The 51,802-nt window shown below is 67.8% G+C and carries 27 protein-coding genes and 1 pseudogene; 16 read left to right on the top strand and 12 right to left on the bottom strand.

The annotated features are described in order from the left end of the window. Positions 1 to 31 precede the first annotated feature (31 nt). Positions 32 to 2,143: a YvcK family protein gene (locus GXY35_10420; protein ID NLW94990.1), complete on the bottom strand. Its 2,112-nt coding sequence runs from the start codon at positions 2,141 to 2,143 to the stop codon at positions 32 to 34. 230 nt (positions 2,144 to 2,373) lie between these two features. On the opposite strand from GXY35_10420, the gene GXY35_10415 reads away from it, so the two are divergent. Next, positions 2,374 to 3,282 (top strand): hypothetical protein, encoded by a 909-nt coding sequence (locus GXY35_10415; GenBank protein NLW94989.1) that lies wholly within the window; start codon positions 2,374 to 2,376, stop codon positions 3,280 to 3,282. A 34-nt stretch (positions 3,283 to 3,316) separates the two neighbouring features. Here GXY35_10415 and GXY35_10410 read toward each other — a convergent pair whose 3' ends face one another. Genes GXY35_10410 through GXY35_10400 form a run of 3 tightly spaced genes read right to left on the bottom strand, consistent with a single transcriptional unit; the run spans position 3,317 to position 6,885 of the window. After that, positions 3,317 to 4,270: a 6-phosphogluconolactonase gene (locus tag GXY35_10410; GenBank protein ID NLW94988.1), complete on the bottom strand. Its 954-nt coding sequence runs from the start codon at positions 4,268 to 4,270 to the stop codon at positions 3,317 to 3,319. Positions 4,271 to 4,283: 13 nt separating this feature from the next. Beyond that, entirely contained in the window at positions 4,284 to 5,636 is a 1,353-nt protein-coding gene (locus GXY35_10405) for a phosphoglucosamine mutase (protein NLW94987.1), read from the bottom strand. A gap of 13 nt (positions 5,637 to 5,649) precedes the next feature. Beyond that, entirely contained in the window at positions 5,650 to 6,885 is a 1,236-nt protein-coding gene (locus GXY35_10400) for a UDP-N-acetylglucosamine pyrophosphorylase (GenBank protein NLW94986.1), read from the bottom strand. Positions 6,886 to 6,969: 84 nt separating this feature from the next. Between GXY35_10400 and GXY35_10395 the strand changes: the two are divergent. Beyond that, positions 6,970 to 7,827 (top strand): annotated as a pseudogene (locus GXY35_10395) (alpha/beta fold hydrolase). 84 nt (positions 7,828 to 7,911) lie between these two features. Here the strand turns inward: GXY35_10395 and GXY35_10390 are convergent. Continuing rightward, positions 7,912 to 9,462, bottom strand: coding sequence for an oligosaccharide flippase family protein (locus tag GXY35_10390; protein NLW94985.1), 1,551 nt, complete (start codon positions 9,460 to 9,462; stop codon positions 7,912 to 7,914). 255 nt (positions 9,463 to 9,717) lie between these two features. On the opposite strand from GXY35_10390, the gene GXY35_10385 reads away from it, so the two are divergent. Beyond that, a complete protein-coding gene (locus GXY35_10385) occupies positions 9,718 to 10,107 on the top strand; it encodes a zinc ribbon domain-containing protein (protein ID NLW94984.1) in 390 nt (129 codons plus the stop codon). A gap of 369 nt (positions 10,108 to 10,476) precedes the next feature. Here GXY35_10385 and GXY35_10380 read toward each other — a convergent pair whose 3' ends face one another. After that, on the bottom strand, positions 10,477 to 10,794 hold the full coding sequence (locus GXY35_10380; protein NLW94983.1) for a hypothetical protein: 318 nt from the start codon (positions 10,792 to 10,794) through the stop codon (positions 10,477 to 10,479). Between the two features lie 337 nt (positions 10,795 to 11,131). On the opposite strand from GXY35_10380, the gene GXY35_10375 reads away from it, so the two are divergent. After that, positions 11,132 to 13,315, top strand: coding sequence for a DEAD/DEAH box helicase (locus tag GXY35_10375; GenBank protein ID NLW94982.1), 2,184 nt, complete (start codon positions 11,132 to 11,134; stop codon positions 13,313 to 13,315). Positions 13,316 to 13,398: 83 nt separating this feature from the next. Here the strand turns inward: GXY35_10375 and GXY35_10370 are convergent, their stop codons facing one another. The 6 genes from GXY35_10370 to uvrA form a co-directional block, all read right to left on the bottom strand. Then, positions 13,399 to 14,037, bottom strand: coding sequence for a 1-acyl-sn-glycerol-3-phosphate acyltransferase (locus GXY35_10370; GenBank protein NLW94981.1), 639 nt, complete (start codon positions 14,035 to 14,037; stop codon positions 13,399 to 13,401). A gap of 40 nt (positions 14,038 to 14,077) precedes the next feature. Further along, entirely contained in the window at positions 14,078 to 14,599 is a 522-nt protein-coding gene (locus GXY35_10365; GenBank protein NLW94980.1) for a hypothetical protein, read from the bottom strand. 96 nt (positions 14,600 to 14,695) lie between these two features. After that, positions 14,696 to 18,151, bottom strand: coding sequence for a DNA polymerase III subunit alpha (locus tag GXY35_10360; GenBank protein ID NLW94979.1), 3,456 nt, complete (start codon positions 18,149 to 18,151; stop codon positions 14,696 to 14,698). 40 nt (positions 18,152 to 18,191) lie between these two features. Further along, positions 18,192 to 19,265, bottom strand: coding sequence for a YjgP/YjgQ family permease (locus tag GXY35_10355; protein ID NLW94978.1), 1,074 nt, complete (start codon positions 19,263 to 19,265; stop codon positions 18,192 to 18,194). Positions 19,266 to 19,268: 3 nt separating this feature from the next. Continuing rightward, positions 19,269 to 20,387: a YjgP/YjgQ family permease gene (locus tag GXY35_10350; protein NLW94977.1), complete on the bottom strand. Its 1,119-nt coding sequence runs from the start codon at positions 20,385 to 20,387 to the stop codon at positions 19,269 to 19,271. 139 nt (positions 20,388 to 20,526) lie between these two features. Continuing rightward, a complete protein-coding gene (uvrA, locus tag GXY35_10345; protein NLW94976.1) occupies positions 20,527 to 23,457 on the bottom strand; it encodes an excinuclease ABC subunit UvrA in 2,931 nt (976 codons plus the stop codon). Between the two features lie 63 nt (positions 23,458 to 23,520). On the opposite strand from uvrA, the gene nadB reads away from it, so the two are divergent. The 12 genes from nadB (at position 23,521) to GXY35_10285 (ending at position 51,208) form a co-directional block, all read left to right on the top strand. Further along, positions 23,521 to 25,110 carry an L-aspartate oxidase gene (nadB, locus tag GXY35_10340; GenBank protein ID NLW94975.1) on the top strand — a complete coding sequence of 530 codons (1,590 nt, stop codon included), beginning with the start codon at positions 23,521 to 23,523 and terminating at the stop codon, positions 25,108 to 25,110. A 34-nt stretch (positions 25,111 to 25,144) separates the two neighbouring features. Further along, positions 25,145 to 25,819 (top strand): DUF3047 domain-containing protein, encoded by a 675-nt coding sequence (locus GXY35_10335; protein ID NLW94974.1) that lies wholly within the window; start codon positions 25,145 to 25,147, stop codon positions 25,817 to 25,819. A gap of 184 nt (positions 25,820 to 26,003) precedes the next feature. Further along, positions 26,004 to 26,525, top strand: coding sequence for a DUF84 family protein (locus tag GXY35_10330; protein NLW94973.1), 522 nt, complete (start codon positions 26,004 to 26,006; stop codon positions 26,523 to 26,525). Positions 26,526 to 26,798: 273 nt separating this feature from the next. Beyond that, positions 26,799 to 29,003: an MBL fold metallo-hydrolase gene (locus tag GXY35_10325; protein ID NLW94972.1), complete on the top strand. Its 2,205-nt coding sequence runs from the start codon at positions 26,799 to 26,801 to the stop codon at positions 29,001 to 29,003. A gap of 196 nt (positions 29,004 to 29,199) precedes the next feature. Continuing rightward, positions 29,200 to 32,943, top strand: coding sequence for a hypothetical protein (locus GXY35_10320; GenBank protein ID NLW94971.1), 3,744 nt, complete (start codon positions 29,200 to 29,202; stop codon positions 32,941 to 32,943). 233 nt (positions 32,944 to 33,176) lie between these two features. Next, positions 33,177 to 38,489, top strand: coding sequence for a hypothetical protein (locus tag GXY35_10315; GenBank protein ID NLW94970.1), 5,313 nt, complete (start codon positions 33,177 to 33,179; stop codon positions 38,487 to 38,489). A 255-nt stretch (positions 38,490 to 38,744) separates the two neighbouring features. Next, positions 38,745 to 41,222, top strand: coding sequence for a hypothetical protein (locus GXY35_10310; protein ID NLW94969.1), 2,478 nt, complete (start codon positions 38,745 to 38,747; stop codon positions 41,220 to 41,222). Between the two features lie 750 nt (positions 41,223 to 41,972). Beyond that, positions 41,973 to 43,259: an MBL fold metallo-hydrolase gene (locus GXY35_10305; protein ID NLW94968.1), complete on the top strand. Its 1,287-nt coding sequence runs from the start codon at positions 41,973 to 41,975 to the stop codon at positions 43,257 to 43,259. 176 nt (positions 43,260 to 43,435) lie between these two features. Further along, positions 43,436 to 44,896, top strand: a complete 1,461-nt coding sequence (locus GXY35_10300) for a hypothetical protein (protein NLW94967.1) — start codon at positions 43,436 to 43,438, stop codon at positions 44,894 to 44,896. A gap of 255 nt (positions 44,897 to 45,151) precedes the next feature. Next, the gene (locus tag GXY35_10295; protein NLW94966.1) at positions 45,152 to 46,597 is read left to right on the top strand and encodes a hypothetical protein; all 1,446 of its coding nucleotides are present in this window, start codon (positions 45,152 to 45,154) and stop codon (positions 46,595 to 46,597) included. A gap of 437 nt (positions 46,598 to 47,034) precedes the next feature. Beyond that, the gene (locus GXY35_10290; protein ID NLW94965.1) at positions 47,035 to 48,471 is read left to right on the top strand and encodes a hypothetical protein; all 1,437 of its coding nucleotides are present in this window, start codon (positions 47,035 to 47,037) and stop codon (positions 48,469 to 48,471) included. A gap of 358 nt (positions 48,472 to 48,829) precedes the next feature. Continuing rightward, positions 48,830 to 51,208 carry an MBL fold metallo-hydrolase gene (locus GXY35_10285; GenBank protein NLW94964.1) on the top strand — a complete coding sequence of 793 codons (2,379 nt, stop codon included), beginning with the start codon at positions 48,830 to 48,832 and terminating at the stop codon, positions 51,206 to 51,208. Positions 51,209 to 51,802: the final 594 nt, after the last annotated feature.

The raw sequence follows: 51,802 nt of genomic DNA, 5'->3' as shown, positions 1-51,802 counted from the left end.
GCGAGGGCCGGGGATCCCCGCCCCCCGGGCGTCAACGGGGACGGCGGAACACCACCTCGCGGAAGAAGTTCACCAGCGCCTGCCTGCGCATGCGCTCCCTGGCCTGGTGGGGCAGCAGCGAGCGCGATGACCAGCGCAGCATCGACATCTCGTACTCCATGATCCCGCCGTAGGCGTTGTTCAGGTACCACGCATACATCAGGCCGAACAGGAGGCCCGACGGCAGGAACCCCTCGTTGTCGTTCACGACCATCCGGTAGCAGCCCGCCTCGTGCGGGTCGGGGATCATCCGGGCGAGCGTGAGATAGGCGTGAAGCTGCTCCGGGGTGAGGTAGCAGTCCCGCGCAGCCGCCGGCCGCAGCCGGATCTCGTAGCAGCGCGTGCCCGGGTAGCCCCTCGTGCGGTTGTCGATCCACGCGCGGCTCTCGATGTAGCGGCCCAGGAGGGATTCCCCCAGTGCGATCAGAAGGTCCTCCCGGAGCCGGGCCGGTTTGTCGAGCAGCTGCGCGTGCAGCTTCAGCCCGTGATCCTCAGGGTCGAAGAACCCCAGCACGTTGTCCCACTCGGTGCTGCGGTGCCACGACCCGGCCGGGACGATCCGTGCGGCGCGGAAGTAGGCGAGATGTTCCGGGAGGATGTCGCGGTTGTCCCAGGCAAGGTCCAGGAGCACCTGCCGCAGCAGGGGGGGGCGGAACGTCTTGCCGCGCAGGGCCGTCTCGATCGAGGACAGGTATCCGCACAGGAGCGGGGCGGACGGCGTCTTCCCCCCGGACCGGGCAGGGCGCCGGGCGGGAACGCATTCGTGGCGCGTCTCGATCCAGCCGAGCGTTTTGTGCGCGTAGAGGATGGAGCGCAGGGCCAGGGCGAAGCGGCCGGCGTCGTGCTGGATGACGCGCGTCTGCGTGAGCTGCTCCGGAGAAAAGAGGGTGGCCTCCACCGGCTGGAAGCCCATGGCGGTCACGCGGCGCCGGTCCAAATGGATCGGGCGCTTCCCCTCCAGGGCGTAGTTGCGCACGATGTTGCCCGGCATGCGCTCCAGGTTGGCGCTCACCACGAGATCGAAGAGCCCCCGCGCGCCGCCCGCCACGTTGCGATCGTACGCGTCCACCAGCTCGGAGATGCAGAACTCCTGCCGCTGCCTCCGGCGGGATATGTCGGTCTCGCCCTCCTGGATCCAGAAGTTGGCGCCCAGGATCTTGAGCGCCTTCCGGTTGGAGCGGATCGCCTCCGCGATCGGCTCGATCTGGAGAACGGGGAGGATGCTGGTATAGACACTGCCGGGCGCCAGGATGATCATCTCCGCCTCCCGGAGCGCCTTGCGCACCCTCCCGCTCACGACCGGCGTCCCGCAAAACCCCGCTGTCAGGCGCTCCACAGGGAAGTTCCGCCGGGCGGAGGCCGACTTGCTCTGCCCGAGCACCTCGACCCCGTTGGCGTAGCGGAAGCTCAGCTGGCCCGGCGTCGCCGTGGCGGGGAAGAGGCTCCCCGGCGTCGCGCCGATGAGCCGCGAGACGGCGTCCAGCCCCCTCTGTATCTCGGGCAGACGGGGCGGCCGGTCCGCGCGGCCTTTCGCCTCCCGGAAGATCGCGGAGGTGAGCAGGAGGTTGCCCAGGCAGTGCCCCGCGGGATCGATCCGGGGGCCCTTCCCCCCGGCCGCCACGTAGGCGCCGAGCGCCCGGAGGCGTTCGGCGAGCTTCCGGGGGATCGCCGCCCGCTGCCGGACCGGCAAGACCAGCAGCGGATCGGCCAGCCGGTGCGCATCCGAGGGGCGCTCGGCGAAGCGGTGGTTGAAGATCCTCTGGATGCACTGGACCAGGCCGTACGACTCCTCCCGGCGCAGCCGGTAGGCGCGCTGCAGGTTCTCCGAGAGGATCAGCGAGAGGGCCGACTTGCGCAGGTCGCCGATGGCGATCATCGGCATCGTCTTCAGGAGGCGCCCGGTGGACCCGCCGTCATCGGTGGTGCAGACGACCACCTTCAGGCGCGGGAACTCCTCCTTCAGGCCGACGAACGGCATCCGGGCCCAGTCGGGGCGCTGGGCGTTCCCCCCCACCACCGTGGAGAGGCCCGTGCCGCCGCCCAGGATGACCACCCTGGTCCTGCGGGCGTCGAACTGCAGGACCCTGTACGCCAGCGTCCGCATCTCCGGCGAGAAGCGCAGGGCGGCCATGTCGGTGTTGATGACCGCCTCCACCAGCTCCTCGAGGCGGCTCCGCGCCCCCTGCCAGGATCCGCCCGGCCGGGGCCCGCGCGGCGCGCCCCCGCGATTCTTCTTCATATCGGTTTCCGCTTTGTGTTCCAATGTGCGTAGTGTAGCAGGAACCGCCGTCGGCGCCATAGGAACATCGACGCCGCCGAGGCACGGGTGCGTGCATGCTTCCGCGAGAGCTGTTGACGGTGCTGGAGGAAACCGGACCGCAGACCGGCTGGCGGCTCATGAAGCGCACGCGGTTGGACGCCCTGCCGCTGTGGCAGTTGGTCCGCCGGACCCCGGGCGTCCAGATCGAAACGGCGGGCACGCGGTTCCTCCGCCTGGATCGCGGGGTGGAGGGGTACGCCCGGCTCTCGCCGTCCATCCGCAGGGAGTTCTTGACCTACACCGTCCTCGGCGCGGAGGGGCGGCGGGACGCCGTCGCCGCGAGGGCGGAGCTCCTGCGCGAGGAGATCCGGGAGATCAGCCGATCCAAGTTCGATCTGGCCCGCGAAACGATGGCGACGGCGGTCCAGTCGCTTCCCCGGCCGGACGCCGTAAAGGACCGGGTCTGCTTCATCATCGCCGGCGACATCGTTTACGAGATGGCGCACGCCGTCCCCCGCCCGGAGAGGAGCACCGGCAGGATGGTCCGGGGGTCGGATCTGGACATCGTAGCCGTCGCCGACGACGCAACGCCCCCGGAGATCCTGCGCGCGCTGGACGAGGCGATCCTCGAGAGGAAGCAGTACCTGCTCTTCCACCCGCGCTACCGGGAGGAGATCGACTACGTGGTCAAGAACCTCTCCCGTGTGCAAACGCAACTGGCCTTCGACAGCTTCAGGAAGATGATCGCCGCCAAGATCCTGCACGAGGGGCGCCTGCTGTACGGGAGCGAGGAGGTCTTCGAGACCGTGAAGGGGATGGTCGCGGCGTCGGGCGTCCCCGACAGGCTGCGCCTCCTCGAGCGCCGGGCGCTCGAGCGCCGGGTTGCGGCGGAGGCCGCGCTGCTCCGCGCGGACCCGGCGCGCCGCGACGGCGAATGCTTCGACCTTTTCCACACCGCCGACGAGGGGGACGAGATCTACTGAACCGGGCGCATTCCGGTTTCCGGAAAGGGCGGGGCTACCGGCTCCTGTCCTCCAGTTCGATCCCGCGGTCCCTGAGCCGCTCCGCCTGCGCCAGCACCCCGGCGGCGGCCTGCCGGTCCAGCACGAAGATCATCCGGCCGCCCCCCCTCGCCAGGTGGTGCCCGTACGAGATCGGCACGGAGCAGTCCGGCTCCATCAAGAGCGCCTTCGCCACCGCGTCCGCCTTGCGCGCGCCGGAGGCGATCAGCAGCACGGTGCGGGCCCGGTAGATCAGCGGGGCGCTCATCGACACGGCGTACGACGGGCTCTCCTCCGCGGCGGAGAAATGGCCGTCGGTTACCGCGTACCCGATGGTGCTGCGGTCCAGCTTGACCAGCAGCATCGGGTCGATCTCGAAGGGGATGCCGACCTCGTGGAACCCGACGTGGCCGCGGCCGCCGACGCCGACGATCTGCAGGTCGATACCGCCCAGCCCGGCGATCTTGGCCGCATAGGCGTCCAGCACCTCCTCCCGGACCCAGCGCAGGTAGCCTGATTTCGCCCCCTTGTCGATCACGATCGCCTTGCCGGAGTCGGCGCCGCGCAGCGTCCAGTCGCCGGGGCTCTGCTCCATCTCGGTCTCGAGCCGGGCCCGGTCGATGAGCGCGCCCCAGGGGACATTCGTCTCCCGGAACTTCACCCGCAGGAGACCGAACAGCTCCTGGATCATGAAGTAGCTGTAGCTCTCCTTGTGGATCGCGCGCTGCTGGGCGTTCTCCCCGGGCAGTCCGACATACTCGTCGAGGTTGAAGCTGCGTATCCCGGAGGGATCGAAGAGGCCCGCGTTGGCGGCGGCGGCCAGCCGCTTGTAGACGCCGGTGGGGGAGTTCCCGGTGGCCAGGCCGAGCACGTACGGGGCCCCGGCCCGCCGGATATCGTCGAGCACGAGGCCGGCGGCCAGCTCGCTCATCCGGTCGAAATCGCCGGCCACGATCACCTGAAACGCCATGGCGCCCCCCCGCTCAGCCGATGCTTCTCGCCACCACGTCCGCCAGCGCCCGGGTCAGCCGGTCGGTCGTCTCCTGCGAGGGGCCCTCGACCATCACCCGGCACATCGCCTGCGTGCCCGAATACCGGATGAGCACGCGGCCCCTGTCCCCAAGTTCGGACTCCGCCTCCTTGATCGCCTTCCGGAGCTCGGGGATCGAATCCAGCGGCGGCTTCGTCTTGACATCCACGTTGATCATCCGCTGGGGCGAGAGGGTCATCACCCGGGCGAGCACGGAGAGCGGTTGCCGGTAATGCCGCAGGGCCGAGAGAAGCTGGAGGGCGGAGATGATCCCGTCCCCGGTCGTGTGGTGGTTCAAAAAGATCAGGTGCCCGGACGCCTCGCCGCCCAGCACGGCGCCCTTCTCCCGCATCATCTCAAGGACATACCGGTCGCCGACCTTGCTCACGCCCGGCTCGATCCCCATCTCCCGCAGGGCGACGAAGAAGCCGAAGTTGCTCATCACCGTCGCGATCACCAGGTTGTTCTCGAGCAGGCCCTGCTCCTTGTACCATTTCGCGCAGATCGCCATCATATGGTCGCCGGTGATCTCCCGCCCGGTCTCGTCCACGGCGATGAGCCGGTCGCCGTCGCCGTCGAACGCGAGGCCGATGTCGGCCTCGAGGTCGCGGACCCTGGCGCTCAGCCCCTCCGTGTACAGGGAGCCGCACCGGTCGTTGATGTTGAGCCCGTCGGGGGCGCAGTGCATGACCGTCACCTCCGCGCCCAGCTCGGAGAAGATCGTGGGGGCGGCCTTGTACGTGGCGCCGTTGGCGCAATCGAGCACGATCCGCATCCCCTCCAGCGACAGGGTCTCGGGGAAGCTGCTCTTGCAGAAGACGATGTACCGGCCCATCGCGTCGTCGATGCGGTGGGCCTTCCCGATCTCGTCGGCCGTCGGCCGGATGTTCTTGATGCGCCCGCCGGTGATCAGCTTCTCGATCTCGTCCTCCACGGCGTCCGGAAGCTTGAAGCCGTCGCGCGAGAAGAGCTTGATCCCGTTGTCCTGGTACGGGTTGTGGGAGGCCGATATCACCACACCGGCGTCCGCCCGCATCGACCGCGTGATGAAGGCGATGCCGGGCGTGCTCATCGGGCCCACCAGCAGCACGTCCACGCCCATCGAGCAGATCCCGGCCGTCAGGGCCGACTCCAGCATGTACCCGCTCAGCCGCGTGTCCTTGCCGATCACGATCGAGTGACGCCGGGTCTTGTGCCGCTTGCAGACGTACGCTGCGGCGCGGCCGATCTCCAGCGCCATCTCCGCCGTCATCGGGTGCACGTTGGCGACCCCCCGGACCCCGTCGGTGCCGAACAACCGTCCCATCGATTCCCCCTCCCTATGCGCGTCTCCAGAGCGCGGCCGCCGAATCCACGATCGCCTGCAGCCAGGCCGTACCCGACGCGCGCGCGGCCGGTGCGAGGCTTTGCACCGCCTCGACGTGCCCGGCGCCCGCGTCGACCCGTTCCCACGCCTCCAGGAAGGCGTCCCGGTCCGCCGCGCCGGCGTCCGGCGACGGACCCGCCTTCACCCCCGCCTCGATCTCCGGCCAGCGGTCGATCAGCCCCTGCTGCTGCGACCGGACCTGCGGCGGCAGCTCCTCGCCGGTCTCGGCCCGGGCGCGGCGCAGGGAGGACGGCATCGCGGCGGCCAGCTCCTTCAGGCGCTTCAAACGCTCCGAGACCGCCTCGCCGAGCCGCGCCAGCGCGCCCGCGCGGCATGCCCGGCTGAAGGCGTCCGCGGCCATCGTGCGCTCCCGGACGGTCCGGTACCATGCCTCGAGCGCCCAGAGGTTGCCGATGTAGATCAGGTTGTTCGCGACGATTCTGTCGATGCCCCGGTAGACGCCCGGCGCGAACGCGCGCGTCTCCCGCAGCAGGGGCGGCGCGACGAACAGCTTCCGCGCCTCGAGGAGGTCCCTCCGGCAGATCGTCCCGGCGGGGACGACGACGCCGTACGCGATGCGCACGGGGCCGATCAGTCCCCCCTGCCCCCCCAGGAAAATCGGCGCCTGGTTCAGCATCACCCCGCCCGGCACGTCGCCGACCAGCGAGGGGGTGGCCTTGTCCTGGTGGGGGGTGTAGTTGAAATGGACGTAGGAGGAGCCGATCTCGCTGTGGTCTTTCCGGCTGGTCCCGCCCGCCATCAGGGCGTCGCAGAAGTTGATCAGGCTGCCCGCCGTCACGTAGGAGAGGAGGATCGTCTGTTTGAAGCCGACCGCGTGCGCCCCCCCGGCCTCCTCCTCCAGCAGCGTGCCCGGGCGCACGTGCGCCGCGCCGCCCATCGAAACCCCGTCCAGGAACGTCGCCCCGGAGAAGAAGCCGCCCTTCAGCGCGACACGGCTCCCGAGCTGGCAATCCTCCAGGACGACCGGCCCCTCTTTGCCGAGCTCGGAGCCGGGGCCGACGGAGGTCGCGGACCCGGAGAGCCGGCAGCCCGCGTGGATGATCGCGCCGGGCGCAATGCGGGCGGGGTCGACCGACGGGTCCACCTCGACTGAACCGGGGCAGCGGATCACGACCCCCCGCTTCACCAGCTCCAGCACGGACGGCGACAGGCCCGGCGGTTCACTCATGGCGCACCTCCACGCGGCGCATCCCGGCGTCCCACGGCGGGCCGTTGCGGCGCCGGGGGGCGCGGTGCATATCATCATTCTTCCCTGACCGTTTTGCAAGCGCGGACTTTTGCGGGGGCAGGCGCGGAATCGCCGCGATGCTGCCTTGTCGTTGCGGCCGCCTGCGTTTGTCTCGGCGCGGCGGGGGGGACACAGCTCCCCCGCCTGCGCGCCCCCTTCGCGTTCAGGACCAGAACCGCCGTCTTCTCCGGCCCGCACCTTTGCACCCTCGTGGGGAGGATCCACTATCCGCGCAGCCTTCCGTGGACGAAACGCCACGGCATCCTGTTCGTCCACGGGACCCCGCCGGATGGGAAGGAGACCGGGATGCACGCGGCGCTGTACCGGAAGCTCATCGCGCACGGCTATCTCGTCTTCGCGATCGACCTGCGGGGATTCGGGGAGTCAGGCAAGGTGTCGAGGCGCCGGGTTCCGGAGGACCTGGATTTCGTCGCGGACGTCCGGGCGGCGCTGCGGCACATGGCGGAAAAGCTCCCTGTCGACCGGGAGAAGATCACCCTCGCCGGCCACTCGCTCGGGGGGAGCCTCTCCTTCGCGGTCGGCGCGATCGACCCGCTCGTGAAGAACATCGTGAGCATAAGCCCTGGAAACTACGAGTCGCTCGACCGGTACTCGGAACGGACCACGCTGCGCTGCGCCCGGGAACCGGGGAACGTCCTCGGCCGGCCCGTCCCCCTCCCCTGCCGGGAACGCCTCGTCAGACCGCTCGACCTGTTCCAGTACCTCCCCGTCGCGCAGCCCAAGAACGTCTACATCATACTGGCCAACGGCGACTGGCCGGAGGTGAAGGGGTATTCCGAACAGCTCTTCAACGAGCTGGACACCGAGAAGGGACTTGTCGTCATCCCCCACAGCAACCACAATTCCGGCGCCAAGTACGACGAGGGGAACGAGGTCTTCGACACCCGCCCGGTCAAGACGCTCGCCGCCGGGATCGACACCCTCCCGCGATCATGGCCGTTCGCATCAGCCGAGCAGCAGGCGCGCGCACGGCACATACCGCCCGAGCTCCTCCTTCTCCTCCCGCGTGAAGTGCCCCAGACGCCGGGCGAGGACGAGGTACGCCGCAAGGAAGAGCAGCCCCTGGAGGGAAAGGATGCCGAGGTTGGCGAGCCGCGACGGCGGGGCGGAGAGGAGCGACGGGGCGCGGTCGCAGGCGACGAGCGGGACGAGGGCGAGCGCGCTCGCGGCGCACGGCGCACGCAGCGTGCGTCTGAGCGCCGGAAGGGCCCGGACCCGGAAGAAGAACCGGTGGGCGATCCAGACGAAGAACGCGGAGGTGACGGTCATCGCGATGCAGGTGCCCAGCGGCGCGCCGATGAAGCCGATCCAGCGGATCAGGGCGACACTGAGGACGAGGTTGGCGGCGGCGGAGAGGGTCGAGGTCCACATCTGGAAATGGGGCCGCTCCATCCCCTGCAGGACGGCGTAGAGGATCAGGGGAAGGACGTCCGCCAGGTACCCGACGGAGAGGAGCCGCGTGACCCGCGCCGACAGCCCGTACCCCGGACCCACCCACGCCTCGATGAACCGCGGCGCGGCGAAGATCGTGAAGACGGTGCACGGCACCGCGGCGAAGGCGAGCACCTTCGACAGGCGCACGGCGAAGTCGTAGATCTCGGCCCGGTTCCGGCGCACCGACAGTTCCGAGAAGGCGGGAACGAGGATCGGGAAGACGAGGAGCGGGAGCTGGCGGAGGGCGAAGGAGATCTTGGCGCCGATCTCGTAGTAGGTCACCAGGCCGACGGAGAGGAAGTAGCCGATCAGCACCTTGTCGAGCTGGAAGCCGATCAGGGCCGAGAACCGGCTCATCTGGACCCTGATGCCGAAGCTGAAGAGCCTCCTGAACATCTCGGACGAGAGGAAGCGACGGGCGATGCGCAGCGACGGGAGGGCGGCGAAGGAGAGCCCGATCTCGAGGGCGGCGGTGGCGCAGAGGCAGGCGAGATCGTTCAGAAAGAGGCCGCGGAGGCCGAACCCCATCCAGAGGACGAGCACGGTCCCGGCGGCGTTGATGACGACGTAGAGCATCTGGACCTTGCGGGTGACGTCGATCCGCTGAAGGCCCCGCAGCACGGAGGTCACGCACGCCGCGGCGAGCTCGATGACGAAGATCAGCACGCCGATCCGAAGGGCGAAGAGGGCGTCGGGGTACAGGGCGGGGGGAAAGGCGAACAGGCGAAGGAAGAAGCCGCTCATCGCGCAGACGACGGTGAGAACGACGGCGCCAAAGACGACGTAGAAGGCGAGGCCGGTCGTCACCACCTGGTTGATCCGGTCCGGCTCCCGTTTGGCGTAATACTCCGCGATGTACTTCGAGAGCGGATGGGCGATCCCGAGGTCCGCCAGGCCGCAGTACTGCGTGACCACGACCACGATCACCCAGAGGCCGAACCGCTCCTTCCCGATCGTGGAGACGATGTAGGGAAGGAGGACGAAGGCGACCGCGAGCTTCAGGAAGTGGGCCAGGAAGGTGAGCACGGTGCTTCGGCCGATCTTCTCTTTGAGTTCGGTCATGGCACGGATGTCCGCGGTCACGCACGCACGGCGGCGCTACGAACACCGCCCGGATATCGACCGCCCTGGAGAGCGGCAGTATAGCATCCACGGGGGGGCGCGCGCAGGTAAATCGCACCGGGGCGTTCCCTCCCTGTCAGTCGGCGCGCACAAAGAACGCGGCCCCGTTCCCCGGCGGTTCCCGGGAAACGACGGGCGCCGCCGGGGCGCTCCGGGCGCTGGAAACGCCCGCCTCGACTATGGTAGATTACGACCATGCCGATCTACGAGTACGCCTGTTCGCGCTGCGCGAAGATCTTCAGTTTCCTCGTGCGGAACACCGCCTCGCATAAGGCGCCGAAATGTCCGAAGTGCGGCGGGGGCGGGATGCGGCGCGCCATCTCGGCCTTCCGGGTCGGCCGGAGCGAGGAGTCGCGCATGGAGAAGCTCGCCGACCCGTCCGCCCTCTCCGGCATCGACGAAAACGACCCGAAATCCATCGCCCGATGGATGCGGAAGATGGGCGGGGAGCTGGGCGAGGAGATGCCCGGGGAGATCGACGAGATGGCCGAACGCCTCGAGGCGGGGGAGGACCCGGAGGGGATCGAGGGGGACGGCGGAGCGGGTTTCAGCAGGGACGACTCCGGCACGCTCTACGATGCGTAGCCGCCCGCCCTGCCCGCCGATGCGTGACCACGCCTCCCGACTTTTCGCCCGCGCGCGCGGCGGGGTCGTTCTTCTCCGGGGCTGACATCGTGCTCGTGGAGGGTGGAAGGCGGCGGGGATCCCGAAAATCCTCGGTGCAGGCGGCGCCTCGATGGGCGCGGCGTGCCTGCGGGGCGTCTCGCCTTTCGCCTGCGGCGACATCCGCCAAATCGCGGATCCCGCCCCCGACTGCATCCGCCGGGCGAAGATGTGCGCGCCCCGGCGGCGTGTTCCGTCGCGAACCGCATTTGCCCGACAGGCATAGGACGCACGCAGAGGGCTGCGCCCCATGCCCGCCGTTTCCGCCGAATCCGCCCCGCCCGGCCCGTTTCAGTCGTCGATCTTGACCTTGTACGGCGCCCCGTACGGGTACGGCGCCGGGTTGTAGTACGTCCCCGGGCAGTACGGGGGGTAGTATGCGGGCGGGGGCGCGTGGAAGGCGGGCGGCGCATAGTACGCCGGGCCGTAGACGGGCGGGGCCCCGTAGTAGTACGGGGCCGGGTTGCGGTGGTAATACTCCTTCACCTTGACCTTCCCGTACGGGGTGTGGTACTCGCGCTTCACCTTGATTTTGTCCCCCGCCCGCGCGCCCGACGCCGTCATCGCCAGGAGCGCAAGCGCCAGTGCAACCGCTGCCGGCCTCTTCATGCCGTGTCCTCCCTTGTCTGCGAAGCGGCACCCGCCCCGCCTCGCCGTGCGTGCTCCCCCATTATACGCGCCTCTTTTCGAAATCATCCCCGCCGATATCTTTCTCGATGCCTGCACACGCGTCGGCCCCGTGCGGGGATCCCCACCGCTCCCGGGCCGAAGGCGCAAATCCGGGGCGCACAACGCGGCGGCATATGGTAGGATGGTGCATCCCATCCGGGGTCCGCGCCACCGAAGGCACCCGCATCGATATGCCGACACGCGACGTCATCCAACTGTGCGAAACATCGCCTCGTGTGCCGCGCCCCGTCGGCCTCCCGTCGGGCGGTGTCCGCCCATGAAGATTTCCGAGCTCCAGTCGAAACACGGCGTGCCGCAGCCGCTCGTGGAGAGCCTTCTCGAGGCGGGATACGCGTCCCTCTACCCGCCGCAGGCCGAGGCGGTCCGCTCCGGGATGCTGAAGGGGAAGAACCTCCTGATGGCCGTCCCAACCGCCGCGGGGAAGACGCTCGTCGCGGAGCTGTGCATGGTGAAGAGCATCCTCGATGCCGACGGGCGCTGCCTCTACGTCGTGCCCCTGCGGGCGCTCGCCACGGAAAAGTACGAGGAGTTCAAGAAGCGCTGGGCGCCGCTGGGGATCTCGGTCGGCGTGGCGACCGGCGAGTACGACTCGCCGGGCGCGCGCCTCGCGAGGCACCAGATCCTCGTCGCCACCTCGGAGAAGGTGGACTCGCTCCTGCGGATGCGCGCCCGATGGCTGGCGGAGTCGCTCACCGTCGCCGTGATGGACGAGGTCCACTACCTTCACGATCCGGGGCGCGGCCCGACGCTCGAATTCGTCATCGCCCGGCTCCGGCAGGTGAACCCGGGCCTGCAGATCCTCGCCCTGAGCGCCACCGTCCGCAACGCCCGGGAGGTCGCCGCGTGGCTGAACGCGGCGCTCGTCTCGAGCGACTGGCGGCCGGTCCCGCTCCTGGAGGGCGTCTACGAGGGGAACACGATCTACTACGCCGACCATACCACCCGCTCGCTCGTCGCGGCGAAGGCCAACCCGTCGCAATCGCTTGTCACCGAAACCGTGGACGCGGGCGGGCAGGCGCTCGTCTTCGTCAACTCGCGGCGGTCCACGCAGGCGGCGGCGCGCCACCTCGCCCCCCATCTGAAGGGGCGCCTCGCGCCGGAGGAGAAGGCGGCCCTCCGGGAGATCGCCCGTTCCGCCGGCACCGCCCTCCAGGAGCCGACGCGCCTCTGCGCCGAGCTCGCGGACGCGATCCGGTGCGGCGCCGCGTTCCACCACGCCGGCCTGCACCCGGAACAGCGCCGCCTCGTCGAGGGGGCGTTCCGCGCGGGACTCATCAAGGCCATCTGCGCAACGCCCACGCTCGCCGCCGGGGTGAACCTCCCCGCCCGGCGGGTCGTGATCAGGGACTGGGGGCGCTACGAGGCCGGGCTGGGACAGCGGCCGATCCCGGTGTTCGAGTACAAACAGTTCGCAGGAAGGGCGGGGCGCCCCGGCTACGACCGGGAGGGCGAGGCGATCCTCGTCTCGAAGAAGCGGGGCGACCGGGAGATGCTTTTCGAGCACTACATCCGCGCCGCCACCGAGCCGCTCCGGTCGCGCCTCGGGGAGGGGGGCGCGCTCCCGTCCCATATCCTCGCCTCGATCGCCTCGGGCTACGCGACCTCGATGGGGGCGATACTGGACTTCTTGTCGCTCACCTTCTTCGCGATGCAGGAGGACGTGCAGGTCCTGTCGAGGCAGACCGCGGAGATCATCGAGCAGCTGCTGGCCGAGGGCCTGCTCGCGCGCCGCGACGGCGCCGAGGCGGCGGCCCTCTCCCCCGCGGACGAGCTCCACGCCACCCCGTTCGGCGCGGTCGTCTCGCGGCTCTACCTCGACCCGCGCTCCGGCACCGTCCTCCGGCAGGGACTCCTCGCCTCCGGCGGAACCCACCGGTGCGAACCGCTCCTCCACCTCATCTGCTGCTGCCCCGACATGCCGCTCCTGGGCCTCACGAAGGCGTCGTACGCGGAGCTCGAGGAGGAGCTGTACGTCGAGGGGAGCAAGTTTCTCGTCCCCCCGCCGCGCGGCGGGGGGCTGGAGGAGCATGAGCGGTTCCTCAAGTCGATGCGCACCGCCCAGATGCTGGAGGCGTGGCTCGCCGAGGAACGCGAGGAGGAGATCTGCGAACGGTTCGGCGTCGGCCCGGGCGACGTCAGGCGGTTCGTGGAGAGCGCCGACTGGCTCGTCTACGCGGCGGAGCGGGTCGCCTCGGTGCTCTCGATCGCCGGCGTGCAGGCCCCTCTTCGCGATCTCCGGCGCCGCGTCCTCTACGGGATCAAGGAGGAGCTGCTCGAGCTCGTCAGTCTCAAGGGGATCGGCCGGGTGCGCGCGCGGAACCTGTTCGCCGCGGGATACAGGACGCTGGAGACGCTGCGAAAGGCGCCCGCGAAGAAGCTCGCCGAGGTCCCGGCCATCGGCCCACAGATCGCCGCGAGCATCCTGAAGCAGCTCCCATAGCGGGCGCGGTATGCGATTGTGGATACAGCGGCGGGACGTTTAAAGGTTTAACTTTATGCCGGGCAATTGGTTACATACAACGTCTACGATTCGAGCTGCTGTTGCAGGGCGGCGATGCGTTCCATGATGCGCGCGCTGATCATCGCGTAGCCCCTCCTGCCCTTCGGGCAGTCGTCGAACTCCTCGTACCGTATCACCGGCCCGTATGAGATCCGGATCTTCCGCGGGCGCGGCAGCACACATCCCTTCGGCATCGCCCGCCACGCCCCCGAGATGTAGCAGGGGATCACGTCCGCTCTGGCGTGCCTGACGAAGACCCCGATCCCCTCCTTCCCCGGCCCCAGGACGCCGTCGATGCTCCGCGTCCCCTCGGGGAACATCAGCACGATCTCCCCGGACCTGATGAGGGAGATGATCCGTTTCATCGCCCCGAGGTCCGCCTCCCCGCGCGTGATCGGGATCATGTGCTGGCATTTCATCAAAAACGCGACGAACCGGTTCCGGATCAGGCTCGCGCGCCCGAGGAACCAGATCCTGCGCGAGAGCCCCACGCCGCCCAGCGGCGGATCCAGGAGACTGGCATGATTGACCGCGAGGATCGCCCCGCCGGCGCGCGGCACGTGCTCGAGCCCGAACACCTGCCAGCGAAAGAAGATCTTGAAGACCCAGGCGTAGAGCGTCCAGAAGACCATGTATGCGCGGTCGTAGAATTTTTGGCTCAACGGCACGGTCCACCCCCGATCCCGCCCAGGCGCCGCCGCGTCATCGGAGCGCCTCCAGGATGTCGCCCAGCGCATCGGCGTAGCGGATATCCGTCTCGGATTCGACCTCCGGCGGCACGGCGCTCCCCAGCCCCCTCACGACGAAGACCGGGATGCGCTTGGACCATTTCGTCCATGCGATCTCGCAGATCGTCCCGCAGGAGAGCCCCAGACAGATCATCGCGTCCGCGGCGCGCACGATCCGCGAATGCTGCTCGTACCAGGTAAGGCCCCGGTCGGTCCCGTCGCAGAGGGCGCTGTTCTCCTCGACGCGGCTGATCGATCCCTGCGCCGAGTCTCCCGACCGCGGGATCAGCCCGTAGATCCTCCCCCCTCCCGCCGCGCGATAGGCGCGGGCGGCGAGAACCGGCACCCCCCGGTCGGGACAGACGACAAGCTCGTGCCCGGCCGCCGCGAGAAGGCGCCCCGCCTCCTCCGCGGCGCGCTCGATCCGCGCGGGGTCGACGCCGGAGGCGCCGGCGACGCGCGCGACGTCCGACGGGCCGATGACGGCGATTCTCACGCTGCTTCTCTCCCCTCCCCCCTCCCGATCAGGAAAGGCGCACGCCCGGCGCCCGCTCCCCCGCGCGGCGCGCGGCCCCTCCGCCGATCCGGCCTCTCACGCCGTGAGCCGGACCGTCGACTCGCCAAGGATCTCCTCGACGCTCCGCACCAGCTCCGGCGAGGGGCTGACGCGGAACTGGCGCCCGGTTTTCATCAGCACCCGCTCGCCCGTCGGCGCGGAGAAGTCGAGGAACACCGGACAGGAGCCCGGCGCCGACTCGAGCAGCCGCTTCAGTCCGTCCAGCTTCCCGTGCTCGATATCCGAGAGGTGGACCATCACGTACATCGCGGCCGCGCACCGCTCCTGCGCCTCCGCGAGCGGAATCGCCTCCTCGGCGACGATCTTCGGGTTGTCGTCCTCCATTTCGAGCTTCCCGGTGACGAGCAGCGCCGCCTCCTCCGCGACGAGGGCGGCGACCTTGGCGTAGACGCGCGGGTAGAAGAGGAGCTCGACCGTCCCCTCCAGATCCTCGAAGACCGCCACCGCCATCTTCTCGTTCTTCTTGTGCGTGAAGGCGATGCGGAGCTTCGCGATGATCCCGCCGAGTTTCACCGTCGCCCCGTTCTTCAACCCGGCGAGTTTCGCCGTGCTCGCCGTGGCGAACCTCTCGATCTCGCTCCCGTAGCGGGCAAGCGGATGCCCGCTGACGTAGAAGCCCAGCAGCGCCTTCTCCTGCGCGAGGAGCTGGTTCTCGGGCCACTCCGGCACGTCGGGCATCTCCTCGTTCTCGGCGCAGGCGCCGGGTCCGCCCGCCAGCAGATCGAAGAACGACCCCTGCCCCTGCTTCCGGTCCCGCTGGACCTCCGTGGCCCGGTCGATCGCCCGCTCGACGACGCCCATCAGCCGGGCGCGTCGGAAACCGAGGCCGTCGAAGGCGCCGCCGCAGATGAGGCTCTCGATGACCTTCTTGTTGACGAGCCGCGCGTCCACCCGGCAGACGAAGTCGTAGAGACTGGTGAACGGCCCGCCCCGCGTGCGCGCGGCGAGGATCGAATCGACGGCCCCGGCGCCGACGTTCTTCACCGCGGCGAGGCCGAAACGGATGGCGTTGCCGACCACCGTGAAGCGGGCGAAACTCTCGTTCACGTCGGGCGGGAGGATCTTGATCCCCATCCGGACGCACTCGGCGATGTACTCGGCGATCTTGTCGGTGTTGTTGAGCTCGCTCGACAGCAGCGCGGCCATATACTCGACCGGATAGTTGGCCTTGAGGTAGGCCGTCCGGTAGGCGATCAGGGCGTAGGCGGCGCTGTGCGACTTGTTGAAACCGTACTCGGCGAAGCGCGACACCATCTCGAAGATCTGCTCGGCGACCGCCTTCCTGACCCCCTTCTTCACCGCCCCGCGGACGAACGCCTCCTGCTGCTTCTCCATCTGCTCGACGATCTTCTTCCCCATGATGCGGCGGAGGTTGTCCGCCTGCGGCAGCGTGAAGCCGGCGATCTCGTGGGCGATCTGGATCACCTGCTCCTGGTAGAGCATCACCCCGTACGTGTCCTTGAGGATCGGCTCGAGCCCTGGATGGACGTAGGAGATCTTCGTCTGGCCGTGCTTGCGCCGCACATAGTCGTCGAGCATCCGCATCGGCCCCGGGCGGAAGAGGGCGAGAAGGGCGATCAGGTCCTCGAACCGGTCGAGCCCGATCTTCTTGGAGAGGTCGCGCATCCCCCCGCTCTCGAGCTGGAACACCCCCATCGTGTCGGCGCGGTTGAGGAGGTCGAAGGTGGGGCGGTCGTCGAGCGGCACCGCGTCCCATGTGAGCTTCACCCCGCGCGTCCGCTCGATGATCTTGAGGGCGTTGTGGAGGACGGTGAGCGTGCGCAGGCCGAGGAAATCCATCTTCAACAGGCCGATCTCCTCGACCGACTTCATCGCATACTGCGTGATCGGCTCGTCGTTGGTGCCGCGGCAGAGGGGGAGGTAGTCGATCAGGGGCCGGTCGGCGATCACGACGCCGGCCGCGTGCGTGGAGGCGTTCCGCGCGAGCCCCTCGATCGAGAAGGCCAGGTCCATCAGGCGCGCGACGTTGGGATCGTTCTCCTTGAGGCGCTTGAGGGCGGGCTCGGTCTCGATCGCCTCGGCGAGCGAGATCTTGGGGTCGGCGGGGACGAGCTTGGCGATCGCGTCCACCTCGCTGTACGGCATCCCCAACACGCGCCCGACGTCGCGGATCACCGCCTTGGCCTTCATCCGGCCGAAGGTGATGATCTGGGCGACGTTCTCGTGACCGTAGCGCTCGCTCACGTACCCGAGCAGCTCCCCGCGCCGGTCGAAGCAGAAGTCGATGTCCATGTCGGGCATCGTCACGCGGTTGGGGTTGAGGAAGCGCTCGAAGAGGAGCTGGTATCGCAGCGGATCGATGTCCGTGATCCCGAGCGCGTAGGCCGCGATGGAGCCCGCGGCGGAACCGCGCCCCGGCCCGACGGGGATCTCCTGCCGGCGCGCCCAGTTGATGAAATCCCAGACGATCAGGAAGTAGGAGGCGAAGTTCATCCGCTCGATCACCTTGAGCTCGCGCTCGAGGCGCTGCAGCACCGCCGGGGAGGGATTCGGGTAGCGGCGCCGGATCCCCTCGTCGCAGAGCTCGCGGAGGTACTGCATCCCGCCCTTGCCGTCGGGGGGGCGGTACTCGGGGATCCGGTAGATCTGCTCCCCCTTCTCGTCCTTGAAGTCGAGCTCGAGCGCGCACTTCTCGGCGACCTCGATGGTGCGCCTGAGCGCGTCGGGGAACTCCTCGAGGGCGGCGGCCATCTCCTCCTGCGACTTGAAGTAGAATTCGCCGGTGGAGAGCCGCATCCGCTGCGCGTCGTTGAGCGTCTTCCCCGTCTGTATGCAGAGGAGCACGTCGTGGGCGAGGGAGTCGTCGCGCCGCATGTAGTGGACGTCGTTGGTGGCCAGCAGCGGCAGCCCGAGGCGGCGCGAGATCCCGGCGAGTTCGCGATTAACCCGCGCCTGCTCCTCGATGCCGTGGTTGTGGACCTCGAGGTAGAAGTCCCCGGGGGCGAAGATGTCGCGGAACTCCCCGGCGGCGCGCTCCGCCCCGGCGGCGTCGCCCCTGAGGATCCGGGCGGCGATCTCCCCCTTCAGGCAGGCGCTCGCCCCGACCAGGCCGCGGCTCATCGAGGCGAGCAGCTCCTTGTCGATGCGCGGCTTGTAGTAGAACCCCTCGAGGTGGGCGCGCGAGGAGAGCGCGAGGAGGTTCCGGTACCCGTCGAGGTCCTTGGCGAGGAGGAGGAGATGGAACGACGCGTCCTTGCCCCCCGACGCCTTCCGCTCGAGGCGGCTCCCGGGGGCGACATACATCTCCTGGCCGATGATCGGCTTCACCCCCCCCGCCATCGCCTTGCGGTAGAACTCCAGGGCCCCGCCCATGAAACCGTGGTCGGTGAGGGCGAGGGCGGGCATCCGCAGGGCGCGCGCACGTTCGACGAGGTCGGTGAGGCGGCAGGCCCCGTCGAGGAGGCTGTACTCGCTGTGCACGTGCAGGTGGGCGAACTGTGCGTGCTGCATCGCTCTCTCGGTTGATGTCTCGACGCCCGGCGGCCGCCCGCTACCTGTTCCGGTACAGCAGCCCGAGCCCCGTTGCGCCGAACAGGATGTTCGGGAGCCAGCTCGCGAGCCAGGCGGACAGGTGCCCGCCGCGCCCGAGCGAGAGGCCCACCATCTGGATGACGTAGTACGAGATGCAGATGGCGATGCTCAGGCCCGCGCTCCCCGCCGCGCCCCCCCGCGTGGAACTGATCGAGAGCGGCACCGCGATGAGCACGATCGTGATGCCGACGAACGGGAACGCGATCTTGTAGTGGAGGTCCACGAGCTTGCGGCCGTAGATCTCGGAGTCTTTCGGGTAGAGGGACATCGTCCGCCAGAGCTCGCCCGCGCTCATCGAGAGCGAATCCTTCTGGCTGCTCAAGAAGTCCTGCGGCTTCTCGGCGAACGCGAAGCGGCGCTTGGTGAACGCCTCCTCGATCCCGCGCGCGCGGCCGCGCGCATCGTACCGCTGGATCGCGCCGTCGAAGAACCACCATTCGCGGTCCAGATACGCCGCCCGCGACGCCGTGATCGTCTCGACCACCTGCCCGTCCTGGAAGCTCCGCACCGCGACGTTCTGGAGGATGTCGTCCGAGAGGCGCCACTGCCCCGCCCAGGCCCTCCCCTCCTTGGAGTTGTAGAAGGCGAGGGGGCGCGTCTGTTCCTCCCCCCCTCTGCCGCTGGCGTCCTGGAGGAACCGCTGCGACTCCTCGTACGCCCGCGGGGCGTGTTGATCGTTCAGGTAGAAGATGAAGCCGCTGAACAGGGCGCCGAGCGCGAGGTACGGGAGCATGATGCGGTAGACGCTGATGCCGGCGGCGCGCATCGCCGTGATCTCATTGTTGCGGTTCAGGGCGCCGAGGCAGTAGACGATGGCCAGGAGGATGGAGAGGGGGATGACCTGCACCATCACGAGCGGCATCTGGATGGCGTAGTAGTACATAAGGAACCGCAGCGGCACATGGTCCTCGATGTAGTTGTCGAGGTGCGCGGAGAGGTCGTAGATGATGAAGATCAGCACGAACGCCGCGAGGCAGTAGAGGAACGGGACGAGGAACTCGCGGATCAGGTAGCGGTCAAGAAGCTTCTGCATCGCCTATCTCCTGTCGAGCCGCCAGGTGAGCCACGGGCCCAGGACGGCGAAGACCGCGTTCGGGATCCAGACGAGGAGGTGCGGGTGGAGCCATACGCGCTCCTGGAGCGCCTCCACGCAGATGATGAAGGCATAGTTGAGCCCCACGAGCGCGAGGCTAATCGCCGCGCCGACCGACGTCTCGCCCCGGTGCGCCACGATACCCAGCGGCATCCCGACCAGCACGAACGCCAGCACGCAGGAGGTGAAGACGAACCGCTCGTTCGCCTCGGTGAGCGTGATGCTGATCCGGCGCCGTATGTCGCGCTGCATCATCGGACTCGCCGACGGGAGCATCCGGCGCCAGTTCCGGATCTTGGCCACGAGCTCGGGGAAGGTGTAGTCGGCCATCTTCTTCGGCACGCCCCCCTCCTCCTCGTCGAACCCCATCTTCACGATGTAGGTCTTGAAGGCGGCGGAGATCGAGGTGTTCTCCCCCTCCCGCGGGGGCTCCTCCATCGTCCCGTCGAAGAGTTTGAACTGGATCTTCGGCGCCTCGTCGGAGACGATCTCCCCGCTCGCCGCCTTCAGGAACCGAATGCGGCCGTCGGAGAGCTTCTCGTAGATGATCACGTCCTTGAAGACGCTCCCGTCCTTCTGGCCGATGTAGAACTGGTACGGCTTGAAGTAGTCGATGAAGACCCCGGGCTCGAGGAGCGCGGCGGGGCTCTGCGCGCCCACCTGGCTGCGGAGCCGCCGCATCGCGTAGTGCGCCCTCGGCGCCAGCACCACGTTCACCACCCCGGAGACGACGGTGAGCGCGAGGGCGAGAAGGATCCCGCTCCGGAATATCCCGAGGTAGCTGATCCCGCAGGCGCGCATCGCGGTGATCTCGTTGTCCGCGGAGAGCCGGCCGAAGATGAGCAGGCTCGCCGTGAGGATGGACATCGGGATGGAGAAGACGAGGAGGTACGGGATGAAGCTCAAGAGGAGCTTGGAGAGCAAATTCCAGGCGACGCCGCGCTCGAGCATGTCGAGGATCCTGATGACGTTCCCCATGAAGAGGATGAAGGTGAAGACGACGAGGGAGATGGAGAACGTCTTGAGGAGCTGGCCGCCGATATAGCGCTGGATGATTTTCACGTGGGGTCCGTCGTGGTGCCCGGGTGGTGACCTGGAAGGAGGGTAGCACACCCGGGGGCCGGGGACAACAGGCAACCGCGTGGGCACTAGGCCGGGGCGCGGGAAGGGGGCGTGCCTCCCCCCGGAAGAGGCGCGGCGGCTACCGCGCCAGGTGCCCCCTGAGATGCCTCCCGGTGTGGGACCCCGGGCAGGCGGCGATCCGCTCCGGCGTCCCCTCCGCGACGATGCGCCCCCCCGCCTCTCCCCCCTCCGGCCCGAGGTCGATCACCCAGTCGGCGCACTTGACCACCTCCAGGTTGTGTTCGACCACGAGCACCGTGTTGCCGGCGTCGACGAGGCGCCTGAGCACGCCGAGGAGGATCCGGATGTCGGCGAAATGGAGACCGGTCGTCGGCTCGTCGAGGATGTAGAGGGTGCTGCCGGTCGCCAGGCCGCCGAGCTCGCGGGAGAGCTTGATCCGCTGCGCCTCCCCCCCGGAGAGGGTCGTGGCCGGCTGGCCGAGCTCGAGGTAGCCCAGCCCGACCTCGGAGAGGATGCCGAGCCGCCGGGCGAGGACCGGGACGCGCTGGAAGAAGGCGAGCGCCTCCTCCACCGTCATCGCCAGGACGTCGGCGATCGTCTTCCCCTTGAAGCGGACCTCCAGCGTCTCGCGGTTGTAGCGCTTCCCCCCGCACGCCTCGCACGGCACGTAGACATCGGGGAGGAAGTGCATCTCGACCCTCAAGATGCCGTCGCCGCGGCACGCCTCGCAGCGGCCGCCCTTCACGTTGAAACTGAAGCGCCCGGGGCCGTAGCCGCGCGCCCGCGCCTCGGGGTGCTTGGCGAAGAGACCGCGGATCGCGTCGTAGACGCCGGTGTAGGTGGCGGGGTTCGAGCGCGGCGTGCGGCCGATCGGGGACTGGTCGATGACCACGACCTTGTCCACCTGCTCCGCCCCCGAGAGCGCCCTGAACGCCCCCGCCCGCTCCGTCGAGCCGTGGAGCCGCCGCTGGAGCGCCGGGCGCAGGGTGTCGTCCACGAGCGAGCTCTTCCCCGCGCCGGAGACCCCGGTGACCGCGCAGAGGAGGCCGAGCGGGATGCGGACGTCGATATCCTTGAGGTTGTTGTGCGACGCCCCGGCGAGGAGGAGCGCGCGCCCCGGCTCCGGGGCGCGCCGCGTCTCCGGGAGTTCGATGCGCCGGCTCCCGGAGAGGTACTGCCCGGTGAGCGACGCGGGGGAGGCGGCGACCTCCGCGACCGTCCCCTGCGCGACCACCGCCCCCCCGTGGATGCCCGCGCCGGGGCCGAGGTCCACGACGTGATCCGCGGCGCGGATGGTCGCCTCGTCGTGCTCGATGACGATGACCGTATTGCCGAGGTCGCGGAGGCGGGCGAGGGTCTCGAGGAGGCGCGCCGTGTCGCGGGGGTGGAGGCCGACGCTCGGCTCGTCGAGGACGTAGAGCACCCCGGTGAGCCCCGCCCCGATCTGCGTCGCGAGCCGCGTGCGCTGCGCCTCGCCGCCCGAGAGGGTGCCGCTCTCCCGGTCGAGCGTCAGGTAGCCGAGCCCCACGCGGCCCAGGAAACCGAGGCGGGCGGCGATCTCGCGCAGCGGCTCCGCCCCCGCCGCCCGCGCGCGCCCCTCGAGGGAGACATTCCGGACGAAGGCGAGCGCCTCGTCGGCCGTCATGGCGAGGAGATCGCCGATCCCCTTCCCCGCCACGGTGACGGCGAGCGCCTCCGGCCGGAGCCGCAGCCCGCCGCAGGCGCCGCACAACGATTCCGCCATGAACCCCCTGAGCACGCGGCGCATCCATTCGCTCTCCGTCTCCCTGAACCTCCGATCGAGGATCGGCAGCACCCCCTCGAACGGCGCCGTACGCACGCAGGGGCGCCGCCCGCGCCAGAACCGCATCGTCATCGCCTCGCCGCCGGACCCGCGCAACACCAGCTCCCGTTCCCGCTCCCCGAGATCCTCGAACGGCGTGTCCGGGTTGATCTCGAACTGCTTCGCGACAGCCCTGAGAAGAAGCCGGTAGTAGATGACGAGGGACTTGCCGCCGATGCGGAACGGCCGCACGGCGCCGCCCGCGAGCGATTTCTTCGGGTCGATCACGCGCGCCGGATCGAACGCGAGCTGCCGCCCGAGCCCGTGGCAGGAGGGGCATGCCCCGTGCGGGCTGTTGAACGAGAAGGAGGAGGGGGCGAGCTCCGCGTACGACGTCCCGCACCCGCGGCAGAGCATCCGTTCGGAGAAGAGCCGCTCCTCGCCCGGCGGCGTCGTACCCGAAGGCGCGGATGCCCGGCCCCGCCGGCGCCGCGTGCCGCCCCCCGCCCCTCCCTCCCCCGGCGCGCCGCCGATGGCGGGGACCAGGCCCCGATCGTTCAGGACGAGCGCCGAACCGCCGCCGGTGCGGAGCGCGAGCTCCAGGGAGTCGGTGATCCGGTTCCGCGCCTCGGGCCGCACCGCGACCCGGTCCACGACCACGTCCACGGTGTGCCGCGCGCGCGCGTCGAGGCGCGGGAGCGCGCCCAGCTCGCCGTACGCCCCGTCCACGCGCACCCGCACGAAACCGTCCTGCGCGAGACGCGCGAGCAGCTCCGCCTGGTTGCCCCGCGCCCCGTCGGCGACGCGCGCCAGGATCTGCACCCCCTCCCCCGAGGGGAGGGCGAGGATCTCGTCGACCATCTCCTGCACGGTCATCCGCCGCACCGGCCGCCGACAGCGCGGGCAGTGCGGCGTGCCCGAATTCGCGTAGAGGAGGCGGAGGTAGTCGTGGATCTCCGTCGCGGTCGCCACGGTCGAACGCGGCGTCGCCGCGAGGGGGCGCTGCTGGATCGCGATCGCCGGCGAGAGCCCCTCGATATGGTCGACCTCGGGCTTCTGCATCTGCTGGAGGAACTGCCGGGCGTAGGCGGAGAGGCTCTCGACGTACTTCCGCTGCCCCTCCGCGTAGATGGTGTCCAGGGCGAGGGTGGACTTGCCGGAGCCCGAGACCCCGGTCATCACGATCAGGGCGCCGCGGGGGAGGTCGAGGTCGATCCCCTTGAGGTTGTGCTGCCGGGCGCCGCGGACGACGATCCTCTGCTGCATGCCCCACAGTATAGCAGATAGGGCCCGGTTGACAGGCGCCTCGGCGGCCGCTACCATGAGGTCGTGGAAACCGACATCCTCGTCATCGGCGGGGGCATCGCGGGCCTCTCCTACGCGATCCGGTGCGCCGCCTTCGCGCGCGTGACGGTCCTCACCAAGCGCGAGAGGACCGAGTCCAACACCCTCTACGCCCAGGGCGGCATCGCCGCCGTCGTCTCCCCGTCGGACTCGTTCGAGGCGCACGTCCGGGACACGCTCGCGGCGGGGGACGGCCTCTGCAACCGGGCGGTGGTCGAGGAGATCGTCGCGGGCGGCCCGGCCGCCGTCGAGCGGCTCGTCGCGGCGGGGATCGACTTCTCCCGCGACGCCTCGGGGCGCTACGACCTCGGGCGCGAGGGCGGGCACTCCGCGCGCCGGGTCCTCCACGCCTCGGATTTCACCGGGCGCGCCATCCAGGAGCGGCTCCTCGCCCGTGCGGCCGAGGAGAAGCGGATCCAGATCCTCGAGAACCGCATCGCGGTCGACCTGGTCACCACCGGGAAGCTCACGGGGGACCGGAAGGCGCCCGGGAGGTGCGTCGGCGCCTACGTGCTGGACCGTTCGACGGGCCTCATCGAGCCGGTCGCCGCGCGGATGACCGTCCTCGCGACGGGCGGCGCGGGCAAGGTCTACCTGTACACGAGCAATCCGGACGTCGCCACCGGCGACGGCGTGGCGATGGCCTACCGCGCCGGGGCCGAGGTCGCCGACATGGAGTTCATCCAGTTCCACCCGACCTGCCTCTTCCATCCGAAGGCCAAGAGCTTCCTGATCTCCGAGGCGGTGCGCGGCGAGGGGGGCCTCCTCCGGCTGGTGAGCGGCGAGCCGTTCATGGAGCGGTACCACCCGCAGCGGGAACTCGCCCCCCGCGACATCGTCGCCCGGGCGATCGACTACGAGATCAAGGTCGCCGGGACCGACCACGTCCTCCTCGACATCACGCACCGGGGAAAGGGGTTCATCGCCCGACGCTTCCCGAACATCTACGCCAGGTGCCTCGAGTTCGGCTTCGACATGGCGCGCGCGCCGCTCCCGGTCGTCCCCGCCGCCCACTACACCTGCGGCGGGGTCCGCGCTGGCGTCGACGGCCAAACCTCGATCGAGGGGCTCCTCGCCATCGGCGAGACCGCCTGCACCGGGCTCCACGGCGCCAACCGCCTCGCCAGCAACTCGCTCCTCGAGGGGGCGGTGACGGCGGAGAAGGCCGCCGCCCGCACCGAAACCCTCTTCTCCGAGGCGCCCCCGGTCCCGCCCCCCGCGATCCCCGCATGGATCACCGGGCACGCGCGCGACAGCGACGAGTCGGTCGTCGTGAGCCACAATTGGGACGAGCTGCGCCGCTTCATGTGGGACTACGTCGGGATCGTCCGCACGGACAAGCGGCTCGAGCGCGCGCTCCACCGGGTCGAGAACCTCCAGCGAGAGATCACGCAGTACTACTGGGACTTCATCGTCACGCCCGACCTCGTGGAGCTCAGGAACCTCGCGACCGTCGCGGAGCTGATCATTCGCTCGGCCCTCGCGCGCAAGGAGAGCCGCGGACTCCACTACAACCTCGACTACCCGCGGCGGGACGACGCGCGCTTCAACAGAGACACAGTCCTGAAACAGTGACCGCCGATTCCCGCTGCCCGTCTTTCGTGAAGAAATGCCTTCTCTCCTCTCGTGGCGCATGATGCTCGCCGCGGCGCTCGTCGCCGCGGCGCCCGGCGACCCCGCGGAGGCCCCGCGCATCGCCGCGCAGGGGGCGGCGGCGGCGTTCGACCCCGCCAAGACGCTCCAGGACGACGGCTGGCGCGAGAAGGTCTACAACCGCCCGGTCCGCTGGGAGGTGGTCGACGACAAGGGCCCGGTTTTGCACGGCCTGAGCGACGGGACCGCCTCGATGCTCTACCGCCCGCTCCCCTGCGACCCGAACGTCTCGCCGCGCATCCGGTGGCGCTGGAAAGTGGTCCGTTTGCCTAACAAGACCGGCGCGGGCGGCCGGGCCGAAAACGACTACGGCGCCCGGATCTACCTCTTCTTCCCCGGACGCACCTTTCTCACCTCCTATGTCCTGCAGTACGTCTGGGACAACGCCGCCCCCGTCGGCACGGTGCTGCGGAGTCCGACCTCGTCGCGTTCCCGGCACGTGGTGGCCGCCTCGGGGACGGCCGATCTCGGGAGGTGGATCGAGATCGAACGGAACCTGAAGGAGGATTTCACGAGGGCGTTCGGATGGGCCCCCGACCGGCGGATCGGGGGGATCGGCTTCATGACCGACTCCGACAACACCCGTTCCTCGGCCGAGGCGTACTACGGCCCGGTCACGATCGGAAAATGATATTCTTCAACGTTGCCACAGAGGACACAGGGATCACAGAGAACGGATGAGTAGGCACGGAGAGGGATGCATGTTGCAGCCGCGGATTGGCGCGGCTGGATGCGGATAATTGGTTGAATTACTTGAACTGCCTGAAATAGTGCTTCTCTGTGTCCTCTGTGATCTCTGTGGCAATATTGAAACCATGAAAATCGCCGTCGGTTCGACAAATCCGCTGAAGATCCGCGCCGTGGAGACGGTCGCCGCGAAGGTGTTCGGCGCCGGCGCCGTCGAGGGCGTCGCCGTCGACTCCGGCGTGGGGCACAATCCGCTCACCGACGCTGAGACGCTCGCGGGCGCCGTGACGCGCGCGCGCGCGGCGCGCCGGCAGACGGGAGCGGACCTCGGAATCGGACTCGAGGGGGGGATCACCGAGTCGGGGGGGCGCTGGTACACCTGCGTCTGGTGCGCGGCCGACACCGGCGCCGAGCTCCTGACCGGGGGCGGGGTCCACATCCCCGTGCCGCGGGAGGTGGCGCGGCTCATCACCGTCGACGGCGTCGAGATGGGGGACGCGATGGACCGGATCATCGGGGACTCCGACACGAAGCGCAAGATGGGGTTCGAGGGGATCGTCACCCGCGGGCTCGTGAACCGGCAGGACTCGTTCGAGTCGGTGCTCGCCTACACGCTCGCCCCCCTTATCTCCACCGGCCTGTACCCGTAGCCCGTTTCCGGGAGACAAGATTCCCCACCGCGACGCGCGCGGCGGCCCGACAGGCGGCGACGAGAACGCGTGGATCGTGGACGGGTATGCGTCGCGGCGATGGGCGTCCCGATGCGACGGTGCAAACGGACGCGGCAATCAGGGCGGCCTCTCCGCAGCTATGGCGTCCGAATCTGCCCCCCCGCCTTGCCCCCTCGACGGGGATAGGGTATGGATACGGTGGAGATGGAGGCGCGGGGATGTCGCTAGTAGCGGCGGGAAACGGGTGGGAGCATGCACGGCGCATACGCGCATAGGCGGGGGGCGGCGCGTTCCGCACCGCGGGGCCCCCTGCGGTCCGAACGGTGGCGGGGCCCGGTCGGGGCCGCGGCCGTTCTGGCCTTTCTCGCAGCCTCGTACCCGCTGTGGGGGCAATCCGTTCTGCGGATTCATCATATCAACGTCACGTTCGGGGATGCAACGCTCATAGAATTCCCGGACGGCACCAACTGGCTCATCGACCAGGGCGATGTCGGCACAAGCGGGACGCGGGTGCGCGACTACCTCGAGGCGCGCGGCGTCACCTCGCTCCATACGATCGTGGCGAGCCATTTCCACGAAGACCATATTGGCGGAATCGCGACGGTACTCGCCTCCCCCATCGCGTATCTGACGGCCTACGAGCACCCGGGGGCGAAGGTCCCCGCGGACGATTCGGCCACGGCACGGTGGGACGCCTACACGGAGAACCCGATGCGGACGAGCCCGTCTCCCGGCCAGAGATGGTATTTCGGGGGCGTGGAGGTTCAAAGTGTGTGCGTCGGGCACACCGAAACCTCGAGCAGCACACTCCTCGACGGGAGCTCCGTGGGGGGGCTGGGGACCGACGAGAACGCTTATAGCCTCGGATTCATGATTTCGTGGAACGGCTTCGACTACCTGACCATGGGCGACCTCACCTCACCAGTGGAGAACGAGCTGGGGCCGAGGTTGGCCTTTCACGAAATCGATGTCCTCAAGGTGAGCCACCACGGATCGACTTCCTCGACGAGTGCCGCCTTCTGCCAGGCGATCCGCCCCGAGGTAGCGGTGGTATCGGTGGGGTCGGGGAACTACTACGGCCATCCCGCCCAACAAACGCTCAATAACCTGAACTCAGGGGGGGTGAACTGGATCTATGTCACCGAACAGGGAACCGGTACGCCCGGTTCGGCCCCCAATATGTCGTACCTGAACGACACCATACTGATCAGCTATACCTTTTCGACCAACCAGTACACCGTCCACGGGGGGGCGACGAACGATCTGTACGTGGCCGACGAGGGCGCGTTGGGCCCTGACAGCGACGGCGACGGGATCCCCGACGACATTGAGGACGCGAACGGCAACGGCCTCTACGACGGCGGCGATCCCTCGAACCTGCACAACGCCGACACCGACGGCGACGGGATCCCCGACGGCGTGGAGGATGCGAACAGAAACGGCCAGATAGGGGGCGACCTCGACGGGGACCGCGCGCAAAATCTCTCGGAGACCTGGACCGAAACCAATCCCGCATCGGCCGACTCAGACAGGGACGGCCTGAACGACGGGGTGGAGGATGCCAACCGGAACGGGATCGGCGACGCGGGGGAAACGGATCCGAGGAATCCCGACACTGACGGCGACGACCTTGACGACAGGCGCGAATCGTCGTACGGAGCCGACCCGCTCGACCCGGACACGGATGACGACAGCTATAGGGACGGCATCGAGTGCAGGTTCGGAAGCGATCCCGCGAGCGCCTCCTCTCTGCCTGCCATCCGCACTCCGATGGGCGACGCCGATATCGTCGTCAACGAGTACCTCGCCGACGTCCCGCAGGATCTCGAGGCAGGCGACGTCAACGGGGACGGGACCCGGGGCACGTCACAGGACGAGTTCATCGAGCTGGTCAACATCTCAAACGCCTATCTCGACATCTCGGGGTACCGGCTGCATGACGCCGGCAACACCACCGTGCGCTTCACCTTTCCCTCCTCCCCTTTCAGGACCATTGTCCCCCCCGGCGACGCGGTGGTCGTCTTCGGGGGCGGGGACGTCTCCGAATTCGGGGGTACCTTCGGAAACTGCCGCAGGAACGGGCTTCTCTTTGCGTCCACGGCAAGCGGCGGGCTGAGTCTCAACGACACGGGCGACACGATCCAGTTCAAGACCCCAGACGGGGTCGACGCCATCACGGACACCGTGTACGGGAGCGGCAAACCCGCGCCGGCTCCCGCGGATCAGTCCGCCACGCGCAGCCCCGACTCCACGGGAGGGTTCATCGCCCACGCACACGCCGCGGGAGCGGAGGGGGCTCTCTTCTCCCCGGGGACCATGCTGGATGGCGGTCCGTTCGTGCTGCCATGGACCCCGCCGCTGCGGTTCAATTTTCAGCCGCCGGGCTCATCCCCCGGGGATTACCTGCCCGACAGGGGGGAGGCGTACAGCCCCCTGGACCAGTACGGCTGGCACTGAACCCAGTCTCACCCCTCTCCCAGACCGCGCGCAGGGCCTCCCGCGCATCCCCTTGCCCCGGTTTTTTCTCCCCCGCGCCTTGACTGGGCCCCGATCTGCGGCTATGTTCAAGGTGCGCAAGAACGACGGCGGGAGACCGTCGGACCTCCGCGCGGGATCCGCGGGAGGGGAGCCGCGGCGGCAACGGGGGAAGCGTATGCGCCGCGCAGCGTCATGCACGTTGCTGTCGCTTCTTGCCGCGACCGCTCTCTCCGCGGCGGATCACGACACCCTCACCCTGCGTTTCGACTTTCCCGCCCCCCGAATCCGCACCGACGGCGCCTATGCCCGCGTGACGATGGGGGACCTCCCCCTCACCGCGACGGCCGGCGAACCCGCCCTCCCCTACAGGCCCGTGCGGATAGTCATCCCCCGCGGGAAAAAGATCCTCGCCGTCGATGTTGAGGCGGGCCCGCCCGAAACGCTCGCGGGCGCCTGGCTCGTGCGGCCCGCGGAGAGACCGGTGCCGCTCGGCTACGCGGGACCGCCGCCCCCGCTCACGCCCGACCGGTCGATCTACGAATCCGACGCGCCGTTCCCCCCTTCGCTCAGGTCTGACGCCGACGTGCAGCGCAAATCCCCGTACCGGCTGCTCCTGCTGAACCTGTACCCGGTCTCATACCTCCCGTCGCGGCGCGAGCTCTCCTACCAGACGAACCTGACCGTGCGCGTGCGCCTCGCCCCGGCCCCGGAGCCGACGGTCGCCCGCGCGAGGGCGGGCGCCTTCAAGGACGCGGGGGAGCTGCTGCGCGGCAAGGTCGAGAACCCCGAGGCGCTCGCGACCTACGACGCCGCAGCGGCGGAAATCGGGCTCCACGCCGACGCCGAGTCGTACCCGCACCTGATCATCACCAGCGCCGCCTTCGCGGACCTCCCAGGCCCGTGGAACTTCCAGGCGCTCCGCGACCACCGCCTCGCGCGCGGTATCCGTTCCGCGATCGTCACCACCGAGTACATCTACGCGAACTTCCCCGGGACCCGGCCGGCGGGGGGCGAGGACAACCAGACCCGCATCCGCAACTTCGTCGCCTGGGCGCACGAGAATTGGGGCACGAACTACGTCCTCCTCGGCGGCGCCGGCGGGATCGTCCCGATCAGGCGCCTCCGGGCCGACGGCACGGACATCCCGGCGGACCTGTACTACGGGAACCTCGACGGCACGTTCGACCAGAACGCCAACGGCGTCTACGGCGAATCCAACGACGGCCCCGGCGACGGCGAGGTCGACCTGTACGCGGAGGCGTACATCGGCCGCGCGTGCGTGGAGAACGCCGCGGAGATCGCCAACTTCGTCCGCAAGACCGTCGCCTATGAAACCTCGAGCGCCCCCTCCCTGCACTCCGCGTGGATGCTCGGGGAGCATCTCGGTTTCGGCGGGGTAAGCGAGTACGCGACGCAGTCGATGGAAGAGATCCGGCTCGGCTCCTGCGCGCACGACTATTGCACGGACGGGTTCGCCGCGAGCGACTTCTTCGCCGTCTCGACCCTGTACGACGGCCCGAACTACACCTGGCCCAAAAACGACCTCGTGGCGATCATGAACTCCGGCGTGCACATCCTCAACCACCTCGGGCACGCGAACTACACCTACGACATGAAGCTCTCGACCTCGGACCTCCCCTCCCTCTCGAACGTCGACCCGTTCTTCCTCTACAGCCAGGGCTGCATGCCGGGCGGTTTCGACACGGCCGACTGCTTCGGCGAGGTCCTCACCACGATGGAGAAGGGCGCCTTCGCGGCGGTGCTCAACGCCCGCTACGGGTGGGGCCAGTACTCCAGCACCGCCGGCCCCTCCCAGTACTACAACCGGGAGTTCTGGGACGCGCTCTTCAAGGAGGGGATCCCCGATCTGGGGCGGATGAACGCCGACTCGAAGGAGGACAACGAGCACCGGATCAGCGGCACCTGCATGCGCTGGTGCTTTTACGAGCTCAACCTCTTCGGAGACCCCGCGGTCGAGATCCAGTCGATCGCGTCGAAGGGAACGGTGGAGCTCGACGCGGCACGCTACCCGCTCCCGGGCACGGCGACGGCGACGGTGACGGACGCCGACCTCGACGCCGATCCGTCCTCCCCCGACACCATCGCGGTCTGGGTTTCGAGCGGCGCGGAGACGGAACCCGAACCCGTCACCCTGACGGAGACCGGCTTTTCCACGAAGAGATTCACCGGGTCAATCGCGATCGCGCCCGGCGATCCGGTCCCCGGCGACGGCGTCCTGCAGGCCGCCCACGGCGACACGATCGCCGTCGTCTACCGCGATGCCGACGACGGGACGGGGAATCCCGCCGAGGCGCGCGCCGCCGCCGTCGCCGACGGCGCCGCCCCGCGCATCTCGAATATCCGGAGCGCCGCCTCCGCGAGGTTCTGCGTCGTCTCCTGGGACACCGACGAGCCCGCGACGAGCGAGGTTTGTTACGGCGCCGCCGCGCCGCCCGGCGCATCGGCGTCGTCTGCGGGGTTCTCGACATCGCACTCGGTCCGGCTCATGGGTCTCTCGCCGCTCACCGACTACTGCTTCTCAATCGCCTCCGCCGATCTGGCCGGGAACGAGGCCGCGGACGACAACGGAGGGGCCTGGCACCGCTTCACCACGCCCGCCCGCAGCCCGATCCTGTTCGTGGACGACGACGAGGGCGAGCCGTACGAACCCTATTTCACGGCCGCGCTCGACGCGGCGGGCTACCGCTACGACATCTGGGACGTCGCCGCGGAGGGGGCGGCGCCCGGGTTTTCCGACCTCTCCTTCTACGAGGCGGTCGTCTGGAACTGCGGGTTCAACTGGGAGGAGGCGGGCTCCGGCATCTCCATCGCCGATGAGGCCGCGCTCGCCTCCTACCTGAACGCCGGCGGCTCCCTGTTCCTCTGCGGGCAGGATATTATCTACAACGGGGTGTCGACCGCCTTCCTCTCCGACCACCTCCACGTCTCCGCGTCCTATAACGACGACGGAACCTCGGCGGCGGGCGGGATCGAGGGCGACCCGATCTCCGACGGGATGACCCTCCCCCTCTCCTACCCGTCCACCGACTACTCCGACTCGCTCACGCCCGGCCCCGGCGCGAGCGGCGCCTTTTTGACCGACGGCAGCACCGAGTATCCGTGCTGCGCGGTGCGCTTCCCCGCCGAGGGCGACGCGGCGCCGCACCGCGTCGTCTTCTCCGCCTTCCCGTTCGAGGCCGTCAGCGCCTCCGCCGCCGACCCCGACAACGCCCGAACGGCGATGGACCGGGTGCTCTGCTTCCTCTCCCCGGTCCGCATCACGGAGCTCTCCCCCCCCTACGGCCTGAACGACAGGCTCGTCGCCGTCACCTTGCGCGGCCAGGGGTTCAAGGACGGTCTCGCCCTCCGCTTCGGCGCGTTGTCGATCGCCCCTGAGATCGTGGAGGACGGTCGCGTGGAGACGACGATCCCGGCGGGCGTCGCGGCGGGCGCGTACCCCGTCTCGGTCCGCAACGCGGACGCGATGAAGGGAACCGCCCCGTCGCCCTACACCGCCCTCGATCCCGCGGCGGACGACGATGGGGACGGGTTGCGGAACGATGCGGAGATCCTGACGCACGGAACGAGCCCCCTGCTCGCCGACACCGACGGCGACGGGCTCGGGGACGCCGAGGAGATCGCCGTTCACCAAACCGACCCGCGCATCGCCGACTCCGACGGCGACGGACTCCTCGATGGAGCGGAGATCGCGCGGGGGGCGGATCCGTGGAACCGGGATACGGACGGCGACGGCGTGGGCGACTATCTCGAGGCGATGTGCGGCACCGACCCGAAGAGCTTCACGGCGGGCCTCGGGGTCTCGATCAACTTCCAGCCCTCCTCGTCGGCCCGGCCGGCCGGGTTCGCCCCCGATACCGCGGACCAACACGACACGAAAGGGTACGGCTGGAGCGAGTAAGCCCGCCCCGCCCTGCGCACGGGAAGGGCATACCGCGGTCTCCTTCCGTTTCGCGTGAGGGGACCATTGTCCCCCTTTCGACAAAACGCGGGGATCTGCGGGTTTTCCCGCCTACGGGACGGGAAAACCCCGGCCATCTTTTTTCTCCCCCCCCTTGCCGCATATCCGTCCATAGCGTATCTTATTTGCGAGAGTGGTGGTGTATGCCCGTTTCACCCCAGGGGCCTGAACCGATGAGCCGTTTTCCCTTCAGCGCGCGCAGCACGCGGTCTCTCCCGTTTCGCCCGTTCCTCCTCGGCCTGCTCGTCACGATCGGCGCGCTCCTTGTCGCCGTCCCCGGCTCCGCGCAACTCAGGATCTACGTCCTGGACGTCGGGCAGGGCGACAGCGTGCTCGTCGTCGCCCCGAACGGGAACGCGATGCTCGTCGATGCGGGGAAGACGGGAATGGGGGCCGCGGGCACCCCCACCAATATCGTCTCGTTTATCAACAGCAAGATCAGCGGCGGCGAGATCACGAGGTTCAACTACGTCGTCTCCACGCACTACGACGCCGACCATATCGGCGGGATGGGAGGGGCGGACGGCGTCATCAACCATACAACCCTGCCTCCGGAGACCGCCTACGACCGCGGCGGGAGCGCGGGGACCGTGCAGTACAGCGACTATATCGCCGCCATCGCCGAGAAGGGCACGGTCCGCGAAACGCTCCTCCCCGGAGAGATCTTCACGCTCGACGCCGGGGCGGGGGTCACGGTCACCTGCGTCGCGGCGGGCGGGTACGTGCTCGGCCACGGGCTGATACCGGGCGCGACCGACGAGAACGAGCTCTCGATCATGCTGCTCCTCAGTTACGGCGGCTTCGACTACCTGTTCTCGGGGGACGTCACCGGCGGCCTCGTGAGCGGCGAGTCGGACATCGAGGGGCCCGCGAGCGAGGCGATCCAGAACACCCTTCGGCGCGGGATCGACGTCGTCCAGGCCGGGCACCACGGGAGCCACACGGCGAGCAGCACCGGCTTTTTGACCCGCATCCGGCCAGAGAACGCGATCATCTCCGTAGGGAACACCAACCCGTTCGGCCACCCGCGCCAGGAGGCGCTGAACAGGATCGAGAACTTCCCCCGCCTTCTTCCCGACAGGCCGGATCTGCGGCCCGCCGACGGCACCGGGGTGCTGAACATCTTCCAGACGTCGGAAGGGCTCGGCGGGTGGTCCGAGAGCGTGAAGACCGCGGGCACCACCGACACGGAGGGGATCCTCATCAGCTGCGCCAACGGGATCAACTACACCATCCAATCGCTCAACGGCTCCTCCATCGCCCAGACCGCCTTCATCGCCGACGACGTCGCCGCCCCCAACGACATCGACGGCGACGGTCTGCGGGACGCCACCGAGGACAAGAACGGGAACGGGGCCGTCGACGGCGACCTGAACGCGAACGGGGTCGTGGACTGGGACCTGGGCGAGAGGTTCACCGAGTCCAACCCGCGGGCCGCCGACACCGACGCCGACGGCATCGCCGACGGCGTCGAGGATTGCGGGAGCGACGGGACCCCCAATGTCCTCGAATCCAACTTCAACCCCGCGACGAATCCCGATCCGGCCGGCGACGACTACCACCGCACGACCAACCCGGCCGGAACCGAGGGGAACGCGGTGCGGGACCCCGGGGAACGCACGAGCTCCATCATACCCGACTTCGACGGCGACGGTCTGAAAGACGGCGAGGAGGACACGAACGGCAACGGAGTCCTCGACGCCGGCGAGACCGATCCGACCCTTGAGGACAGCGACGACGACGGGGTGAGCGACGGCACGCTCGGTGTCGGCGGGATCCTCCCCGGCCCCGACGCGTTCCCGCTCGACCCCGACGAACAGTGGGACACCGACGGCGACGGGATCGGGAACAACGCCGACACGGACGACGACGACGACGGCATCCCCGATTCGTACGAGACCGACACCGGCGTCTACGTGAGCCCGACGGACACCGGGACCGACCCGCTGCTCGCCGACACCGACGGCGACGGGGCGCTCGACGGGTTCGAGGTGGACAACGGCTTCGACCCGCTCAATCCCGCCAGCTACCCGAAGGTGGTCATCAACGAGATCCTCTGGAACCCGACGGGGGACGATGACGGGAAGGAGTTCGTCGAACTCTACAACCCGCAGAGGTCGGCGATCAACGTAAGCGGATTCATCCTCCAGTGCGGCTACACCGCCGACTTCTTCGACAACGTGGCGATCCCGGACGGCACCGTCATCCCGAGCAACGGCTACTACCTCATCGCCGAGAGCGAGTCCGTCACGGACATCAACGGGTACCCGCCCGACCTGGTGACGGACCTCGAACTCCAGAACGCGGGCGACGGCAACTCCGACGGGGTGCGCCTGGTCTCGCCCACGAAGGCGACCGTTTTCGACTGCATCCTGTACGGTTCGGTGACGCATACCCTCCCCCCCGCGGGCGCGGCGACGGACGGCCTCCTGAACGCCCCCGAGGGGCAGAGCATCGGCCGCGTGGTGCCGGGCGTGGACAACGACATCCGGAGCGACTTCCGCCAGGTCGCCGCCCCCAACCCGACCGGTTCGCACAGCAACCCGCACTACCCCGGGGTGAACGTCAAGATCAACGAGGTCTGCTACGAGCCCGCGGGCGACGACTCGACGCAGGAGTGGGTGGAGCTCTACAATCCCGACGACCGGACGGTCGACATCAGCGGATTCAGGATCCAGGCGGGGGGCTCCTCGTTCACGCCCAACGGGGATGCGTTTCCCGACGACACCGTGATGTTGATGTTCCCGAAGAGCTATCTCCTCCTCGGCCGGAGCGGGGTCGCGGCGGCCGACTGGAACGGCCTCGGGGTGACGGCGTTCCAGAACGGCGACCAGTACACCTACTACGACGGCGCATGGCACTACGCACCGAGCCCCGCGGACGGCATACGCCTCATACTCCCGGCGAACGAGACCGGCACCCCCATCGCCGTCGATACCATCCTCTATGACGAGCCGAACGACAGCAATCTTCCCGGGGACTCGGCGGGGCAGAATCTCATCCCGGACTTCGACGACCCCGACCACCTCGACGAGGGCTTCAGTCTTAGCCGCAGTACGCCGGGAGTGGATACGAACGACACGTCGGGGACGGCGCCGTACTACGACTGGGTCTTCCTCGCCGCGGGGGCGATGACCCCCACGGGGAGATACGCGGACACCGACGAGGACGGCATCGCCGACATCTTCGAGCCGTCGGGAGACCCGGACAATGACGGCCTCCAGAACGCCCAGGACACCGACAGCGACGGAGATACGATCCCCGACCCGATCGAAGACGCGAACCAAAACGGGGACTACGAACCGGACGGCGTCACCTTCGCCGGAAGCGCCTACTACCGTCCCTACCACACCCCCGCGGAGACGAACGCCTATGCCGTCGACAGCGACGGCGACGGTCTGCGGGACGACTTCGAGGTCGACGGAGGCCTCGATCCGCGCGACGACGGAACGACCGGCGAATCGGCGCCGGGGCTCAAGGACGGGCCCCACGGCGCCGCCGGCGACCCCGACGACGACGGCCTCACCAACCTCCAGGAGTATCTGGGGAAAGACGGCCTCCCGCCCGCCCCGGATCTCCCCAGCTTCGCCACCGACAGCACCGACCCGCTGAATCCGGACACAGACGATGACGAGATGCCGGACGGATGGGAGATCGCCAACAATCTGAACCCGCTCGACCCCGCCGACGCCCCGCTCGACCCCGACGAGGACGGACTCTCCAACCTCTCCGAGTGCATGAACGGGACCGCCCTCGGGGACGCCGACAGCGACGACGACGAAATACAGGACGGCTGGGAGGTGGCCTGCAGCCTCGACCCGCTGAACGCCTCCGGCCCCAACGGCGCCGCCGGCGACCCCGACGGCGACGGCCTCACCAACCTCCAGGAGTACCTCGGCCGTGACGGGAATCCGCCAGGGATCACCGACGACTCCACCAAACCGCTCAGCGCGGACTCGGACGCCGACGGCCTCACCGACGGCGTCGAAACGGCCACCGGCGTCTACGTGAGCCCGACGAACACCGGCACCGATCCCAACGACGGCGACACGGACGGCGACGGGCTTCCCGATGGATGGGAGGTGCTAAACTCCCTCAGCCCGGTGAGCGCCGCGGGGGACGACGGGGCCAACGCCGACCCCGACGGAGATCAGCTCTCCAACAGATGGGAGTACAACAGCGGCATCAATAGCACCGACCCGCACGATCCCGACTGCGACGGCGACGGGATGCAGGACGGATGGGAGTTCGAATACGACCTCGACCCCAACGACGAAACGGGCGCCAACGGCCCGGACGGGGATCCCGAGGGCGACGGGCTGAAGAATGTCGTGGAGTACCGGTACTGGACGAACCCGTTCTCCACCGATACGGACGGCGACGGGTTCTCCGATTACGACGAGATCGTCCGGTTCGACAGCGTGCCCACAAGCGCCGCATCGCCCCCGTATGCCCAGGCGGGAGATCTCCTCATCAACGAGTTCTTCGCCGCGCCCACCGGCGATACCTATAGCAACGCCGACGGCTACGGCGCGGTCGGGGACAGCGACGCCGACGAGTTCATCGAGTTCGCCAACGTCCGCTCGTACGCGGTCCGCCTCGGGGGATACCGGGTGACCCAGGAAACCGACCCGGCGAATTGGTCTTCGAACTACGACAAGACGTTCGCCGCGAACACCGTTGTGCCGGCGGGGGAGGCGATCGTGCTGTTCGACGACACCGCCACCCCCACGGGCATGTTTGGCTATGCCGCGAAAACCAAAGCGGATAACGATCTCGGCCTGAACAACAATTATGACACCATCATGCTCTGGGGCAATACCGGGAACACCGTCGTGGACACCTTTACCTATGGCAGCACCGCGACCGGGTACTCGAAGGTCCTCAACCCGGAACTGAACACCGGTCACACCTTCGCGAATCATCCCACGACAGGCGCGCTCCGCTGCTCACCCGGGAGGACGGCGGCCGGCGCCGCGTTCAACGATCCCGACGACGACGGCCAGCCGAACAGCGTCGATAACGACGATGACGGGGACGGCGTCCCCGACGTATGGGAACTCTACTTCGAAACCGATCCGATGGACGGGGGTTCGGTCCCCGGCGACTCCGACGGGGACGGCCTCCCCGACGGCGACCTCGACAACTCCGAGGAGTGGATGGACGAGGACGACGACGACGACCGCGTCGACGACGCGGACGAGATCGGATACGACGGCATATCCGGCTACGACCCGTACCACCCGATGGATAATCCGGACGGGACCGACATGGATATCCACCGATCGGACACGGACGGCGACGGCTACTCGGACTTCATCGAGTTCAGGTTCAACGGAAACCCGGTCGACCCGAACGTGGGGCCGCGCGGACCGATCCTGATCAACTACCAGCCTTCGTCCCACACGGCCGCCGAGTCGTTCGCGTGGGACAAAGGCCAGGCATTCTCCGCGGAGATCAACTACGGCTGGATCACCGCCCCGTAGCGCGGCGGTCGACCGGCCTCCCGGCCCCTCGCCACCGCGTCCCTCTCTGGGGGCATTATCGGCGTTCCGGAAGCTATCGATGCGACCGGGTGCGCCCGACAGAACCGCACACTCCTCCCTCATGGATGGGTAGAGTATTCGGCATTGCCGCTCTTTTGTATTGTCCAGACCGCAGATGCATGGTACAGTCTTTAACGGAAGGCGTTCCGTGCATCCCGGCCGTACCTTCCCCCCTGCCCGCACAAGAGGAAGACGATGAACCGTACCCCGAGGTATCTGTTGCTTGCGGCCCTGCTCTCCTGGAGCGCCCCCGCGTCCGCCCAGCATCTGGAACTCTGGACCATCTGGGGGGGCGGCGGGAGCGGGACGGGTACGGTGATCCGGGGCCCGAACGGGAAGGTCGTCCTGTTCGACGAAGGCGGGGGGGCACCCTGGGCTTCCCAGTGCAAAGCGCTCCTCCTCTCCCAGGGTATCCCCTACATCGACTATGCGATCGCCGGACACTACGACAGCGATCATATCGAAGGCCTCGACGACCTTGTGAGCCAGATGGGGGGGCAATCGAAGTTCGGGATCTACTACGACCGCGGCGGCACCCTGACACAGAGCGGCGGCATCTCCTCCAACTACATGAATACCGTGAATGCCGTGCCGGGGAAGCGGGCAACCGTCTCCGTCGACGGTTCCACGGACATCGACCTCGGCAACGGCGCGATGCTTCGCTTTCTTACCGCAGGCGCCCCCGATACGACCCCCCTCCTGTATGTGCGGGACCGCGAAAGCGTTTCGTCGGGGACGGAAAATGACCAGTCCATCACCTGCCTCGTGACCTACGGCGGGTTCGACATGTACCTGGGAAGCGACGCGGAGGGGACCAACGAGGCGCAGGCCGCCCTCGTGATCGGAGAATACGGACTCGATCGAGGCGTGGACGTGATGCTCGTGGATCACCACGGCTCGTATACCTACGGCATCAGCTCCCCCTCCTTCATCGGGGCGCTCGATCCCGAGGCGGCGATCATCTCCGTCTGGCCGAACGCGTTTCAGCACCCGCGCCGGGAGACGGTCGACAACCTCTGGGACGTCATCGACCGGGGCATCCCGAGCATCATCCGCCTGAATCCGGGCGACGACACCCCCCCGAACGACTCCTGGGCGCCCGAGGATACGTACCCGGAGTGCTACACCAGCAACAACCACGTGCACGTCCGGACGGACGGGAGCTACTGGTCGATCGCGGCGCTTCCCGTGGGCGAGGACCCGATCCCGCTGATCACCGGCCATGACACCGACGACACCCCCCTCGGCCAGCCGACCTGGACGCCGACGAACACGCCGACGCCGACGCCCCCGCTCGCAACCGCGACGCCCACGCCAACCGTCGCCGCCGGCTCGGTCGTCATCAACGAGATCGCATGGGGGGGTACCGCCGCCTCCACCTCTGACGAGTGGATCGAGCTCCACAACACGACCGGGGGCCCGTTCAACCTCTCGGGGTGGAGCCTGCACAAGGCGGGAGGCGCCACCGTGTACTGCACGCTCACCGGCACCATCGAGGCGAACGGCTTTTACCTGGTCGAGCGGACCGACGACACCGCGGTGAGCGACATCTCGGCCGACCGGATCGGAGGGAACGGTCTGCACAACTCCGGCGAGCACCTCACGCTCCAGTTCGGCTCGACAATCATCGACGAGGTTAATTGCGCGGGCGGATGGTTCGCGGGAAGCGCCTCGCCGTCCTACTACACGATGGAGCGGAAGGATCCGGCGGTCTCCGGGAATCTCGCCGAGAACTGGGCGCAGAACGACGGCGCGACCCTGAACGGCCTCGACGCCAACAGCAATCCCCTGAACGGCACCGCGCGCGTTCAGAACAGCGTCTATGCCGGCGGCGGGCCCGCGGCGACGCACACGCCCACGGTGACGCCGACCGCCACGCACACGGGGACCAGCACCCCGACCCCCACCGTGACTCCGACCCCGACCAACACGCCCACCCGTACGCCGACCCGCACCCCCACCCCCACGCCGTCTCCGACGTCGACCCCGACGCCCGTCGCGGCCGGGGTTGTGGTTATCAATGAGGTGGCCTGGGGCGGGACCGCCGCGGGCAGCACCCACGAGTGGATCGAGCTCCACAATACCACCGGCGGAGAGATATCCGTTGCCGGATGGAAACTCCACGAGAGAGGGGGAGTGACTGCGATCATCACCCTCTCGGGGACCATCGCACCGAGCGGGTATTTTCTCGCGGAGAGGACGTCGGATAACGCTGTGAGCGACCTACCTGCGGATACCTTCGGGACCTTCAGCGGGAGCGGCCTTTCCAACTCCGGCGAGCACCTCACGCTCCAGTTCGGCTCGACGGTCATCGACGAGGTGAATTGCGCGGGCGGATGGTTCGCGGGAAGCGCCTCGCCGTCCTACTACACGATGGAGCGGAAGGATCCGGCGGTCTCCGGGAATCTCGCCGAGAACTGGGCGCGGAACGACGGCGCGACTCTGAACGGCCTCGACGCCAACGGCAATCCCCTGAACGGCACCGCGCGCGCCCAAAACAGCGTCTTCAGCGGCCCCACGCCCACGCCGACACCTACCCCGTCCCCCACCCCGTGGGGAAACCCATGGAAGATCAGCTTCCAGCCCGTGGGTTCCAGCCCGCCGTACGACTATGTGCTGGAGGACGGCTCCGGCAGCGCCGAACCGCCGCATCCATACGGATGGATGGACTGAACGCCGGGACGCCGAACGGCGGAACGCGTGCGTACGCAATCCGCGGGTCGATCCGTCTGCATCATCATCGTGTCTCCCGCGCCGCCTTCCGCTTTCCCGCGTACCGCCGAACTCTCCTTTCCCGCTTTGGCGGATGACCTATCCGTCGCTGTGGATGCGCACGGATATACCCTGTTCTCCGCCGGGGACCTGCATTCTGTCTCGGAGCCGGGAGATCCCGCCCTCCCCCGGCGCATCGTCAAAGCCCTCCTCCCCCCCGGGCCGACATCTCCGTGATGTGGGTCTTTCCGAAAGGCGCCGCGTCCAATCCACCGCCCGGACGACGGTGGAAGACAACGCCCGCCGCTCCCTCGACGCAGAGAAGATCGCCCGGCGGACCGATCCGTTTTGATCCCGACAGCGACGCGGATTGCCTCTTTGAGGGCGAGGAGGTCTTCACCTATCGTGTTGCCCCCCCCTGAGTCCCAACGGAGACGGGGACGCACGGAGCGACATGATCGAGGCGGCGGGGGGGAGCGCCCCGATGACCCCCGGGCGGACCGCCGGCCCACCCCAGGCGCGGATCAACTGCCAGCCCGCGGGGCGTCCCCGCCCCGGGGACTTCGCCCCCTCCTCCGGCGCGGCACACAACCGCGTGCCCGGCTGCGGCCGGCTCTGCCCCCCCGCATTTTACACTGCCTTTACATTCCCATGACACGCTCCGCGTCCGGATGCTGCATCTTGGAGATGGAACGATGGGAGGGCACGGCCATGAGACGCGCGCGCGGAGTCGCGGTTGCGGCGGCGATGCTCGTTCTCCTCATCCCGGGGGGTGCACGCTGCGGAGAGCTCCAGATCCACGTCATCGACGTCGGGCAGGGATCAAGCGAACTTATCATCGGCCCGGACGGGACGACCATCCTCATCGACGGCGGTACGAGCGGCAAGGGGACGAGCAACGTACTCCCCTACCTCAACAACCTATTCCCTCCGGGGGGGCGCCACCTCGATTACGTCGTCTGCTCGCACGACCATAACGACCACTACGGGGGTCTCAACAGCGTCCTCAACGGAGGCTATACCGCGGGCGCAGTATGGCACTGCGGAGTGAACGCTGGATTCGGGCGGGGAACGGCGATCGGGGTGGGATCCCCCATCCCGCTCGGCGAGGGGGCATACGCCGCCTGCGTGGCGGCGAACGGCCTGTTCATCGACGGCGCGTACGTCGCCCCAAGCGCGAGCGACCCCAACAGCCGGAGCGTCGCACTGCTGATCGAGTACGGCGACTTCGACTACCTGACCGCCGGCGACATGCCGGGCACCCGGGAGGACGAGCTGGCCTGCGCCCTCGTCTCATACGCCAATCCGTCGGGGCATCCGTACCATTCCGACGCTCCCTACCTGAGCGCGGAGAGCGGTGTCGACGTCCTCCATGCCAACCACCACGGAAGCAAGACAAGCTCCCTGGCCTGCTATCTGAACGCGATGAAGCCGGAGATCGCCCTCATCAGCGGCGGCACCGCGTACAACCACCCGACCCAGGACGCCGTGGACCGCCTTCTCGGCAGGGCCGTCTACTCGTCCTGCGCAAGCCTGGCGGGACGGCCGACGGGCGTCACCGCCGCGGGGGCGCTCGTCTACCGCACCACGGCGAGCGGGCAGGAGTGCCCCTGTGCGCGGGAAACCGACTGCCCGAGTGTCGGCGACATCGTCATCACCACCGACGGCCAGTCCGCCTATGCCGTGCAGACATCCGAACTGGACCCGGTGCGGATAGCGCTCGACGAGGGGTTCCTCAACGTCGACAGCGACGGCGACGGGCTCACCAACGCCGATGAGGAGGGGTTCTGGCATACCGACCCGCTTCTCCCCGACACCGACGGGGACGGCTATACCGATTACATGGAGGCGATGTGCGGGAGCGAGCCGAACCTTCCCGGCTCGACACCCGTTCTCAGGGTCAGCTTCCAGCCGGGAGACGCGGACGCCCCTTCAGATGCGATGCCCGCCGCGGTGGAGGATTGGAGGACGGGAGCGGGCTTCGGCTGGGCGCGTTGAGGTCCCCTCCGGGGGCGTGGGAATCGTCGGGTCGCCGAAAATTTCCTGCCGAAAATTTCCTGTTGCGCCCTCCGTCTTTAGACAGTATCATGAATTGGGAGGTCTCGCCCGGGGTCGACGAATGTACCGTGCGGCAATTAGCCCGCGCGGCACACGGGTGATGGGGGTTTCGTGCCATGCTGTCGCCAGGTCGCTGCACCCGGTGTTTAACCCTCGCCGTCTGTTGTTTCCTCCTCTCGACGGCGTCCCCAGGCGGTTCGGTCGCGCGCGCCGACGAACTCCGCGTGATGAGCTGGAATGTCAGCAAGCTCACGACGAAGGCCGGGATAGAAACGGTGCGGATCATCCAGGGGCTACAGCCCGACGTGGCGTGCCTCCAGGAATGGTACGTCGACTACCCGGGTGACTACGACTTCGACGGCTGGGTCAGCACCGCGTTCGGGGCGGAGTTCGTCTACCATCGGGCTTCGTCCGGCTACCAGCCCAACGGCATTGTCAGCAGGTGGGATATCCTCTCCTCCGGGAGCTGGCCGGACCTCCAGAGGGCGAACTACTACCACGACTGGGCGGTCATCGATCTCCCGGGCGCCACCAACCTGCAGGTCGTCAGCGTGCATCTCCACTCCTCGGATGAGGCGATCCGGAAGGCGCAGATCAAGGATGTCATCGACTATATCGAGACCAACTTCTCCAACAGCCACTACCTGATGCTCGGCGGCGACTTCAACACCGCCAACCGGACCTCGGAGCCGATCCCCACCCTCCTTAACAGCACGAACTGGTCCGGCTCGTGCTGGGTCACCACCTCGGACGGCACGCCGACCGACCAGGCCGGGGGCGACGACGACACCAACGTGAATCGCACCTACAATTATGATTGGCTTATCCCCAACACACTTTTGGGCGCCGAGATCATGAACCTCGATCTCGGCGAGGACAGCGGCGCCTACGCCGGCGGCATCGTCTTCGACAGCCGTGTCTTCACGCCCCTCTCCGCGGTCGCTCCGGCGCAGTACGGCGATACCGCCAACGGCGACCAGGATCACTGCCCCATCATGAAGTCGTACGACGTGCTCCCGGCAACGACCCTCGTCGACGAGGATTTCGAAACCTCCTGGCCCCCACCCGGATGGATCGACGAGGGCGGCGATACGAGCGACTGGTCGACCAGCCAGTCGCACAGCCCCAGCCACAGCGCGCGCTTCAACGCCAACGGCGACTACCTCATCACCCCCCTGCTCTCGAATCCGGGCACGCTGTCCTACTACATGTACGCAACCGCGGGCTCAACGAGCTTCAACGTGCACTACTCCTCATCGCCGAGCGGGCCGTGGAATACTCATCTGCCGGGCTCGCCCACCACCACGGACTACGGCGCCAGCTTCAAGAAGGAGACGTTCGATCTCTCGTCGTATTCCAACATCTACCTGCGATTCAGCCGCGGAACGACCAAGACCTACTATCTCGACGACCTCCTCGTCACACTGGGGGGCGGCGCGCCGCCGTCGTCAGGGAACACCGTGAAAATCAACTTCCAGCCGTCTGGCGCCGATCCCCCGACAGGCGACTGGATGCGCGACTGGGGCAGCGGCAACAACGGCTTGTCCCACGTCCCGCCGTACAGCTTCTCCTGGTAGACGCCGCCGTTTCCCGCCGCATGCGCGCCGGCCCCTGCGCATCTCGAATCGCCAGCCGGTCGTCTCGTCCGTCATTCGGCGCAGTGCACGGACCCGCTTCACGCGGAACGGGCACGGGGGTTCTTTCGATTTTTGACGAACGGCGCATATAATTGTTTGCATCCTCACCCTTCCTGGGGTATATTACTCTACAAATAGCGGGGGTTGTGCCCCCCGCACGGTGGCCGCGTTCATCCGTAGAAGAGGCAGGGCGGTATGCGCACGCTCATTGCAGCCGCGGTTTTTCACCTCCTGGCCGCCTGTGCCGCATTCCCGGCGTTCGCCGAGGGGATCCTGACGATCACCACCTACGGCACAGGCAGCGAGGGGCATCTCATCACCTTCCCCGACTCGACGACGATGTCGCTCGACTGCGCCGACGGGGACATCACCACCATGTCGCATTTTCACTCCGACCATTGCGGCAGTTCCTGTGAATCGAGCGCACAGTACCACCGGAACAACACCAAGCCCGGGGATATCCTCTACGACAAGGACGGCGTGATCGTGGAGTGCGTCGCCTCCAACCAGAAGGTCATTTCGACCGGGTGGAAGACGGCGGGGTGCAAAGACGTCGACGAAAACGCGTACAGCATGGCGTTGCTGGTCAGCTACGGCGGCTTCGACTACCTGTTCACGGGGGATATGTATGGCGCCACCGAGGTGCCCCTGGGCGAGGCGCTCTGGGCGGCGGGGGTCGGCGTGGATATCCTCAAGGCAAGCCACCACGGCACCGACACCAACAACTCATCGAGCGTGGAGTACCTCGAGTCCATCTCACCCGAGTACGTCGTCATCGCCGGAACCGCCACGAGCCCCAACGCAACCTCGCTGGCCGCATTCAAGTCGGCGGGGGTTACGAGGATCTACTACGCCCCGAACTACACGTCGTCCAACGACATCGTCTTCCGGGCGAACGGCGACATCACGGTCACCACCGACGGCGAGACCTTCTCCATTTCCGGGTCCTCGTTCAACCACGGCCCCTATTGGGCGGACGAGGCCTCAGCGACCCCCACGCCCACCCCCACCCGGACGCCGACCCGCACCCCCACCCGGACGCCGACCCGCACCCCCACCCGGACGCCGACGCGGACACCCACCCCCGCCCCCGGCGGCGGTGTGGTGCGCATCAACGAGGTGTGCCCCTTCTCGAGCCCCGGCGAGTATGTCGAGCTCTACAACCCGGGCGGTTCCGCGATATCGCTGGCCGGCTGGCAACTCGACGTCTACGGAGGCGACTACACCTTCACCTCCGCGCATATCATCCCGGCGCGCGGCCATTTCCTGATCTCCGACACGAGCCCCATCAACGGCGTCGCGGCCGACGTGAAGACGAACATCAATATCACCGACAACGGCGCCAACAGCTTCGCCCGGCTGCGCAACGCCTCCTCCACCGTCGTGGACACGGTGGGGTGGGCCTCCTCGCCGTACTACGAGGGGACGCGCCTCGGAAACCTGGCCTACAAGCGCGTGTGGCGGCGCGCGGCGGACGGCGCCGACTCGAACAGCAACGCAGCCGACTTCGTCACGGTCGATCCAGACCCGAAGAACACCACGTCTTCCCCCCAGTCGTCGATCGTATTCAGGGTGAGCTTCCAGCCGCACGACGTGTCTCATCCCGGCGGGGAATGGATCGTCGACTCGGGGAGCTGGTAGGCGCTGCACACCGCATCCTCCGATTCGGTCCTTGCTCCTGTTCCCTTGTGCCTTTGCAGTACCCCTATCCTCTTTTTTGGATCCCTCGCGGGCTTGACAAATCGCCGCACGGCTGCCGCCCTTGCATTGTCCACCCGCGGCAGTCCTGTTCAACCCGCGGGACCGCGTTCTCAATCGCTTGCACGAAAAGGCGATATGCCGCCCGAATCTAAACCTCCGCGGGGGATGCGAACGTATCGTCTGGGCCACGCCGACAGAACCGCGCTTTCGTGTTACAACCCCTTGCGCGGCAACGGCAATATATATCCGCGGCTCCTTGACAAGGGGCCGCGGGAAGGGTAAGTTTTGAATGGCAGGATCAGGATACTGTAGGGTTGTGCAGTCAAACCGCCCGTGCTGGGGTGTAAGTAGGAGATTTTGCAGTAGGAGTTTATGCAATGGTATACAGGTCTATCACCGCACCCGTGTTCGCACTGCTCCTCGCTGCGCATACCGCCGCCCCGCTCTTGGCGGGCTCCCTGACCATCACCACGTATAACACGGGCAATGAGGGGCATCTCATCACCTTCCCCGACGGAACCACGATGTCGATCGATGCGGCGACCGGAGACGTCACCACCAGGTCTCATTTTCACAGCGATCATGGCGCCGTCTGCGGGGATCCGCTGCCGGACCACCACCGGAACAACCGCAAACCCGGGGATATCCTCTACAACAAGGACGGCGTGATCGTGAAGTGCGTCGCCTCTAACGAGAAGGTGACTTCAACCGGTTGGACGCAGGTGGGCTGCGACAGCTCCATCGAGAACGCTAACAGCATGGCATTGCTGGTCAGCTACGGCGGCTTCGACTACCTGTTCACGGGGGATATGTACGGCGCCACGGAACGGCCCTTGGGAGAGGAGCTTTGGGATAAAGGCGTTGACGTGGATGTCGTCAAGGTGAGCCATCATGGAACCTACACCAACGATTCTTCAAGCCTGGCGTACTTCGACTCCATCCAGCCCGAGTATGCCGTTATAGCCGGCAGCGGGTCAAAACCGTATGAGTCGACACTGCAGAATCTGGAGGATGCGGGCGTACAGGCGATCTACTACGCCTACGCCTACGCAGCCACGACATTCGAAAATAGTTACCCCGTGCACAGGGCGAACAGCAACGTCGTGGTCAGCACCGACGGCTCCACGTTCACCATCTCGGGAGGAGGCTTCAGCCATGGTCCATATTTGGCAGACAGTTCTACCTTCCCGCACTTCCCCACGGCGGAGCCGGTGAGGCTCGCCTACACGAGTTTCGAGGGGGATCCGGCCGATCTCGCCTACACCATCAACACCGTCGGCACCAACGATCCGACCGGCGACGACTGGGGGGTGGAAGCGCTCCGTCCGCGGACGGGCACCTACAGCTTCGCCGCGGAGGACTGCGACAACGTCGGGAAGATCACCTTCGGCCCCGTCCCCGTGGCGGGGAAAGCCGACGTCAGGATGAAACTCCACATGCGAACCAGTGGAAACCAATTCGAGAATGACGAATGGGTGCGTGCGTACGTAAAGGCGGACGGCGTGGCGCAGGATCCGTTCCTGGAGGAGACGGGCGGCGACCTCGACACCATCACCGAGTACAGGGAGTATTCCGGCAGCGTGCCCGCCGGCACGGACAGTATCGAGATCGTCTATGAGGTCTACACGAACGCCAATAACGAAATCGCCTATCTCGACGACGTGGAGGTCACCTCTGCCTCGCCGGTCGCCGCGTGGAGGATCAACTTCCTTCCGGTGGAGGCCGTATCGCCGACCGGATGGTACAGCAATGCCGGGGGCGCGGTGCTGAACGGTCCGAAGGACGGCATCGCGTTGAACCACGGCTGGAAATAACCGAAGGGACGGGTGCCGCCCCCCTCGGAACTTTTCGTGCGGAAACAGCGTGAGTTTCTGCGTGCCGCGTGAAGTACCCCCGTCCCTCTTCCGCTCCACGCGCTCCCTCGCCCGCGTTCCCTGCCCTCTCAGAGGGTGGAAATGTCGCCGTGGGTACCCCCACAAGGGGGATGCGGATGAAACGCCATCCCGCGCGGTAGAGCCGCGCGGCTACGCTGTAACAGATTGCAGCGCAATGAGAATATATTTGCATGCCGCGCCCTTGACACCACCTGCGCGCACGGGTATATTGTCGTAAATCCGCAGTTCGAATCCGATGGTGTAACCCTGTGGGGGTTATCCACGACAGGAGTGCTCAATGGGACACAGGATCGTCTTGGTGAGCCTCGCGGGACTGCTCACCGCATTCGCTTCGCCGGACGCCCTCGCCTGGAACGCGGACCAGCTCATTATCCACCATATCAACGTCTCCTTCGGCGACGCGACGTTCATCGAGTTCCCCAACGGCGTCACCTGGCTCATCGACACGGGCAACTCCGACTCGGACGGCGACACAATCTTCAACTACATCTACAACCTCGGCTACACAAGCTCCATCGACTATCTCTCCGCCAGTCATTTCCACGCCGACCATGTCGGCGGTGCGGATATGATCATCGGCCCCCTCGTGGACGGCTACCTGAACTATTCGACGGCCGCCTACCACCACGCGGGGTCGCAGGTGGGCGGCGACAGCGGCGCCACGACCACCTGGCGCACCCTGACGAACGGCTCCTATGGCCCCGCGGCGGCGATTCCCACGCCCGGCGCGTCCTGGAGCATCGGCGGCGTCACCGCGGAATGGCTGGCCGTGAGCAACACCTCGACCGGCAAGAGCACACTCCTCGACGGGACCACCGTTTCGCTGAGCTCGAACGAGAACAGCTATAGTATCGGCCTGCGCCTCTCGTGGAACGGCTTCGACTACTTCACCGCGGGCGACATGACGAGCGACGTCGAGGACGTGCTCGGCCCCAAGACCGCGTCGAACAACTACGACGTCCTCAAGGTGGGCCATCACGGATCGAGCAGCTCCTCGTCCCTTACCTTCCTCAACGCCATCAAACCCGAGGTGGCGGTCATCTTCGTCGGCTCCAGCAACTCCTACAGCCACCCCGCCTCGGGCACGCTCAGCAACCTTGTGAACTCCGGCGTCTCGTGGATCTACGCCACCGCCCGCGGCAGCAGCTCGCCGAACCCGGTCTCGAAAATGACCTACGTCGAGGACACCATCGTGGTGACATACACCAACTCCACGAACCGATATACCGTCACGGGCGGTTCCCGGAATGACGCCTACGACGCCGACGAGGGGTCGAGCGGCGCGACCCCGACCCCCACGCCCACCGCAACCTCCGCGGGGCCGACGGCCACGCCCACCGTGACCCCGACCTCCGCGCCGGGCGCGGTGGTGGTGAACCAGGTGGGGCCGTTCAGCACCTCCTCCGGGGGCCTGGGCGAATACGTCGAGCTCTACAACTCCAGCGGCTCCGCCGTGAACCTGGACGGGTGGCAGCTCGACGTCTACGGCAACGACTACACCTTCACCTCCGCGCACAGCATCCCGGCGCACGGCTTCTTCCTGATATCCGACACGAACCCGACGGGCGACGTGACCCCGGACGTCCACACCGATATCAACATCGCCGACAACGGCGCCAACAGCTACGCCCGGCTCCTCAACAACTCCTCCGTTATCGTCGACAGGGTGGGATGGGCCTCCGCGTCGAGCGCATACTACGAGGGGACCCTGCTCGGCACGCTGGGGTCCGGGAAGGCGTGGAAGAGAACGTCGGACGGCCAGGACACGGGCAACAACCTGATCGACTTCTCCGAAATCAGCTGCGCCCCGCGGAACAGCGCGTACGGGATGCCGACCGCAACCCCGACGATCACCCCGACACCGACGCATACGCCGACGCCGACGCATACGCCGACGCCGACAATCACCCCGACGCCGACACCGACGCCCCTGCCGTACCTCCGCTTCTCCGACGATTTCCCGTCGACTGTCCTCGACGCCTCGAACTGGACCGTCAACGTCGGGGAGGCACAGAGCGTCTCCGACGGCGATCATCCCGGCTACGCGCTCAACCTGAACGGCCAATCCACGGGCGGCGACAGGATCGAATCGAAGGCGATCGACCTCGCGGCGCAGACGGCCGCGACGCTCACGTACGCGTACGAGCGCGCCGGTTCGGGGGATTCGCCCGAGATCAACGACGACCTCATCGTCGAGTACACAGACTCCTCCGGCACGTGGATAGAACTCACCCGGTACTACGGCTCGGGCGCCGACATGAGCGACTACGTCGTCGTGAGCACGGCCCTCCCCGCCGCCGCCCTCCACGCCAACTTCCGTTTCCGGTTCAGGAGTGTCGGGACGAACCATTCCCGCCGCCACGACGACTGGTTCGTCGATGACGTCGAGGTCCGCGGAAACGTCTACATCGGGCCGACCTGGACCCCGACGGTGACGCCCACGAGCAGCCCGACGCCAACCGTCACGCCAACGCCGACGATCACGCCGACGCCCACGATCACGCCGACGCCGACGGAGACGCCGATCGTGTCGCCCACGCCGCTCGAGATGAAGATCAACTTCCAGCCCGATCCGGAGACGGTCTCCCCGCCCTACGGGTGGATGCTGGATTGGGTGGAGGGATGGGAAGGGGCGGAGATACTCGGCTGGCATTGATCGGTTCCCTCTTCCTCCCCGCGCGGAGGGCCTGCCTTCCTCTCCGCCGCGCTTTTTTGAGTTGGTTGCGCTGCCTCCCCGTGCAGCCGGCTCGTCTCCTCGCGCATCCGTGGGGAGGGAGGGGTTCAGCACAAGGCCTTTTCGCGGAACGGATACCCTGCTGTGGTCCCTATGAAGAGGGGAATGCATGCCTCCATCCTGCGCATTTTTCATTGCGCCGGCGCCTTGCGCTCGAAATACTTTTCGGTTGATCTCCTGCTTGACACGGCAGCGTATTTCGGGCACATTACAGCGATAAAAGTTCCTATCTGCATTGCTCTCGGTGATTCTAGATTGTGTGCTAACGTGGGCATCTTGAGATGTGCCGGAACTGATTCGCGTTCGGCATGTGTGCGCGGAGCCGTATCCCCATGAAACGAGCCCTGCTATTTGTATATGCGGGTTCGATGTGCGGCCTCTTCTGTATCGCACTTATTCCCTCCCCAACTTATTGCCAGGTAACCAGCTTCCCCTATAGCATGGGTTTTGAGACAGGACCAAGCGGCAGCGCCATATCTGAATCGTATTGGGGACAGTACGGGTCCAATTGGACAT

Source organism: Chlamydiota bacterium (genome assembly GCA_012729785.1).
Taxonomy (GTDB): Bacteria; Auribacterota; Tritonobacteria; order UBA1439; family UBA1439; genus UBA1439.
Note: the sequence above shows the minus strand (reverse complement) of the source record. Positions and strands in the feature narration are given on the sequence as shown.

Excerpts from the sequence above, each read along its gene's own strand:
- GXY35_10420 (NLW94990.1), bottom strand. The coding sequence starts at position 2,143 with ATGCGGACGCTGGCGTACAGGGTCCTGCAGTTCGACGCCCGCAGGACC.
- GXY35_10415 (NLW94989.1), top strand. The coding sequence starts at position 2,374 with ATGCTTCCGCGAGAGCTGTTGACGGTGCTGGAGGAAACCGGACCGCAG.
- GXY35_10410 (NLW94988.1), bottom strand. The coding sequence starts at position 4,270 with ATGGCGTTTCAGGTGATCGTGGCCGGCGATTTCGACCGGATGAGCGAG.
- GXY35_10405 (NLW94987.1), bottom strand. The coding sequence starts at position 5,636 with ATGGGACGGTTGTTCGGCACCGACGGGGTCCGGGGGGTCGCCAACGTG.
- GXY35_10400 (NLW94986.1), bottom strand. The coding sequence starts at position 6,885 with ATGAGTGAACCGCCGGGCCTGTCGCCGTCCGTGCTGGAGCTGGTGAAG.
- GXY35_10390 (NLW94985.1), bottom strand. The coding sequence starts at position 9,462 with ATGACCGAACTCAAAGAGAAGATCGGCCGAAGCACCGTGCTCACCTTC.
- GXY35_10385 (NLW94984.1), top strand. The coding sequence starts at position 9,718 with ATGCCGATCTACGAGTACGCCTGTTCGCGCTGCGCGAAGATCTTCAGT.
- GXY35_10380 (NLW94983.1), bottom strand. The coding sequence starts at position 10,794 with ATGAAGAGGCCGGCAGCGGTTGCACTGGCGCTTGCGCTCCTGGCGATG.
- GXY35_10375 (NLW94982.1), top strand. The coding sequence starts at position 11,132 with ATGAAGATTTCCGAGCTCCAGTCGAAACACGGCGTGCCGCAGCCGCTC.
- GXY35_10360 (NLW94979.1), bottom strand. The coding sequence starts at position 18,151 with ATGCAGCACGCACAGTTCGCCCACCTGCACGTGCACAGCGAGTACAGC.
- GXY35_10355 (NLW94978.1), bottom strand. The coding sequence starts at position 19,265 with ATGCAGAAGCTTCTTGACCGCTACCTGATCCGCGAGTTCCTCGTCCCG.
- uvrA (NLW94976.1), bottom strand. The coding sequence starts at position 23,457 with ATGCAGCAGAGGATCGTCGTCCGCGGCGCCCGGCAGCACAACCTCAAG.
- GXY35_10335 (NLW94974.1), top strand. The coding sequence starts at position 25,145 with ATGCCTTCTCTCCTCTCGTGGCGCATGATGCTCGCCGCGGCGCTCGTC.
- GXY35_10330 (NLW94973.1), top strand. The coding sequence starts at position 26,004 with ATGAAAATCGCCGTCGGTTCGACAAATCCGCTGAAGATCCGCGCCGTG.
- GXY35_10325 (NLW94972.1), top strand. The coding sequence starts at position 26,799 with ATGCACGGCGCATACGCGCATAGGCGGGGGGCGGCGCGTTCCGCACCG.
- GXY35_10320 (NLW94971.1), top strand. The coding sequence starts at position 29,200 with ATGCGCCGCGCAGCGTCATGCACGTTGCTGTCGCTTCTTGCCGCGACC.
- GXY35_10315 (NLW94970.1), top strand. The coding sequence starts at position 33,177 with ATGAGCCGTTTTCCCTTCAGCGCGCGCAGCACGCGGTCTCTCCCGTTT.
- GXY35_10310 (NLW94969.1), top strand. The coding sequence starts at position 38,745 with ATGAACCGTACCCCGAGGTATCTGTTGCTTGCGGCCCTGCTCTCCTGG.
- GXY35_10305 (NLW94968.1), top strand. The coding sequence starts at position 41,973 with ATGAGACGCGCGCGCGGAGTCGCGGTTGCGGCGGCGATGCTCGTTCTC.
- GXY35_10300 (NLW94967.1), top strand. The coding sequence starts at position 43,436 with ATGCTGTCGCCAGGTCGCTGCACCCGGTGTTTAACCCTCGCCGTCTGT.
- GXY35_10295 (NLW94966.1), top strand. The coding sequence starts at position 45,152 with ATGCGCACGCTCATTGCAGCCGCGGTTTTTCACCTCCTGGCCGCCTGT.
- GXY35_10290 (NLW94965.1), top strand. The coding sequence starts at position 47,035 with ATGGTATACAGGTCTATCACCGCACCCGTGTTCGCACTGCTCCTCGCT.
- GXY35_10285 (NLW94964.1), top strand. The coding sequence starts at position 48,830 with ATGGGACACAGGATCGTCTTGGTGAGCCTCGCGGGACTGCTCACCGCA.